The following is a 57,671-nucleotide window of genomic DNA, read 5'->3' as shown; positions in this document are numbered from 1 at the left end:
GGACTTTGTGCACCGGCTGGCCCGCACCCCCTATGCACGGGAGTTTTTCGGCTCGTCCTTCACCCGTGTGGAGGACGCGGTGCAGCGGCTGGACTACCGCTGGCATCTGAAAAAGCTGCGCTTTTCCACCGATCCCAGCGTGGTGCTGTTCTGCTACATCTTTCTGGCGGAAAACGAGCTGACCAACCTGACCCACATCATCGAGGGCGTGCGCTACCACCTGCCGCCGGAAAAGATCGCCCCCCTGCTGGTGGGCGTGGGCGACTGAACGGAGGTGCAAAGCGATGCTGTTTGAACCCAAAATGCAGCTGGTGTGGGTGAACGGGCCCATCGGCCGGCTGACCGATTTTCTTGAGCGCTGCTGCCTGAATCAGGGCACGGTGCACCCCGCCCGGGCGCTGGACAACATGACCCCGGCGGCGGGCTACGCGGCACCACAGACGGACGAAAGCTGGACCGCGCTGGTGGCCCGGCTGGAGGCGGACGCCGGGGACGATTCCCTGCCCCTGACCCACCCCTGTGAGGAATTCTCGCCCCGGCAGCGCCAGCTGCTGGAGGAGCTGGAGCACCAGCTGGCCGAGAGCGACGCGGATTTGAAGCTTTTAAACGACCAGCTCACCCTCTGCCGTACCGGCAGCGACCAGTTCCGCCAGTTCGCGGGGCTGGAGGTGCCGGTGGATCAGCTGGAGCAATGCCGCTTTGTGCAGGTACGCTTCGGCTGCATGCCCCAGCGGGGGCTGGAAATGCTGCAGCGGGATTATTCCAAAGACTGCCTGCTCTTTTTGCCCTGCGGCCAGAACCAACAGGGCTGCTGGGGCGTCTGCCTTGCCCCCATGGTGGAGGCCGCCCGCATCGACGGAATCCTGGCCGAGCTTCGGTTCGAGCCGGTGCATCTGCCGGGCGCGGCGGGCACGCCGGCCCAGATCGTGGAAAATCTGGAGCGGAACATCCGGCTGCTGGAAGCCGAGAAGGCCGCCGCGCTGGATCACCGGTCGGCGCTGTGGCAGCAGGCAAAGCCCTGGGCCGCTCCCCTTTACGCGCTGGCCTGCCGAAGGGCCCGCGTGGAGGAGCTGCGCCGGTGCGCCGCGGTGCGCGGCGAGCGGTTCTTTTACTGCGTATGGCTGCGCCAGCCGGATCTGGCGGCTTTTGAAGCCTCCTGTCGGGGACTGGGCCAGCTGGATCTGCTGCCGGACCGGGTGCTGGCCCGCCGGGCCTGGGAGCAGGAAACAGGAAGAAGCGAACGAAAGTGAGATGAGAACACCTTGGCCATTGAAAAAATGAAGCTGGTTCGGGTGGACGGGCTGCTGCCTCAGCTGGACGAGCTGATTGCAGCCTGCTGCCTGAACGGCGATTTCCATCCCGAGCCCGCGGTGCAGCACATGTCCGGTTCGCTGGGCTATGTGACCCTGAGCGAAGATAACCCCTACACTCCGGATGTGCAGCAGATGGAGGAGCTGTTCCGGCTGGCCGGGCAGACCGAGCTGCCTGCCATCACCGGCAAGCCCCGCCACATCCGGGATGAGGAATTTGAACTGGTGCATCAGGTGGCCCGCCAGCTGCAGGATCTTTCTGCCGAGCGGGATGCGCTGGTGGACGAGAAAAACAAGCTGGCCCAGCAGCGGGATCAGTTCGCCCACTTCTCCGGGCTGGACGTGCCGCTGGAGGATATTCTGGGCTGCGAGTATATAAAGATCCGGTTCGGCTTTCTGCCCAAGGCCAGCTACGCCCGCATGACGGTGGCCTACGCGGAAAACCCCCACGTGCTGTTCGTCACCTGCGGCGAGGAGGCCGCCGGATACTGGGGGTTGTATTTCACCCCCCGGGAAACCGCCGACGAGATCGACGGCATCTTCTCCACCCTGTTCTTCGAGCGGCTGCATCTGCCCGCCGCCACCGGCACCCCGGCCCAGATCGTGAGCCAGCTGGATGCCCAGATGGCCGAGCTGGACAAAAAGCTGGCGGACGTGGCCCGGCGCACCACCGATTACTGGGCCGAAGAGGAAAAACCGCTGGCGGACATCTACCGCCAGCTGAAATGGCACCAGAGCGTATTCGACATGCGCCATTACGCCGCCTGCCGCGACAACTACTTCTTCTTCGTGGGCTGGGTGCCTGCCGACAAGGCCCCGGAATTCGAGAAGAAGGCCAAAGCCATTCCCCACATGCGGGTCACGGTGAGCGACCCGGGCGAGGTGGAGGAGTCCACACCGCCCACCCTGCTCAAAAACCCCTGGTTTGTACGCCCCTTCGAGATGTTTGTGGACATGTACGGCCTGCCCAGCTACGGCGAGATGGACATCACCGCCTTTGTGGCCATCACCTTCACGGTGCTGTTCGGCATCATGTTCGGTGACCTGGGGCAGGGCGCGGTGCTGGCCATCGGCGGCTTCGTGCTGTGGAAGTGGAAAAAGATCGGTCTGGCCCGGCTGGTGGTGCCCTGCGGCATCTCCAGCATGGTGTTCGGTTTCCTGTTCGGCTCGGTGTTCGGCTTTGAAGAGGCCCTGAACCCGGTGTACGAGGCCCTCGGCTGGAGCGGCAAGCCCATCAGCTGGTGGCCCGGCGCCCCCCATTCCGTGCTGGACACCGCCGCCATCAATCCCATTCTGATCTGCGCCATCTTCATCGGCGTGGCCATGGTGTTCCTGGCCATGCTGCTGCATGTATACGCGGCAGTGCGCAAAAAGCACTGGGGCGAGGCGATCTTCTCCAACAACGGCCTTGTGGGCATGCTGGTATACGCCGCCGGCGTTTCGCTGGTGAGCGGCTTCATGAAGGGTCCCGTCTTCCTGCCAAGCGGCGTGGCGCTGGTCATTCTGGTGGCGGGCCTTGTGGTGCTCTTCTTCCAGGAGGTGCTCATCGGTCTGGTGGACCACCACCCCCACTGGAAACCGGAAAGCTGGGCCGACTACTGCATGCAGAATGTGTTTGAACTGCTGGAATATGTGCTGAGCTATTTCAGCAACACGGTATCCTTTTTGCGTGTGGGCGCCTTCGTGTTCGTGCACGCTGCCATGATGATGGCCATCTTCAGCCTGGCGGGCGACCCGCCCAACATGATCGTGGTGGTGCTGGGCAATGCCCTCATCATTGCGCTGGAGGGCCTGCTGTCCGGCATTCAGGGCCTGCGCCTTGAATTTTACGAAATGTTCAGCCGCTGCTACGAGGGCGGCGGCCACCCCTTCCGGGGCGTGGACCTGACCAAAAAGGCGCAGCAGGGCTGATCGCCCGCCGCCTTTGAGATAGTTATTTGGAGGTAATGATTTATGAATCCCGTAATCACCGCTCTGCTCGTTCTGCTGCCCCTGGCCCTGATCATGGGCTGCGCCGCTTATCTGGCCAAACGCTCTGCTGCCGGTATGCCGGTGAAGCGCACCCTGGCCATCAACCTGAGCTGTTTTCTGGTTGTGATGCTGATTGCCGGCTGCTTCGCCTTTGCGGTCAGCGCTGAGGACGCCGCCACTACCACCGCCGCGATGACCGCTGCGGAAAAGGCCGCCAGCAACGAGAGCATGGGCCTTGGCCTGCTGGCCGCTGCGCTGGTTACCGGCCTTGCCGGCATCGGCGGCGGTCTGGCCGTTGCCGCCGGCGCTCCCGCCGCCATCGCCGCCGCCAGCGAAGATCCCAAGAGCTTCGGTAAGAGCCTGATCTTCGTTGCTCTGGGCGAATCCATCGCCCTGTACGGCGTGGTTATCTCGATCCTGATCCTGAACAAGCTGGTCTGACCCGGCGGTTTTGTAACCCGAAGGGAGGGCAGACCATGCGGTTTTATCTGATCAGCGACAATACCGATACCCAGACCGGCATGCGGCTGGCGGGCATCGAGGGCGTGGTAGCCCATCAGGCCGACGAGGTGAGCGCCGCGCTGGAGCATGCGCTGGCCCAGCCGGACGTGGGCATGATTCTGGTAACAGAAAAAATTGCCGACGATTTTGAGGCCATTGTGAACGAGGCCAAACAGGCCCCGGACGCCCCGCTGATTCTTGCCATTCCGGACCGGCACGGCTCGGCTCTGGGCAAGGATCGCATCACCCGCTATGTGCGGGAGGCCATCGGCGTAAAGATTTAACCCGATGACCGCAAACCAACCAAAAGAGGTGTAAGCCATGATCGACGAAAACGAGCGGGCCGCGCAGTTTCTGCAGGCCATTCAGCGGGACGCCGAACACCGGCGCAGCGAGATCGTGAAGGCCATCGACGCCGAGACCGCCGCCGAGCTGGAAAAGAAGCGAACCGAGGCGGAAAAGAAGGCCGCCCGCATGGAGGAATACGAGACCCAGCGCGCCACCGAGAACGCCAACCGGCTGCTTTCGCAGAGCGTGCTGGATGCCGGGGCGGAGCTTGCCCGCCGCCGGGGCCAGATCGCAGACGAAGTGTTCGCCGCCTGCGAAAAGGAGATCACGAACTTTGTGAGCAGCCCGGACTATGGGCCGTTTTTGAAGGAGAACGCCGCCGGGCTGCTGAAGCTGCTCCGGTGCGATGCGGCCCAGTTCTTCGCCCGGCCCCAGGATCTGGAGCTGGCCCGGCAGAACCTGCCCGCCGGCTGCACCGTGGAGGCAGACGCGACCATCCGCCTGGGCGGGCTGCGGGCCCGTGCGGGCAGCACCGAGGCGGATGACACGCTGGACATCCGCATGGAAAACCAGAAGGACTGGTTCCTGCGCTCCTGCGGCATGTCCATTGCGCTGGAACAGTTGTGAGGTGAAGGGAATTGGCAGAAAATCTCATTTATAGCATCAACGGCCCGGTTGTGACCGTGCGGGGCAAGACCGGCTTCTCCATGATGGAGATGGTGTATGTGGGCGAGGCCCGGCTGGTGGGCGAGGTGATCCGCCTGAGCGAGGACGCCGCCACCATTCAGGTATACGAGGAGACCGGCGGCCTTGCCCCCGGCGAGCCGGTATATTCCACCGGCGGTGCGCTGGCCGTGACCCTTGGCCCCGGCATCCTGCGCAACATCTACGACGGTATCCAGCGCCCGCTGCCCGCTCTGGAAGAGCTGAGCGGGGCCTTCATCGGCCGGGGCTGCTCCGCCCCCGCGCTGGACGAAACCGCCCGCTGGGATGTGACGGTGCTGGCAAAGCCCGGCGACCGGCTCACCCCCGGCCAGATCTACGCCACCTGCCCCGAGACCCCCGCCATCGAGCACCGGTGCATGGTGCCGCCCAATGTATCCGGCACCGTAACCTGGGTGGCTCCAAACGGCAGCTACACCGTGAACGACACGGTGGTCAAGCTCACCGACGACCGGGGCAACGAGCGGGTGCTGACCCTGTGCCAGAAATGGCCCATCCGAATCCCCCGCCCTGTCTCCCGCCGAATGCCCGCCCAGCGGCCGCTGATCACCGGCATGCGCGTGGTGGACACCATGTTCCCCATCGCCAAGGGCGGCGCGGCAGCCATTCCCGGCGGCTTCGGCACCGGCAAGACCATGACCCAGCACCAGCTGGCCAAATGGTGCGACGCGGACATTATCATCTATGTGGGCTGCGGCGAACGCGGCAACGAGATGACCCAGGCGCTGACCGAGTTCAGCGAGCTGATCGACCCCAAGACCGGCCGGCCTCTGACCGACCGCACCGTGCTGATTGCCAACACCTCCAACATGCCGGTGGCCGCCCGTGAGGCGTCCATCTACACCGGCATCACGCTGGCGGAATATTACCGGGACATGGGCTACCATGCCGCCATGATGGCCGACTCCACCTCCCGCTGGGCCGAGGCTCTGCGCGAGATCAGCGGCCGTCTGGAGGAGATGCCCGCCGACGAGGGCTACCCTGCTTATCTGCCCAGCCGTCTGGCCCAGTTCTACGAACGGGCCGGCTATGCACAGGCGCTGTGCGGCCAGGAAGGCTCGGTAACCGTAATCGGCGCGGTCAGCCCCCAGGGCTCCGACTTCTCGGAGCCGGTGACCCAGAACACCAAGCGGTTCACCCGCTGCTTCTGGGCGCTGGACAAGGCCCTGGCCTACGCCCGCCACTACCCGGCCATCAACTGGAACACCAGCTACAGCGAATATCTGGGCGATCTGTCCCCCTGGTACTACGACAATGTGGGCCCGGACTTCATGCAGTGCCGCGAGCGCATTGCCGGCCTGCTGCTGCAGGAGACCAGCCTGATGGAGATCGTGAAGCTGATCGGCTCCGACGTTCTGCCGGATGACCAGAAGCTGATCATTGAAATCGCCCGCGTTATCCGCGTGGGCTTTTTGCAGCAGAACTTCTTCCACGATCAGGACACCTATGTGAGCCTGGAAAAGCAGCTGAAGATGATGCGGGTGATTCTGCATCTGTACGAAAAGAGCCAGGTGCTGGTGGCAAAGCAGGTGCCCATGAGCCGGGTACTGCGCACCGGCCTGTTCGACAAGCTGGTCAAGATGAAGTACGACATTCCCAACGACCATCTGGAGCTTTTCGACGATTATACCGCCGAGATCGATCAGAAGATCGGCGAACTCATGCGCCCATGACCGGCGCCGGAAAGGAGAGATTTGTACCATGCTCTTAGAGTATGTTGGCCTCAGCCAGATCAACGGCTCGCTGGTGATTCTGGATGGGGTGAAAAACGCCAGCTACGACGAGATGGTGGTGCTGCGCCTTGACGACGGCAGCCAGCGCATCGGCCGCATCGTGATGATCGAGGGCGAAAAATGCGTGATTCAGGTATTTGAGGGAACCACCGGGTTCTCGCTTTCCAACACCCGCACCACCCTGACCGGCCATCCCATGCAGGTGGACCTGAGCCCGGAGCTTCTGGGCCGCACGCTGGATGGTCTGGGCCGCCCCATCGACGGCCTGGGCGCCATCTACCCGGAATGCCGCCGGGACGTGAACGGCGCGCCCATCAACCCGGTGAGCCGGGTCTATCCCCGCAACTACATCTGCACCGGCATTTCCGCCATTGACGCGCTGACCACCCTGATCCGCGGCCAGAAGCTGCCCATCTTTTCCGGATCCGGCATGCGCCACAACGAGCTGGCGGTGCAGATCGTGAAGCAGGCCAACGTATCCGACGGCGAGGATTTTGCCATTGTGTTCGCGGCCATGGGTGTAAAGAACGACGTGGCGGATTATTTCAAGAGCTCCTTCGAGGCCGCCAACGTGATGGACCGGGTGGTCATGCTGCTGAATCTGGCGGGCGACCCCATCGTGGAACGTATCATCACCCCCAAAGCAGCGCTGACCATTGCCGAGTATCTGGCCTTTGATCTGGGCAAGAACATTCTGGTCATTCTCACCGACATGACCAGCTACTGCGAAGCCCTGCGGGAGTTCTCCTCCTCCAAGGGCGAGATTCCCGGCCGTAAGGGTTACCCCGGCTACCTGTATTCCGATCTGGCCAGCCTGTACGAACGGGCGGGCATCGTGAAGGGCAAGAAGGGTTCCGTGACCCAGATTCCCATTCTGACCATGCCCAACGACGACATTACCCATCCCATTCCGGACCTGACCGGATACATCACCGAGGGCCAGATCGTGTTGGATCGCAATCTGGACGCCACCGGCGTGTATCCGCCCATCAGCGTGCTGCCCAGCCTGTCCCGTCTGATGAAGGACGGCATCGGCAAGGGCTACACCCGCGAGGATCACAACCCACTGGCCAACCAGCTGTTCGCCACCTATGCCCGGGTGCAGGACGCCAAAGCACTGGCCAGCGTCATCGGCGAGGAGGAGCTTTCGCCCAGCGACAAGCGGGTGATGGAGTTCGGCCGCGCCTTTGAGGAAAAATTCGTGGGTCAGGGCAACACCAGCCGGACCATTGAGGAGACGCTGGATCTTGGCTGGGAACTGCTGAGCATGCTGCCCAAGGAAGAGCTGGATCGTGTGGATCAGGTATTGCTGGACCACTACTACAAGCCCAAGACCGACCCGAAGCAGCGGGAGCTGGGGCTGCGCCGCGCTTTCCACGACGACGCCGAGTAACCGGGCAAATACACCGAGAAAGGAGGCCGCGTTTTGGCACAGCAGATATTCCCCACAAAAAGCAACCTGATGGCGCAGCAGAAAAGCCTTGCGCTGGCCAGCCAGGGCTATGAGCTGATGGACCGCAAGCGCAACATTCTGGTGCGCGAGATGATGCAGCTCATCGACCGGGCCGCCGCCATTCAGGATCAGATCGCCGCGGCCTATGCGGAGGCTTATGCTGCTTTGCAGCTGGCCAATGTGACGCTGGGCGTGGTATTGGGTTTTGCGCACACGGTGCCAGTGGAAAACGGCCTTTCGCTGGACTGGCGAAGCGTGATGGGTGTGGAGCTGCCCATGGTGAAGCTGGAGGAGACCGCACCCCAGAGCCTGTATTATGGTCTGGGCGGAACCAACAGCCAGCTGGACGAGGCATACCGCAAGTTCTGCCAGGTGAAGCGGCTCACGGTGGAGCTGGCCGAGGTGGAGAGCAGCGTATACCGTCTGGCACAGGCCATTCAGAAAACCCAGAAGCGGGCCAACGCCCTGAGCAACATCATGATTCCTCAGTTCAATTCCAACATCAAGTACATCACCGAAGTGCTGGAAGAAAAGGAACGCGAGGATTTCTCCCGCCTCAAAGTAATCAAATCTTCTTTTTAGCGGACTCGACCGGTAGCGGGGGGCGGTACGTTGACCGGTACGCACCGGATTTTCCTCAGCGAAATACGCCAGCTGCCTTTGGCGGACCCGACCGTTGGCGGGGGCGGCACGGCAATCGATACGCGCCGGATTTTTTTGGCGGACTCGACCGTTAGCGGAGTGCGGTACGGTAACTGGTACGCACCGGATTTTCCTCAGCAACGTACGCTAGCCCCCATGGGGCGTGCCCGACCATTGACAGAATGTGCTACCCGATATATGCCGGGTAAGTCTCAGCAAAATAATGCTAACTGCCTTTGGCGTGCTCTGCTGGTTCTTTGCCGGGTTCCAAGGGTTTGAAACAAAATCCCTTTTCCCCTGCCGGGATCGCAATCCAGTTCGTTGAATCAGGAGAAGAATTTACAGTTAGTGTTTAAACGCACACCTGCACCTCGCTCTTTGGGGCGGGGTGCTTCTTTGTGTGTGTGAATCTTTTTGGGAATCTTCTTGGGTATCTTATTGGGAATCTTATATTGCTCTTCCGGTTTCGTCACTTCCAAGCAACGCATCCGGCGGTTGGTAGAATCGAAACTGTTGTTTCCATGTTTCAAATCTGCAACATGGAAATAACGCAACGGGCACAGGGGGTTCGGCATGGAACGCACGGGTGTTTTCCTCCTTCGTTTTTCTGTAAAATTTCCGGGAACAAACAGGCAGAAAAAAACCGGCGGCGCATGGCAAAACCAAGCCATACACCGTCGGTTTTCTGTTTGTTCCAGTTTACAGTATAGCACAGGAAGAACCGGGCTTTCCAAGGGTCAAAACAAGGTTTTATCCGGGCTTTTCGACGAAAATTCGGGTAAACTACACTGCAATCAGCCTGCCCCGGTCGAGTCCGTAAACGGGTGTTCACGTACCCGTAAACGTCCCGCACCCCGTCAACGGTCGAGTCCGCTAAAAATGGGTGTTCGCGTACGTCGCTGAGGAAAATCCGGTGCGTACCGGTTACTGTACCGCTCCCCGCTGCCGGTCGAGTCCGTCAAAAAAATCCGGTGCGTACCCGTAAACGTACCGCTCCCCGCCAACGGTCGAGTTGTTAAAAAAACCAGGAGGGGAGCCAGCGGGCGGAGAGAATCCAGCTTTCCGATACCGGGATACCGGTCACTGCCGGGTAGAACCAGAGGAACACCACCGCCGCCGCAATCAGGATTCCCAGCGCCAGCCGCCGTGCCAGCCGGGGCTGATCCCGATCCAGCTTCGCCAGCATCAGAACCAGCGCCGCCACCGCAAACCACAGGCTGGGGAAATAATGATACAGGAAGGTGCACCGGGTCACCAGTACCCAGGGCAGCAGCTGCGCCAGATACAGCACCAGCACACTCCCCTGCGCCCGGCATGCCCGGCCGCTGATCTGCCGCCAGGCCAGCACGCACAGCCCGGCCAGCGCCGCCCACCACACGATGGGATTTCCCATACCCGCAATGGTCCCCCGCATCCCCGCAGGCAGCCCACTGGCGGAATAATACCATACAGGACGTAATAAGAACGGCCAGGTATACCAATTGGATTCATACGGATGAGTGCTCTTCAGCTGGCTGTGGTAGTTGAACATGGTCAGCTGACACTGCCACCACTCGCCCAGGCTGAATCCACCTTCCCGCCACCAGTATGGCAGATAGGCCGCAATGTAGATGATCAGCGGGATCAGCACAAAGAACAGCACGCCGCCCACAAGAGCCACGGTCAGTTCCCGGCCGAAGTTCGGCTTCTTCTGCCGCCAGCGGGCCCACAGCACACCGAAATACAGCACCGCCAGCCCGGCTCCGGCGTAGATTCCGGTCCACTTGCTGGCCGCGCCCAGCCCGAAGGCCACGCCTGCCAGCGCCATGGGCAGGATGCTTTGATCCACACCCTTTTCCAGCACGCTCTGGCAATACCACAGCATGAAATAGGCCCCCAGCAGGATGAAGAAGGTGCCGTAAATATCAATGGTGGCAATTCGGCTCTGGGCATAACGCATCAAATCCAGCCCGGCCAACAGGGCCGCAAAGCCCGCCCACCAGGGCGACCGGGTGAGCCGCCGCACAAAGAGGTACAGCACCGGCACCAGAGCGATGCCGAACAGCGCCCCCGCCACACGCCAGCCAAAGCCGGTCATGCCGAATACCGCGATGCCCAGCATGATGAACACCTTGCCCAGCGGCGGGTGGGTGGTCTCATACACCGGCATGCCGTGCAGATGCTCATAGGCAGTGCGGCCATGGTAGATCTCATCGAAATACATGCTGTTTTTGTAGCTGATGGTATCCGGCACCTGGGTCTGTTCGTCGAACAGAGCCCCGCTTTCGCCGGTAACGGGCAGGCACTCGCCCGCGTCGTTTTTAAAGGCCAGCTCCATCACACTGGCGTCGGTGAGGGTGATGGTGTAGCTCTCGTTGGCGGTGACCGGGAGGGACAGCCAGTGGAACACATTGCCGTAATCCAGAGACTGATTCACCAGCTCGGTGCCCCGGCTGTCGGTCACAATCAGCTGCCCGTTCCAGTTAATCTCCGGATAAATCCACAGGCTGGTCGCCTCTCCCTCCACCTGCACGGTGTATGTTTTGGTGCCCTGCACCACCTCCGGGTTCTGGGGCGCGGTAAAATCGCCCAGATTGGTCAAACTTACCACCGCCACCAGCAGGGTGCCGCCCAGCAGCCAGAGCAGCTCCGACCGGCTCCAGCGGGGCTGGGGTGCAGGCGGGGCCAGCGTCGGTACAGGAGACGCCTGCAACGGGCAGACCTTACCGCCCCGGCACAGCCGCAGGCAGGCCAGCCAGACCATCACGGTGCCTGCCAGATTGGCAAGGCTTACGATGGCGATCATCACGCGGGCGGTATCGCTGGTGAGGAACTGATCCTCGGTGCCGTTGGCTGCCAGAACCAGCGCCAGGTTCAAAAGGGTGGACATGCTGAGCACCGCCGTGCCTGCCAGCAGCCTGCGATCCGCCCAGCGGGCCACTGCCGCCAGCAGCAGCGCCAGCGCCGGAATCAGATACCGCTCGTGCATCCGGTGGCTCAAACAGAAGATAGCCGCGCCGTAAAAGCCCGCCAGCAGCATGGGGCAGAACCGGCCGCTGCGCACGCTCACCCAGGCCAGATACAGCATGGCCACAGTGGCAATCAGAATGCCCACACTGCCCAGCATCTGCCAGGTGATGGGCGTGCCGAACACGCCCTCGGTCTGCATGGTCCAGTTGCCGCCCAGCAGGGTGATCAGATTAAAGCCGTTCACACTGGCATAAGGGTAGCTGGACACGGTGCCGGTGTATTTTTCCACCAGCCAGTCCATGGGCTGGTCGCTCCAGAAGGGCAGCGCGCAGACCAGCACCACCGCCACGGCAGCCACAGCACCCAAAACAGCACGGCCCACGGTTCTGCCACGCTCAGCGGCCGGGCCGGTGAACAGCGGCAGCGCAAAGCAGACAGCCAGCACCGGCCCGAACAGCAAAGCCTGGGGCTTCAGAGCCAGCGCAAGGCCGTAAAGCAGAGCAGCCGGCAGGTATTTTTTATTGCTCAGCAGCCAGAACACACCCACCAGACAGAGGGCGGGCACGCTGTCCACCTGCTTCCAGACAGCGGTATCGTACAAAAAGGCCGGGCAGAAGGCGGTGAGAGCTGCAATGAGCATGGCCCGCTTTTCGTCCAGACGGGTGCGGGCGATGTGCCAGACCAGAGCGGTGAGCCCCACATCGCACAGAATAGGCACACTGCTGAGCAGCAGCACAAACGCCTTGCCGCTCACATCCATGCCCAGAAGTTTGCCCAGGCTGCCCAGTATCCAGAGTACCAGCATGTAGCCGGGTGGATAGTCCGCAAAATAATCCGGGGAATAAAACTGGCCCGGCCCCAGATCCGCCAGCCGCTGGGCCCATGCAGTAAAGCAGGCCACGTCGGTGGAATAGCCCTCGGTCACAAGGGCAAGGCCAAAGCGCAGCACACCGGCGCACACAAGCAGCACCAGCAGCGCGGCAGGCAGCCGCCGGGCGCGTTTGGGGGCATATAATTTGGCGTTTGCCATGATCTCTCTCCTTTGCACACACGCGGCCGCGCCGCGCAGGAATGGCCCACACAAAAGGTGGGCACTCTTATGTTCAGTATAGCCAAAACCTGCCATCCATTGCAAGGGGAAGGGTGTGGTTTTCCTGTGAAAGGGTGTGGTTTTCCTGTGAAAACGAAAAAAGGGCACAGAAAAGCCGGATGCGGTGAACGCTTCACCACACCCGGCAAAATGTCTGATTGAGCGAATCCACCCCTTTTTAGGGCCCTTTTGCATACAATCCGTATAATTCAGACGTAATATTACAGATTATCAGCAGCCGCATCCGCTAAAAAGGGTGCCGGCATACTTTGCTGATAAAAAACCGGTGCGTACCGGAAAACATACCGCACCCCGTCAACGGTCGAGTCCGCCAAAAAGGCAGTTTACGTATATCGCTGAGGAAAATCCGGTGCGTACCGGAAACCGTACCGCACTCCGTCAACGGTCGAGTCCGCCAAAAAGGCAGTCTGCGTATATCGCTGAGGAAAACCCGGTGCGTACTTGTAAACGTACCGCGCCCCGCTGCCGGTCGAGTCCGTTAAAAAATCAGGAGAGTTTGGAGACCTTGGGGCCCTGAGCGGTGTCCTCCACCTGCCAGCCCATCTCGGTGATCTGGGCGCGCAGCGCATCGGCAGTACCCCAGTCCTTGGCCTTCTTGGCAGCGGCGCGGCGCTCCACCAGCTCCATCACCTCGGCGGGCACTTCATTGGTCTTGCGGTTGTACAGCAGACCCAGCACGCCGGTCAGCTCGTCGAATACCTCGGCAGCCTTGGTCAGCGCAGCCTTGGACGCTTCCTTGCCCTGGGTGTTGATCTCCTTCACCAGCTCAAAGATGGCGGCCAGCGCATCCGGAGTATTCAAATCGTCATCCATGGCGGTGTTGAACTTGGCCTTGGCAGCATCAGCCTTCTCCACCAGCGCATCGCTGCCGGTCTCGGCGGCGTTCTTGATGAGGAAATCCAGATTCTCGCGGCAGGTGTACAGGCGCTCCAGACTGGCCTTGCAGGACTGGATCAGCTCCACGGTGTAATTCAGAGGCATGCGGTAACCGGCGGTGAGCAGGAAATAACGGATGGGCTCGTAGCCATAAGCGTCGGCAATCTCACGCACGGTGAAGAAGTTGTTGGCGCTCTTGCTCATCTTGTGGTTGTCGATGTTCAAAAAGCCGTTGTGCATCCAGTAGCGGCTGAAGGTGCAGCCGTTGGCGCACTCGGACTGAGCAATCTCGTTCTCGTGATGGGGGAAGATCAGATCCTGACCGCCGCAGTGCAGGTCGATGGTGTTGCCCAGATGCTTGCGGGCCATGGCGCTGCATTCGATGTGCCAGCCGGGCCGGCCGGGGCCGTAGGGGCTTTCCCAGGCAGGCTCGCCGGGCTTGGCAGCCTTCCAGACCGCGAAATCCGCCGGATCCTCTTTCAGATCGTCGTCCATCTGGCTGCGCAGCTCACGGTTGCCGCTCTCCAGATCCTCCAGATTCAGGTGGCTCAGCTTGCCGTACTCCTTGAACTTCTTGGCCCGGAAATACACGTCGCCGTTCTTGGCCACATAACCGTAGCCCTTTTCGATAATGTCGGCCACGATGCCCAGAATCTCTTCGATGTGCTCGGTGGCGCGGGGACGCACGGTGGGAGCCAGCACGTTCAGGCCCTCGCTGTCCTTGATATACTCGGCCTCATAACGGCGGGCGACCTCCTGCATGGGTACGCCCTCCTCCTGGCCCTTCTTGATCAGCTTGTCGTCAATATCGGTGATGTTGGAAACATAGATCACCTTGTTGCCCTGATACTCCAGATACCGGCGCAGGGTGTCGAACACCACCATGGGCCGGGCGTTGCCGATGTGGATGAAATTGTACACGGTGGGGCCGCACACATAAATGCGGTACTCGCCGGGCTTCTGAGGAACGAACTCCTCTTTTTTACGGGTGAGGGTGTTGAAGATCTGCATGAAGATTTGCACTCCTTAATCTTGCTCGGGCGGCAATGGCACCCGAACGCTTTCGGTTTTAAGAACTTGCTCTTATTATACCCTCTTTCCCCTGCCCGCGCAAGGCGTTGCGGCATTCCCGCCCTCCCCGTGCAAAAGAAAAAACGCCTCCCTGATCCGCCGGGCGGATCGGGAGGCATTGTGTTTTATGACAAGGGAAAAACGCAGCTTACAGCCACTTTTTCCAGCGGGCCAGAAATCCTGCGCCCAGAGTTGCCAGAACGGCGATGGCCAGCACGATCACGAACCCGAAGGGATTCTCTTCAAAGGGCACATGCACGTTCATGCCCCACAGGCTGGACACAATGGTGGGCACCGTGAGGATAATGGTCACGGCGGCCAGCAGCTTCATCACGATGTTCAGGTTGTTGGAAATCACGGAAGCAAAGGCATCCATGGTGCCGGACAGAATGTCCCGGTAGATGCTGCTCATCTCCATGGCCTGCTTGTTCTCGATGATTACATCCTCCAAAAGATCGGTATCCTCGGGGAAATCCCGCACAAAGTCCATGCGCAGCAGCTTCTCCAGAACGATCTCGTTGCCCTTCAGGGAGGTGGAGAAGTACACCAGGCTCTTTTCCAGGCCCAGCATCTGAATGAGCTCCTTGTTCTTCATGCTCTTGTGCAGCTCGTTCTCCACGCGGGTGCTGGCCTTGTCCACCTGACGCAGATAGAACAGGAACAGGCTGGCGTTACGGTAGAGCATCTGCAGAGCCATGCGCTTGCGCTTTTTGGTGCTGCAAGCCTTGACCAGGCCTTCCATGAAGGCGCGGGGCAGCGCGGTCTCCTTCAGAGACACGGTGATGATGTTATCCTCGGTGAGCACGATGCCGAAGGGAATGGTGGAGTATACGAAGCTGTGGCCCTCGGTCTGCACGATGGGGGTATCCACGATGATGAGGATGTGGCCGTTGTCCTCCACCTCAATACGGCTGCGTTCCTCTTCGTCCAGTGCGGCCCGAACCAGATCCGGATCCACATGCAGCTGGGCGCAGACCCGGCCGATTTCCTTCTCGTTGGGGTCGCACAGATTGATCCAGGAACCGGGCAGGATCTGATCCTGCTCCAGCATACGGCCACTGTCGCTCAGATAAATATTCAACATAAAAACACACCTGCTTTCTCAAACGTACCGGCCCGCTGGCCGGCCAGATTTGCGGCGCACGGCATTACAGCCGCCCCCGAAAAGCAGGTTCTCCGCCGATGATTTCAGCGCAGAATGCAGGACAGGGCAGCAAAGCCGGTTCCGCTGATAGTACGATCCACACATCTACTGGGGTCGCCGTCCATGCTGTCATCTCCTTGCATTAAATCTTGTTGCGGGCCCATCGGCCCTCAATTAGTGTATGCCCGCCGGGCGGGTTTGTCAAGCCATAAAACTCCAAAAAACGCCGCTTTTTGGCGCTAGGCCGTAAAAATCGGGTTAAAAGGCCAAAAACGCCCCAAAACGGGCAAATTCGGCCCGGTTTGGGGCAAGGCGGCAGATAAAAAATGCGTTGGGGCAGCCAGCTCCGTTGCCAGCCGCCCCAACGCGGTTTCATGGTTTTTTCTCAGCCCATCACATACACGTTCACTTCCTGCACGCCGTTCATCAGCGCCTCAGAGAAGCTGTCGTAATACAGATCCACCAGGCAGCTGCCGTTGAGCAGAGAAGCGCCGGTGTCGGTGGCGATGGCATAGCCGTATACCAGCTTGCCGTCGGTGCTGGTGATGTACAGCTTTGTACCGTACGGGATCAGCGCCGGATTCACGGCCACGGTACCGCAGTAGAGCCCCAGACCGGAAGCACCGCGCCCGCGGCTGGAACTGTAACCGGTGGCACGGCCGGTGTAAACCGCCGTGTACCCGGTGGGCACACCGTCCACCACTTCAGGGCCTTCCAGCGGCGAAACCGGCGCCCCGGCCTGATAGGCCTTGATGATGGTGTTTTGGGGAGCCACAGTCTGCACCACGCTGATCACCTGGCTGGATTCCACCTGGCCGTCCACCACACGCTCGCGGTGGGTGATCTGGTTGGTGCCCTCATGGCCCTGCTGCACCAGCTGGGTGCGATTCCGGTTCTTGTAGAACAGGCTGGTGTACACATACTCGGTTTCGTAGGGGATGGATTCCTCCACCACGGTATCCCGGTATTCCACCCGGTGCACCTGCACGTTCATACCGTCCTCAATGGCGGTGTGCAGGCTGGGCTCGGTGTAGTCGTGCTCGCCCAGTTCCACACCGCAGGCGGTCAGTGCGTCGCTCACCGTGCCGTTGACCAGCCGCAGGTCGTGGGTCTGGCCATCCGCCGTGACGGTGAGATCCACCGCCCGCTGGATGTTCAGGCTGGCCTGATTGCCGTTGTAGGCAGTGTAGTGCACATCGTCGCCCTCTTCGGCCACGATGCCGCTCAGCTGCATCAGCTTCTGCGGATCGTCCAGATGGGTCATGACCACCTGGCTCGCGCCCTCGGAATCGGTGATGCGCACCAGATGCAGCGCCTGATGCAGGCCGATCAGGGTAAGCGCCAGGCAGCCCGCGGTGATCAGGCAGGCCCAGACCTTGACCGGCACCGCCAGAACCAGGCGGCGCAATTTTTTGATGATCGTAATCATGCAATCTCCTAACGTTCCATGCTGGTGGGCAATGGGGGCCGGAAATCGGCCCGCCGGCGGCCTGGAACATGGGGCCAGACCGCGCCCTGCTTTCAATGGCCCTGTTCGCAAACCGCCAGATGCGGCCGTTCCGGGCACTTGTGGCATTGTAGCAAAAGCGGGGCGGGGCCGTCAAACAGGAAAGCTCCGCCGTTTTTTGCCGCATGCTTTCAAATTTTGCCGAAATATATTTGCGGTTCACCGGTTCTTTTAAAATCCTCGCTTTTTCGGCCTTTTTCTTAAGATTTCTTAAGATTCAAAACGATTGTATCAATATCACCACCTTTTGTACAACACCGAATACCTTCACCGCTCACAGAATCCTCTGCCTCGATTTTGTACATCTTCTACAATTTTTATTCCATCTTGGGCAATTTGTCCGGTAATGAAAATTGTTCGCATTTTCATTCTTTTCCCCCGTTTTCCGTTTCTTCGCCGGGTTCTTCCGGCCGAAATTGCTGCCCTTTTCGCCCTGTTTTTTCTCCGGGTTTCAGGTGCCCTGTTTCGGATTGTACGCCCTGCCCACCGGCGCATTTTGCCGAAGCGCGCCCTCCTCTTCCGTTTCGCTCTTTTTCCTCTTCCTCCGGCTCTTTTCCCCTGCCGGATTTGTCCCTATATAATGTAATATAAAGAAAGGGCGGCCCGACCAGTCAGACCGCCCCTCTTCTATTTACAAACCAATCGCCGCGCTCAGCCGGCAAACATCCCCAGCAGAGAGTAGCACACCAGCCCTGCGGCTCCGCAGCTTACCATCACCACAATGGGGTTCGGCTTTTTCCACCGCATCACCGCAAAGGCCGCCGCAAACAAAATGGTCGCAACCCAGTCCACATTCTGCTCCAGCCCGCCGGGCAGCACCGCCTGCACCAGCAGGCTCACACCGGCGCTGGCGATCATGGCCACCACCGCGGGACGCAGCCCTGCCAGCGCCCCCTGCATGAGCTTGAGGGAGCGGTACCGGTAATACAGCCAGGCCAGCACCGTAACGATCACACAGGCCGGCGCCACGCAGCCCAGAGTGGCCACCACCGAGCCCGGAATCCCGGCAATCTGCATGCCCACAAAGCTGGCCGAGTTGACCGCGATGGGCCCTGGCGTCATCTGGGAAATGGTCACAATGTCGGTAAACTGGGTGGGGGTAAGCCAGGAGTGCAGCTCCACCACCTGCTGACGGATCAGCGGCATGGCCGCGTAGCCGCCGCCAAAGCTGAACAGACCAATCTGGAAAAAGCTCACAAACAGCTGCCAGTAGATCATTTGCCCTCCTTCCCCCTCTCTTTGCGGGGCCGCAGGGTATCCACCATGCCGATGCAGCCACAGGCCAGCACCAGCGGGGCCGCGCCCACGCCCAGCATGGACGCCACAAAGCACACCGCCAGCAGCACCATCCAGATGGCCCGGCGCTGCTGCCACAGGGTCTGCGCCATCACCAGCACCACATCAAAAATCACCGCGACGACACCCGCCGCCATGCCCTGCATCACCATGCTCACCGCCAAATTGGAACGGAACGCCTCGTAAAACAGGGAAATCACCGACAGAATCACCATGGGCGGCAGCACCGTGCCCAGCACCGTGATCAGCGCGCCCACCACGCCGGCAATCCGGTAGCCCACCAGAATCGCCGCGTTCACCGCAATGGCCCCCGGGGCCGACTGGGCAATCGCCGTCAGATCCATCATCTCGTTCTCGCTCAGCCAGTGATATTTTTCCACAAAGGTCTTGCGCATCAGGGGAATGATCACATATCCCCCGCCAAAGGTGAATGCGCTCAGCTTCAGCGACGAGAAAAACAAAACGCCCAGCATCTTTCCATCTCGCATTCTTTCCTCCTCCTTCCGCACACCAGTATAACACTTGCTTTTTAATGAGTAAAATTATATTATTTTATTGAAATCATAACTATTCACTTATAAAAGTAAAAAACAGGAGGAAATCCCCATGACGCTGCGGCACATCCGCATTTTCTGGGAGGTCTGCCAGCAGGGCAACAGCATCACCCGGGCAGCCCATTCCCTGTACATGACCCAGCCCGCGGTGAGCCAGGCCATCCGGGAGCTGGAGGAGCACTATGGTCTGCGGCTGTTCGAGCGGTATTCCCGCCGGCTTTACATCACCCCCGCCGGGCAGCGGCTGTATCAGCATGCGGGCCAGCTGCTGCAGCAGGTGGAGCGGATGGAAAAAAGCCTGCAAAGCGACGAGGACGGCGGCCCGCTGCGGGTGGGCGCCACCGTGACCATCGGCTCCCAGTTTCTTCCCTGCTATGTGGACGCCTTCCACAGCCTTCACCCTCAGACAAGGGTACAGGTGCGGGTGAACCCGGGCGACACGCTGGAGCAGCAGCTTCTGCACAACCAGCTGGATCTGGCCCTGATCGAGAGCGGCGTAAGCGCCCCGGAGCTGCTGGCTGAGGCCTATCTGGAGGACACGCTGATCGCCGTGTGCGCCCCGGGCCGCCCCTTTGCCAGCGGCCAGACCGTAACGCTGGAGCAGCTGCGCGGCCAGAATTTCCTTCTGCGGGAAAAGGGCAGCGCCGCCCGCAAGGCCTTTGATGCCGCCGCCCTTGCCGCCGGTCTTTCGGTGGAGCCGGCCTGGGAAGCCACCAGCACCACCGCTCTGGTGAATGCCGCCGTGCACGGGCTGGGCATCGCGGTACTGCCCCGGCACATGCTGCTCGGCCCGCTGGAGCGGGGGATTATCGCCGCCTTTCAGGTGCCGGAACTGGACCTGCGCCGCCGGTACTGGATTGTGTATCACAAGGACAAATTTCTTACCACTGCCGCCCGGGATTTCATCGCCCTGTGCAAAAGCTACGAGCAGGAGCACCCCGCCCCACATTATAATGGGCTGTATTGACCTTTTCCCGCCCCTTGACAGAAGCTTTCCAAACGAGTATACTTTATAAAGTTAAAATGCTGAGATGGAGACAGCGCACCGCACCCCTGGGTACAGAGAGAAGGTTCACCGGCTGAAAGGCCTTCCGAACAGAGCGATGCGAATTCCCTCCGGAGCAGTTCGTGCCAACGGGCCTTTTGCGGCCTCAGTAGTGCGGAACGGTTCGCCCCGTTACCGGCGCCGAAAGTGCCGTCGCTTTTTGCGGCGGAATATGGGTGGTACCACGGAGTTTACAGCTTCGTCCCGTTGTGTTGCGGGGCGGGGCTGTTCTTTTTTATCATCGAAAATGAGGTGTATTATGGAAGCAAAGATCAATGCTCTGAAAGAGCAGATGGAGATTTCGCTTGGCGCTGTGCAGTCTCAGGAAGAGCTGGCCGAATTCTGGCAGGCTTACCTGGGCAAAAAGGGCAGCATCGCCGGGCTGATGAAGGAGCTGGGCAAGGTTTCCGCTGAGGAACGCCCCGCCATGGGCAAGGTGATCAACCAGTTCAAGGCCTACGCCGAGCAGCGTTATCAGGAAGTGCGCGCCGAGATGGACCAGAAGGAACTGCAGGCCCGCAACAAGAACGAGCAGGTGGATATCACCATGCCCGCTGTGAAGCGGCCCATGGGCTCGCTGCATCCCATCACCATCGTGAAGGATCAGATGGTGGACGTGTTCGCCGGTATGGGCTTTGAAATCTACGAAGGCCCCGAAATCGAGGACGACGACCACAACTTCACCCGGCTGAACGTGGCGAAGAACCACCCCGCCCGTGACATGCAGGATACCTTCTATGTGGCCGAGGACATCGTGCTGCGCACCCACACCAGCCCCGGGCAGATCCGCGTGATGGACGCCGAGAAGCCCCCCATCAAGGTGCTGGTACCCGGCCGCGTGTTCCGTTCGGACAGCGACGCCACCCACTCCCCCATGTTCCATCAGATGGAAGGTCTGGTTGTGGACAAGAAGATCACCCTGTGCGATCTGCAGGGCATGCTGGACGAGTTCGTGAAGAAGATCTTCGGCAGCGAGGTCAAGACCCGCCTGCGGCCCAGCTACTTCCCCTTCACCGAACCCAGCGTGGAGGTGGACGTGAGCTGCTTTGAGTGCGGCGGCAAGGGCTGCTCGCTGTGCAAGGGCACCGGCTGGATCGAGGTTCTGGGCGGCGGCATCGTGCACCACAAGGTGCTGGAGAACTGCGGCATTGACCCCAACGAATACTCCGGCCTGGCCTTCGGCATCGGCATCGAGCGTATCGCCATGCTGAAATACGGCATCAACAACATCGGCCTGCTTTATGAGAACGATCTGCGGTTCCTGAAGCAGTTCAAGGACTAAGGAGGCAAACCCATGAAAGTACCATTCAGCTGGCTGAAGGAATATGTAGACATTGACGTGACCGCCCAGGAGCTGGAGGAAAAGCTCTTCAGCTGCGGTTTTGAGGTAGAAGAGCTGATCCCCGTGGGCAAGGACATCTCCGGCGTGGTGGTCGGCCATGTGGTGGAGTGCGAGAAGATTCCGGACACCCATCTTTCCCTGTGCAAGGTGGACGCTGGCACCGGCGAGCTGCTGCAGATCTGCTGCGGCGCCGACAATGTGCGCGCCGGGGGCAAGTACCCCTGTGCTCTGGTGGGCGCCACCGTGCTGGCCACCGGCAAGGACCACAAGACCGTGGAAGGCGTTCTGACCATCAAGAAGGGCAAGCTGCGGGGCTACGAGAGCTTCGGCATGCTGTGCAGCGGCGTGGAGCTGGGCCTGAACGACGACCTGTACCCCGGCGCCGATTATTTCGGCCTGCTGGTGCTGCCTGAGGATGCACCCGTTGGCGCGGACGTGAAGCCCCTGCTGGGCATGGACGATTACATCTTCGATATCTCGGTCACCGCCAACCGTGCGGACTGCCAGTCCGTGCTGGGCATTGCCCGCGAGGTGGCCGCGGTGCTGAACAAGCCCCTGAAGATGCCCGCCACCGACTACACCACCAGCGATTACACCTACCCCGGCCTGAACATCACCGTGGAGGCGCTGGACCTGTGCCCCCGTTATCTGGGCCACGGCGTGCGCAACATCACCCCCGGCCAGTCTCCCCAGTGGATGCGCCGGTATCTGGCCCTGTGCGGCCTGCGCAGCATCAGCAACGTGGTGGACATCACCAACTTCGTGATGCTGGAAATCGGCCAGCCCATGCACGCCTTCGACATGTCCACGCTGGAGAGCACCCAGATCATCGTGCGCCGTGCCCGCAACGACGAGTCCATCGTCACCCTGGACGGCAAGGAGTTCCAGCTGAACGACAGCAATCTGGTCATCTGCGATGGCTCCAAACCCGTTGCCCTGGCCGGCATCATGGGCGGTCTGAACAGCGAAATCACCGAGAACACCACCCAGCTGCTGTTCGAGTCCGCCAAGTTCATGCGGGATAACATCCGCAAAACCTCCCGCAGCCTGGGCCAGAGCACCGATGCTTCCAGCCACTACGAGAAGGGCATTTCCGAGTACACCTGCGAGCTGGGCATGGCCCGCGCCCTGCACCTGATTCAGGAGCTGGGCTGCGGCGAAGTGACCGCCAGCGCCTTCGACGTGAGCGCCGGCGCTCCCCGCGAGGGCAAGCGGTTCACCGCCACCATCAGCGGCATCAACCGGATTCTGGGCATTGAGGTACCCGCCGAGGCCATTCTGGACATCCTGCGCCGTTTGCAGTTCGAGGTAAAGCAGGACGGCGACGTGCTGGACGTGACCGCTCCCCGCTACCGTGAGGACATTGAGATCGGTGAGCCCGATCTGGCCGAAGAGGTCATCCGTGAATACGGCTACGAGCACATCGTGCCCACCTTCCTGCAGGACTCCAGCGTGACCAACGGCGGCCTGAATCCCGCCCAGCAGCGCCGTGCCAAGCTCAAGCGCACCCTGTGCGGTCAGGGCTACTACGAGATCTCCACTCTGGCCTTCTATGCAGACGCCGATCTGGACGCACTGCATCTGGCCGAGGACGCCCCCGAGCGCCGGGTGATCCGTCTGCTCAACCCCATCACCTCCAACCTGACCATCATGCGGCCCCTGCTGGCCCCCTCCATGCTGAACACCGTGGTGGAGAACCTGAAGAAGGGCAACAACGCCGGCCGGCTGTTTGAGCTGTCCAACGTGTATGCCCCTAGGGAGCTGCCCGTGACCCAGCTGCCGGACGAGATCCCCCACCTGGGCTTCGCAGCCTTCGGCGACGAGGAGGATTTCTTCACCGTGAAGGGCACCATGGAAGCTCTGGCCGAGGCCTTCGGCGTTCGTTTCGACTACGAGCGCGCCGAGGACGTGCCTTACCTGCACCCCGGTATCTCCGCCTACATCCTGTGTGGTGGCAAACGGGTTGGCGTGTTCGGCAAGCTGGCCAATCAGGTAACCGGCGAGCTGAAGCTTCCCAAGGACAGCAAGGCCAACCACAAGATCTTCCTGGGTGAGATTGACTACAACGCCCTGTGCGCTCTGCTGCCCGAGGGCATGCGCTACCAGCCCATTTCCGAGTTTGCCACCGTGACCCGTGACCTGGCTCTGGTGGTGGAAGAGGGCATGGCCTGCGGCACTCTGGTGGATGCCATCCGTTCTGCCTGCAAGCAGGTGGGCGACGTGGAGCTGTTCGACGTGTACCGCAGCGAGCAGATTGGCGAGGGCAAGAAGAGCATGGCCTTCAAGATCTTCTTTGTTCCCACCGACAAGGCCCTCACCCCCAAGGATGTGGACCGCTTCATGAACAAGATTCTGGGCAACCTGAAGCACAAGCTGAACATCGACATGCGCTGATTGTTCCCTTTGTTCCACCGGTTTGAATCCGGCAGCTTCGCACTGTTTTCGGTGCGAAGCTGCTTTTTGTTTGTGCATTCCCCAAAACCGCTCAAACATGCGTTGCAGCCGTACCGGCCGGCGGCTGCAAGTGCTGCGAACGGTTTTTATCCCAAAGAGAAAGAAGATCCTATTTTTGAAAAAGCAGGTTTTGTATCGCATTTTCTTTTATGTTCTGGGCCTTCTGATTCTGGCCCTGGGGCTGACCCTGAACACCAAGGCCGGCCTTGGTGTTTCCCCCATCATCTCGGTTTCTTACAGCGTGTCCCAGATTTTTACGCCCAACTTCGGCGACACCACCATGTTCCTCTACTGCGTGTTTGTGCTGGTTCAGCTGATTCTGCACGCCATTCAATGGAAGCAGCATCCGGAGACCGACCAGCGGCTGGTGCTGCTGATGGATGTTCTACAGATTCCCCTCAGCCTTGTTTTTACCCGTTTTCTGAATCTGTTCGGGGCCTTTTTCCCGGATCTTTCCGCCGGGGCGGCGGGCTGGTCAGACCGGTTTCCCCTTCGCCTTGTGGTGCTGCTGCTGGCGATTCTGTTCACCGGCGTGGGCGCGGCCATGTCGCTTTCCATGCGGATTGTGCCCAACCCGGGCGACGGCATTGTGCAGACCCTCTCGGACTGCGTGCACCGGAGCGTCGGCTTCACCAAAAACTGTTTTGACCTTTGCAACATCACCCTCACCATCCTGTTGGGGCTGCTTCTCACCGGCCATCTGGTGGGCGTGGGGCTGGGCACGGTGCTGGCGGTGATCGGCGTGGGCCGTGTCATCGCCCTGTTTCAGCACCTTGCGGGCCGAAAGATTGCCCTTCTCTCCGGCATGGCCGCCTGAGCCTGTTCGTCATGCCACTGCATCATAAAAAAAGCGCCTGCCCGGATTATATTTGCCGGACAGGCGTTTTGGTATAATATTACCGGGTTCATTCACTCTTGTGCTTGGAGCCACACGGTCACTCCAAGATCTCCGCGGAAAAGCCGCCTTTGTGCCGGTCAGCGGTGAAGCGCACCACCACATCTCCGGGCACCTCCACATCAAAGGCTGAGGTTGTGAGGTCTTCCTGTTCAAACAGAATTTCTCCATCGGCGCTTTCGATCTGGAGCGCGCAGCTGCCCGCATCGGTCTGCACCGTTACATGAAGCGTAGCGGGCTGCGTGGTTGGGTGCAAGGTTCGCTGCTGCCAGCCATCCCATAAAACATAATCCGCCGACCAACTTTGGGCACTGCTTTTTTCCCAATAGCCGATTTGCAGATTCGCGGAAGATTTCTGAACTCCAATGCCCAGAGCCCCCATCACCTGAAGAAGCAAAACGATCCCCACCAGGATAAGAACCGCCATTTTAAAATTCATTTGTTTTCGCATTCTCTTCCCTCCTGCTTCCGAAACCCGGCCGCCTGTTTGCTCGCAGCAGTCACTTTTATTATAAAAGTCGCCCCGGTTTTTTACAATCCGCAGGCTACCGTCCGCCACCGCTGGTTCTACTGGAAGGCGCTGGAAATCATCATCCAATTGTAGTGCACTATGGATAGCAATACGCCGCTGGAATACTCCGGCAAGTCCACAAACAGTTCCTGCGTTTTCCTTCCGGCCAAAAAAGTGCGCAGGATGGTCAAGAACGTTGGGGTGGGCCATCCCACTTTTGACAAAAGGTATTGACTCCTGCGCCCTGTTGGTTCCTGTGCTTCTTTTTCTATTGAGGTGATTTTCATGAAAAAACGTTCTATCCTTCTGGCTGCAGTTCTGGCCCTGATGCTGGCCGCCTGCTCGGCCCCGGCTTCCAGCACCCTCGCTTCCCGTGCACCGGCTTCTGCCCCGGAATCCTCCAGCGCATCCTCCTCCGCGGCCTCCGCACCTGCATCCTCCGGTGAAGCAACTTCCTCGCCGGAATCCTCCAGTGTCATCCACTTTGATAATTTCTATGTTGCCGAGGCCGACTCTTCCGCCTCGGATTTGGCGGACGCATCTGTCTCCGCGCCGGAACTCGTAACCCCGGATTCCGGCGCCTTCCAGCGTTTTGAAGATGGGCTTGCCGCTCTTGGAATTTCCTATTCCGAGCGTGTCACCATGGATGCAACATACATCGGCGGCGAAGCCGGATACAAATACCAGTGCGATGACTATAAGATCGAGCTGTACCAGTTTGACCCGGAGTCCGACGCATACAAAAAGGCGGAATCCGAAGGTATCGTGACGCTGGAGGGCTTCGGCGATTTTTCGGTCCTCGCCCACGACGGCCTGGTCCTGCTGAACAACGGCTCGCTTCCTCAGGAGGTCATTGATCTGTTCAACTCCTTATAAAACAATCGGAATAGGCCTGGCCGAGTTGCTTTTCCTCCGGGGCCGCGCTAAACCGCTTGCCCAAAACCGGCAACTGTGCTATGCTTAGATCAAATCATAAAGAAAGGGAAAGGTACAGCCGGAATGCGCATTCGCTGAAGATTTCACACAAACAGTATTCTGAACTGCAGAAGGGGTCTTGAACCCTTTGTTTGTGCTGGAACCGGGCGGATGTTGCTGGGCCTTTCCATGTGTTTCGGGGATGGTCTGGAAATATGCGGCATCGCGTATTTCCAGGCTTTTTTGCGCCCAAATCGCCCTCCAGCGCCTTCTGCAAGGCCGGAGAGGTATTTTTATGTCCAAAATTTTGTTGTCTGCAAGCCACATCGTCCAGTATTTTGGGGAACGGAAAATTCTGGAATTTGAAAAACTCCATGTATATGAAGGCGACCGAATCGGCATCGTGGGGGCCAACGGTGCAGGCAAAACCACGCTTCTGAACATCCTGTCCGGGGAATTGATTCCGGACGAGGGAACCGTGATCCGCAAGGTACCGGTGAGCTATTTCCGGCAGTTTCGAAAACAGGTGGAACGGGCAGACCCGCAAAAATGTCGTGAACTGGGGCTTTCGGGAAAGCTTTCCCGGGAACACTTGAGCGGCGGCGAGATGACCCGTCTGGGTCTGGCAGCCATGAAGAAGGATTCGCTTTTAACCTTTGCGGATGAGCCCACCGCAAATCTGGATGCGGAGGGGGTGGAGCTCTGCTGCCGGATGCTGGAGCAGTGCCCCACCCTGTTGCTCATCAGCCACGATCGGGCCGTCCTGAACCGGCTGTGTACCCGCATCATTGAGGTAAAGGACGGGCAGCTTCATTTTTACACGGGTAATTTCACCGCTTATCGCAGGCAGCGGGATGAAGCCTTCCGGCGGCAGGAATTTGAGTATCAGCAGTACCGCTGCGAAAAAGCCCGACTGGAACAGGCGGCTCGCCAGCGGAGCCAGGCCAGCCAAAGTGTTCGAAAAGCCCCCAGCCGGATGGGCAATTCCGAAGCACGGCTCCACAAACGGGCGGCGGGCGAAAAAATGGAAAAGCTGGACAGCACCCGGAAAACACTTTTATCCCGTCTGGAACAGCTGGAAGTAAAAGAAAAACCGCAGGAAAATCCCACGGTTCGAATCGATTTTTCTCTCACAGACGCGCCCGCCAACCGGGAAATCGTCACCGGCAGCCACATCACATTCCGCTATGGAGATGTTCTGATTTTTGAAAACGCCTCCTTCTCCCTGCCAAAGGGAAGCAAAACTGCCCTGATCGGGCCCAACGGAGCAGGAAAAACCACCCTCATGGAGCTGATTGTGTCTGGTGCGCCGGGAATCCATCTGGTTCCCAAAGCCAAAATCGGATACTTCAGGCAAAGTCTGGATGCTCTGGACCCGGACAAAACAGTTTTGGAGAATGTGATGGAAAACTCCGTTCAGAGCGAGGGCACCATGCGTGGAATTCTGGCAAGGCTTTTGATCCGCCGGGAGGATGTGTTCAAAAAAGCTGGTGTCTTAAGCGGCGGCGAACGGGTCAAGCTGGCCTTTGCCAGGCTGTTTGGCTCCCCTGCCAACCTGCTTTTGCTGGACGAGCCCACGAACTTTCTGGATATGCCCGCCATTGAGGCGCTGCAGAAAATGGTGCAGGACTATGAAGGAACCGTTCTGTTCGTCTCCCATGACCGGGCTTTTTCCGATGCCTGTGCCACCCGGATTCTGCGGATTGAAAACAGAAAGCTCCTTGCTTTTGAGGGTAACCTTACCGCCTGGGAGAAAAAACAGATCGAAACAAAATCGGAAAAGAAAATCGACAAGGCTCTGCTGGAGCTGCGGCTGGCCGAGGTGATTTCGCGGCTGTCGCTTCCAGGCTGTGAGAACAGGGAAGAACTGGAAAAGGAGTTCGCGCGGCTGATTGCGCAGAAAAGGGCGCTGTAAAGGCAGCGACAAACTTTCACACAGGCACCAACGGCAAGTGAAAAGTGAAAAGTGAAGAGTGAAAAAGGAAAAAGCCCGAATGCTGTTGCATTCGGGCTTTTTATGGTGGAGATGGCGGGAATCGAACCCGCGTCCGAAAAGAAGTCCACGAGAGTATCTCCGGGTGCAGTTTGTCTACAACATTTCCTTTGTGCCAGGCCGGCAAACAGGCCGACACATTGGTAGCTTCATGAGTTCATGGCCGCCCGCAAAGCTTAAGGCTGCTCACGTTCAGTACCTAATCGATGCCCTGGCCCTGTTCGGTACTAAGACAGGCAGGACAGCCGCCTATAATTAGGCAGCGACAGCTAATTTATTGTTGTTAGCTATTTTTTCGGAGACGTTTAAAGTGTGGCCCCCATCCACTACCCGCTGCTCGCGCTTTCCTCTCCCCGTCGAAACCTTTACATCCCCATAAAAGGGCGGAAATTCCGCCCGGAAAGCGAATCTGCGCTTTTTGAATCTGCGGCCTTACCGCCGCTGTGTTTTCATGGCCCGGTCAATGTCCCGCTGGGCGGCACGCTGAGCCGCGGTGGCCCGCTTGTCGTACAGCTTTTTGCCCTTGCACAGGCCAAGCTCCAGCTTTACCCTGCCATGCTTGAAATAAAGCGAAAGCGGAATCAGGGTATAGCCCTGCAATTTGATCTCCTGCGCCAGCTTGCGGATCTCGTTTTTATGAGCCAGCAGCCGCCGGGGCCGCAACGGGTCCCGATTGAAGATATTGCCCTTTTCATAGGGGCTGATGTGCATTCCGTACACGATCAGCTGCCCGTTCTCCACATCCACCCAAGAGTCCTTCATGTTCACCTGGCCCATGCGGAGACTTTTCACCTCGGTGCCCACCAGCTCAATGCCTGTTTCCAGGCTTTCCATGACGAAATACTCGTGCCGTGCCTGCCGGTTGGCGGCGATCTGTTTGGTTTTCACCTGCTCGGGCATTTCGTCACCTCCTCCGGTGTGCGCCCCCAGCTTCTGTTTACAAAGTATAACCCGCTGCGGCCGGCTTTGTCAAGCCACTCACAGCTCGCCCCGGCCGCTGAGCGCCTTGTACAGGGTGGTCTCGTCGGCGTATTCCAGGCTGGAGCCCACCGGCAGGCCGTAGGCCAGGCGGGTGGTCTTGATGCCCAGGGGCTTGATGAGCTTTGCCAGATACATGGCGGTGGCTTCGCCCTCCACGGTGGGGTTGGTGGCCATGATGACCTCCTTCACCTCGCCGTCGTGCAGGCGGGCCAGCAGCTCCTTCACGCAGAGCTGATCGGCGCCGATGCCATCCATGGGCGAGATCAGGCCGTGCAGCACATGGTACAATCCATTATACTCCCGGGTGCGCTCGAAGGCTGTCACATCCCGGGGGCTTTCCACCACGCAAATCACCGAATGATCCCGCTTGGGCGAGGAACAGACCTTGCACAGGTCGTTCTCGGTGTAATCCTGGCAGACCTTGCACCGGTGCAGCTTGGTGTGCGCCTCCTCAATGGCCCGGGCCAGCTCCGCCGCCTCGGCGGCGGGCATGCTCAGCACCTGATAGGCCATGCGGGTAGCGCCTTTGCGCCCGATGCCGGGGAATTTGGAAAACTGTTCCACCAGCCGCTCCAGCGGCGCGGCGTTGTATCCCATGCTGATCGCTCCTTACAGGCCGGGGAAGTTGGCGTTGCCGGTCAGCTCCTGCATGGCCTTGTCGGAGTCAGCGTCCACCACGCGAACGGCCTCGTTCACAGCAGCGGCCACCATATCCTCCAGCATCTCGATGTCGTCCTTGTCCACGATTTCAGGATTGATCTTGATGGAGGTGATCTCGTGCTTGCCGGTCATGGTGATCTGAACCATGCCGCCGCCAGCGGAAGCCTGGTACTCGGTGTTCTCCAGCTCCTCCTGCTTGGCCTTCATCTCTTCCTGCATCTTCTGGGCCTGGCGCATCAGGGCGTTCACGTCGGGCTTGCCAAAGCCCTGGGGCAGTCTTGCTTTCATGGTTGTTCTCTCCTTAGCTTATTTGTCATTGTAGACCACGTCGACCCCTTGGGCCGCGAGTTCTTTTAAAGTATCTTCCACCGTGTGAGACACGCCGTTTGCCTTGGACTTGTCCACATAGGGGCCAATGCCGCAGCGCACACCGGTCACCTCCTGGATGATCTGCTTCAGGATCTCCTGGGATTCCTTGTTCACACGGATGAAGTCACGGAAGGTTGGCCCGCCTTCGATCAGCACCCGTCGGCCGTCGTACACGGCGCGGGACTTGTGAAGGTGGGAATAGAGCTGCCGGTCCCGGGTTTCCAGAATGGCAACCACCTGGGGCCATGGCTCAAAGGGCTGGGGCGGCTCGCCCTTGGCGGGGGCCGCAAGGCTCTGCCGTTTGGGCTGGGCCTGCTGCACCGGGGGCGGCACCTCCTTTTGCTGGATGGGCTCCGCCTCCCAGGGCAAAGGCTCCGTCTGCTGGGCCGCCGCGATGGGCGCCTCCGCCGGCTTTGCCATCTCCCGGGCCTCCTGTGCGCTCACAGGGGGCGTTTCCAGCTCCCAGGGAGGAAGATCCTGACTCTGGGCCGGAACGCTCTGCCGGGCGCTGTTCTGGGCGGTTTGCGGCTGTGCTGCGGGCTCGGTCTGCTGGCGCACCGCGAAGGGTGCGGGATCGGCGGCAGCGAAGGGCGCCGCCGCAAAGGGGGCCGCGCTCTGCTGGCCAAAGGCCGGGGCCTGCTGGGCCGGAACACTCTGCACCGGCGCCGTCTGAACCGGCTGCTGGGCAGCCTGCGGCGTTTCGGTCAATGCGAAGAGGGCCAGCTCCAGCTCGATGCGCTGGTCGGTGCCGCGGCCCATCTTTTCCAGTGCGGAGCCCAGCAGGCGGATGGCCCGCACACTCTCGCCCTGTCGGATGCCCTCGGCAGTTTGCAGATACCGGGCTTCCTCCTCCGGGGCCACCCCGCTGAGCAGGGCCTTGCCGCCGGGAAGAGCAGCCAGCATCAGGTTGCGGTAATGGCTGATCAGCTCCTCGCACAGGCGCTTCATGTCCACCGACTGCTGGCGCAGTTGAGCCACCTCGGCCAGCGCTTCAGTTGCATTTTTATTGTGCAGCGCGTTGCTGATCCGGAACAGGTAGCTGCGGTCGGTCACACCGGCCATCCGCCGCACCAGCTCCTCGTCAATCTGAGTGGACACGCCCGCGCAGGTATCCAGAATGGACAGCGCGTCACGCAGTGCGCCGTCCGCCAGACGGGCGATCAGCGCCGCCGCGCCCTCGGTCAGCTCCAGCTGCTCCTGGGCGGCCACATAGCTCACCCGGGCGGCGATGTCCTCCGGCTTGATGCGGCCGAAGTCGTACCGCTGACAGCGGGACAGAATGGTGGCCGGCACCTTGTGAATCTCGGTGGTGGCCAGAATGAAGATCACATGACTGGGCGGCTCCTCCATGATTTTCAGCAGCGCATTGAACGCCGCAATGGAGAGCATGTGCACCTCGTCGATGATATATACCTTATAGGCACAGGCGCTGGGGGTATAGGCGGTCTCGTCCCGCAGGTCGCGGATGTTGTCCACGCCGTTGTTGGAGGCGGCGTCGATCTCCACCACGTCCAGAATGGAACCGTCGTCAATGCCCTTGCAGATCTGGCAGACGCCGCAGGGATCCGGGCTGGTTTTGTCCTGGCAGTTTACTGCCTTGGCAAAAATCTTGGCGCAGGTGGTCTTGCCGGTGCCCCGGGTACCGGTGAACAGATAGGCATGGCCCACACGGCCGGTGGCGATCTGGTTTTTCAGGGCCGCCACGATGCCCTGCTGGCCCACCACGTCCTCGAAGGTGCGGGGCCGCCATTTGCGGTAAAGCGCCCGATACATCCTGCCGTGCCCTCCTTTCTGCCGGTACAAAAAACGGACAGGCCCGCAAGCGCCAATGCGCCTGCCTTTGCGCTGCTTGGCATACGGATGCAGGCTGCCTGCGGCGCACAGGGCAGACCACTTAATGCTGCTCGGTTCCCCGCCTGACATGGTTCATGGGGCCCCATCGCACAGGGCCCGCATCCGTATGCCGAACAGCGCACCGTTTTGGCTCTGTCCGAACAGTGCTATTATATAATAAAACCACCACAAATGCAAGAGATTTTCTGTTGCATTTTCCCCTTGCCCTTTTGCGTGAATTCCGTTATAATATTCGGCGGCCATTTTCTATGATGCTTTTTTTCATTTATAATGTAATAAAAGGAGTACTTCATGAACCAGACCTCATTTGCCCTGAAGGGCAATATCTTCTTCACCCCTGCTCCCGGCCAGCTGGCCATCTACCCGGAAAGCTATCTGGTATGCGTGGATCAGAAGGTGGCGGGCGTATTCGCCCAGCTGCCCGAACAGTATAAGGATCTGCCGGTGGAGGACCACAGCGGCAAGCTGATTCTGCCCGGTCTGGTGGACCTGCATGTGCACGCCAGCCAGTACGCCTACCGGGGCCTGGGCATGGACATGGAGCTGCTGCAGTGGCTGGAAGCCAACGCCTTCCCCGAGGAGAGCAAGTTTGCCGATCTGGAATACGCGGAAAAGGCCTACGGCATCTTCACCCGGCAGCTGCTGCACAGCGCCACCACCCGTGCCTGCATCTTTGCCACCATTCACCGCCCCGCCACCCTGAAGCTGATGGAGCTGCTGGAAAAGGCCGGCCTGTGCTGCTATGTGGGCAAGGTAAACATGGACCGCAACAGCCCGGACATTCTGCGGGAAACCTGCGAGGAATCCCTGGCGGAAACCCGCCAGTGGCTGCTGGACAGCGCTGTTTTTACCAAGAGCAAGCCCATGCTCACTCCCCGCTTCACCCCCAGCTGCACCGACGAGCTGATGGCCGGTCTGGGCGAGCTGCAGAAGGAGTTCGGCGTGCCCATGCAGTCGCACCTGTCGGAAAACCTTTCCGAGATCAAGTGGGTGAGCGAGCTGTGCCCCGGCACCCGCTTCTACGGTGAAGCCTACGAGCAGTTCGGCCTGTTCGGCGGCGAGTGCCCCACTGTGATGGCCCACTGCGTGTGGAGCGGCGCGGAAGAGCGTGCCCGCATGAAGGAGAACGGTGTATTCATCGCCCACTGCCCCCAGTCCAACATGAACGTTTCCTCCGGTATCGCTCCCATCAAGAGCTACCTGCTGGAGGGCCAGAAGGTAGGCCTGGGCAGCGACGTGGCCGGCGGCGCACACCTGTCCATCTTCCGGGCCATGACCGACGCCATCCAGTGCTCCAAGCTGCGCTGGCGGCTGGTAGACCAGAACACCCCTGCCCTGACCATGCCGGAGGTGCTGTATCTGGCCACCAAGGGCGGCGGCGCCTTCTTCGGCAAGGTGGGCAGCTTCGAGCCCGGCTATGAGTTCGACGCCATCGTGATGGACGATTCCAACCTGCCCACTACCCGGCTGTGCAGCCTGCCCGAGCGGCTGGAGCGGATGATCTATCTGGGCGACGGCGCTCCCTGTGCCAAGTATGTGCAGGGCCAGCGGCTGTTCTGATTTTTCGATATGCAAACGCCGAGGGCGGCGCCGGAAGCAAAACCGGCGCCGCCCTCTGGCATTTTCGTTATGGAGGGTTATGTGGAAAACAGCAGCTTCCCCGCCCGCCGCAGTGCGGCATCCCCAAAGGCGGTGCGCTGTCTTTCTGAGGTTAGCATAAGCTAACTCTGTGAAACCATCATACACTTTTTCCCCGTTTTCGTCCATCAAATCCTTGCACCGGATTTTTCCATCCTTGGCCCGCTGCCTGCCTTTTCGTACCTGCTCGGAGTGCACAGAGTGCGCAGCTTTCTGCTTTCGCAAAAAATGAAAATTTTTTCAAATTAGGTATTGACGATCAATGGAAGTCCTGCTATAATAAACAAGCGGTCGCAAAACGGCCGCAAACATCTGGGGGTATAGCTCAGCTGGGAGAGCGCTTGAATGGCATTCAAGAGGTCAGCGGTTCGATCCCGCTTATCTCCACCAAAAACCTCGTTCCTTTGGGAACGGGGTTTTCTTTTTGCCTGTGTGAAAGATCGTGTTCGTGCGCTTGCGCCTCTTTTCTCTTCCAATCATCAATCCCTTCTTCGGGCCATGATCGGCGCATTCCCTGATCTTATTTCCGGGAATGCACTATGCTCCATTTCGCCTGCTCAAAATTTTATCGAATTTTTTGTATTTTTCTGTTGACACGTCATGTATTTCCTGCTATAATAATCGAGCGGTCGCAAGACGGCCACAGATATATGGGGGTATAGCTCAGCTGGGAGAGCGCTTGAATGGCATTCAAGAGGTCAGCGGTTTGATCCCGCTTATCTCCACCAAAAAACCTCGTTCCTTTGGGAACGGGGTTTTCTTTTGCTTAATTTTCTTCCGACAGAAAAGCCCCCCGGCCTGATGGTCGGGGGGCTTCGTTTTGGGCTATGATGCGTTTTTGCCCTGCTGAGGATCCGCCTTTACAGGTGAACCCACTGCACATATTCTTTGGTGGCATTCTCTGCCTGCTGGGCCAGCTGATCCAGCGGCTGATCCAGCGCGAATGCGATTTCCGCAAAGGCAGAAAGGTTCAGCCCTGCCACGGTTTCCTGAGAAGCATTTTCCACCGATAGCTTGATGCACTCGTTGAAAGGCGTGCCGCCCACCATATCGCAGCAGAACAGGATCGGTTGCCCGCCACATTGCCCGATGGCATTCTGCAACTTCTGGCGCAGTATATCGGCAGAATCCTCCGGTTCAAAGTCGATAAAATACATTCCGGGCGTTTCACCGTAAATCATGCTCAAGCTGCGCTGAACCGATGTGCCGTAAATTCCGTGCCCGACAACAATCAAATTACACATTCCTGTTATCCTTCCTCATGCTGAATACAGCGTCTTACGTAACCATGTTCCCGCTGAAGCGTCTCCTCGGCCTCTGTGCGCGGCATTCCGGTCATTCTCATCACAATTGCTGTTTTAATGGAATTTCCCGCATCCTGCAGCGCCTGCTCCGCGTCCTGCTCCTCGCAATGAGTGGTGGCCATTACGATTCGTCTGGCCCGGTTTCTCAGCTTTTCATTTGTGGCCTTCATATCCACCATATAATTTCCAAACACTTTGCCCACACCCACCATGGATGTGGTGGAGATCATGTTCAGAATCAGTTTCTGGCAGGTGCCCGCCTTCAGGCGTGTGGAGCCGGTCAGTACCTCCGGCCCCGCATCCACTTCAATGGCCACATCCGCAAACTGCGAAATGGCCGCGTTTCTGTTGCAGGCAAGGCTGATGCAGCCCGCACCCACGCTGCGTGCCTTTTTCAGTGCGCCGATGCAGTAGGGTGTGCGGCCTGATGCCGCGATGGACAACACCACATCGCTGGATTTGAGATTCACCTGCTCCAGATCCTGCGCCGCCAGCTCCTGCGAATCTTCCGCGCCCTCTCTGGCTTTTACAAAGGCGCTTTCTCCGCCTGCCATAACGGCGGTCACTTCATCGGTTGTGGAGAAGGTTGGGCTGCACTCCACGGCATCCATCACACCAAGACGTCCGCTGGTGCCCGCGCCGATATAAATCAGTCGTCCGCCCGCCTGAATGGCTGCGACCACCATCTCCACTGCCCGTTCAATGGCAGGGATGGCTTCCCGCACAGCGCGTACCGCATTCTGATCTTCGTCATTCATCAGCATAAGCAGATCCCGGACGGCCATCTGATCCATATTCGCTGATCTTGGATTGGGGGTTTCGGTACTCAGAGCTGCCAAACATTCGTCAGTCATCGCTACACATCTCCCTCCTTGCGTTCATTTTCCTTTTGCATATAGGTTTTCTGGGCCTGCAGCACATGCTCGTCAAAGTGGCGGTTGATGTAAGCGGTATACAGAATGTCCACCACATTCAGCTGCGAAATTCGGGAGGACATTGCCCCACTGCGCACAAGCACCTCCGATGCAGCCACATAAAGATTGTAGTCCGCCAAACGAACCAGGCTGGAATCCGCAAACCGTGTGATGGCAATCAGCGGCGCGCCCTTCCGTTTGGCTTCGTTTGCACATTCCAGGATCTCCTTGGTCATTCCGGAATAGCTGATGGCAATGGCCACATCCTGCTCGGTCAGATTCTTGGCATACAACAATTGCATGTGCCAGTCATCCGCCACGAGGCACGTTTTGTTCACCCGCAAAAATTTCTGGCAGGCATCCCGCGCCACCAGCAGCGAGGAGCCCAATCCAAACAGCGCAATGTTGGTGCAATCCTCCAGAAGATCCACGCACTGGCAGATGGTTGCTTCGTCCAGCAGCTTCCCTGTGGTTTCCAGCGAATCGATATTCTTGTAGGTTACCTTGGCAATGATCTGCTCCAGACTGTCGTCCCGCTGGATGTCCGCCTGGATCTGCTCCTCTTTTTTCTGTTTTGCGGAAAGATCCCGAATCAGCGCCTGCTGCATGGCCTTGTAGCCGGAAAACCCGATCTTTTTACAAAGCCTGACCACTGTGGCCGGCGAGGAAAAAGCCGCCTCAGCAAGCTGGTGGGAATTGTATTCCAGAATTTTTTCCGGAGCTTTCAGCACAAGCTGAACGATCCCCCGCTCTGCACTGCTTGCATGGGGTTCATATTCCCGGAATCGCACGATCACATTCTTCATGAAACATCACCTTGCCGTCATGTGTATCGGCATCAGCCAGATCAGGTGTATACGCCGAACAGATAGCCAATACCGGTCACGGCCAGCGCCAGAACCAGAATCACGCCCATCAGTTTCAGGGGAGACCACTTTTTCTTGGCATACAGATAATAAACCCCCAGGGTCAACAGCAGCGGCAGCAGATGGGGGAAGATGCCGTTCAGCATGTCGTCCGCATTGAAGAGCACAACGCCCTCCAATATCTCGCCGGTGCTTGCATCAAAAACATCCTTCACAATCTGAATGGGCAGAGGGAAGCTCACATAGGAAGCGGTAAGCGCGCCAGTCACAATCAGGCCAAGAATCGTCATGGCATTGGTCAGCTGATCCAGCCTGCCGCTGCTCATCATCGACTGCATGCCGGTGAGCCCGGAGCGATACCCCAGCCGGAACAGCCACCAGCTCAGCAGGAAGGTGCCGATGGGATAAACAATCATGTACAGAACTGCGCCCATCCAGGAAATCGCCTGATTCGCCTGGGAAATGGACATGCAGATGGTAAGCAGGATGGGAATGATGGTGGCAACCCACAGGGAATCACCGATGGCGGACGTGGGGCCGATCAGCGCCACCTTCACCGAATCGATCACCTCCGAGGTGCACTGCTTGTTCGCCTTGGATTCCTCCAGACCACAGACAATGCCGTTGCAGATGGAGCCCACCTGCGCCTCGGTATTGAACAGGGTGATGTTGCGCTGCAATGCTTCTGCCTTTTCTTCTTTGGTATCATACAACTCGTCGATCACCGGGGACATTGCATGCCCGAAGGCCATACCAAGCATGGATTCTGCCTGCTGGGAACAGCCGTTGAAGAAAAACCAGGTGAGAAACGATTTCTTCAGCGTTTTCGGGCTGATTTTTTTCGTGACTTCACTCATGATTTGATGCCCTCCCTATTCTCCGTGTTGGAAAACCCGTAAAAATAAAGAACTGCGATGATCACGCCGATGACTGCAACCGCCATCATGCTCAGTTCAAAGTAGGTAACCAGAATAAAACCAGCCAGGAAAATCACAATCTGATACTGCTTTTTCCACAGGAAGGAAAGGATGATTCCCATACCAAGAGCAGCCATCATACCGCCAAAAATACCCAGTGCGGTGGTAACCCAGCCCGGGATCAGCGAGGCGAAATCTGCCTGCTGGCTGGCCGCGGTCATGGAAGTAAGAACAATCAGAGCAGGTACAACCCTGCAAAGGAAACCAATGGTCTGTGCCAGTGCCACATTGGGAATCCACATTTTTCTGGTTTCGCCCTGTGCCGCATACTTCTGCGCAATGCGGTTCAACGGCAGGTTCAGTGCATAGGAAACGTTCCACATCAGCTGGCCAACCAGACCACCAATGCCCGCAAAGATAACTGCCATGCCGATCAGCTCCGTGGAATCCAGCCCCTTGCCGAACACCAGTGCACCGGCCGTTCCGATGTAGGTGGCGTAGGAAAGATCCCATGCGACCGCACCGCCGGGAGTCACGTTGCCCATATACATGATCTGCAGGGCAATACCCACAATCATGGCACTCTGCACGTCCTGCATGATCAGACCTACAATGAACGCCGCAACCAGCGGGCGCCCCAGGGTATACCAGCCGATGGTATTGCCCACAATCGAACCAATGGAACCCAGATAAATAAACAGTGCAATCAGAATAATTTGTAGCGTCGTCATGTTCTTTCCTCCTCTGGATCAAAGTGATTTGACAAAGGAATCCCATTCCGTTCTTGTGGAAGTGGGCAGCTGTTGAAACGCAATTTTAAAACCGCTGGCCGCCAGCGTATTCAGGTTCGCGACGTCCTGATCGCTCAGATAGAAAATGCCGGTTGCGCCGGTCATCTGATGGTTGGTATCCGCCCGTTTTGCAATGTTGCCCAGATAGATCTGTTCACAGCCTGCAATCTCCTGTTGAATCTCCATCAGTTTTTCCGGGAACTTGACGATGACCAGCCGGTTTCCCTGGCAGGGTGTTTGAAGCAGCTCCCGTGCCTCCTCCACCGTAACGATGTGCGTATCGTAGATTTTGGGAACGCTCATGGCCAGGATGGAGCGCAGCATCGGGTTGGAGGCGCTCACGTCATCGATTGCAATAATCTGCTTGATGCCCAACGTGGGGCACCAGGCCACAATGGTCTGGCCGTGGATCAGTCGGTCGTCCACGCGCACATAAGTCTCGCTCATTGAACCTTCCTCCTTTACCAAAGCTCATTTTCAATCAGACTTGCGTACATATAGCACACGGTTGCCCCGCTGCTTCCGGATTCGATCTGTCGGATCTGCAAATTGGTGGGATAATACTTCTGATAGGGGAAATCGTTCACTCCGCCCCGGAACACAGTGTACGTGTTCAGTGCCTTATACCACTGGGCCACCTCTTCCTCGGTAAGCACAAAGTACGCCTGGGGAATGAAGCCCACCAGATCCTCAAAGGTCTCACCGTAAACCAGTCGAATCCGGCTGTCCTTCTGCCGCAGGCGTTTGACCGCCGTGACCACGGCATCGTGGGTATTGATATGCCGCGGATGCATGGATCCCCGCCAGTGGGTGATCACAAGATCCACCTTTTCTTCCACAAAGTACTGTTCCAGCCGGTCTGCAAAATCATTCAGACTGGGCATATTACTGGATACATAACCCAACCAGATGGTATCTGCCCCCAATTCGGCAGCCGCCTTCCGGTTCTGAACCAGAAGCTCCTTCAGGTATGCGTCCTTCTCCTCCTGGGTGGCATTGGGATCTTCCAGCCGACCCTGCGTCACATGAATGCAGGTGCAGTGTGCGCCCTGCTTTGCATATTTCAGCAGCAGCGGGCCGCCCAGAAGTTCTGCGTCAAGGGAATGCGCACCAATGGACACCACACGTTTGATTTCGCTCACCACTCTTCACCGCCTTATTCACTCGATTTCTTTTTTGTAGGTAACAAATTCGCGAAATACCCGCAAGCCCTGGCGTTCATAGTATCTGCGTCCCGGGTCGTCGGTCGTGACAAAATACATGTGATAAACGCCCTTCTTACACATTTCATAGCACTGAACATCCAGCAGGATGGTGCCAAGGCCCTCGTTGCGCTGGGCAGCTGCAATTCCGATGGGGCCAAAACGCATGGGATTGCCATCAATTGCCCGCATGCAGAAGCCGCAGATCCGCCCATCCGGAGCAAGCACCAGCTGAATCAGATCCTCCGCCTGATTGTTCTGCATGGCAATCAGTGCGTTCCGTTTCCATCCACCGCCAAATTCCACCTTCAGAAATTCCAGCAGCTCCAGCGTATAGGAATAATCAAAGCCCACAAAGCGGAACCCTTTCGCCTCGGCAGATGCCTTGCGTTCCAGTATATTCTCCGGAATCTGATAGCCATGAAGATCCTTTTCCATGGAGTAGTGCTTTTCCAGCGGCTGGTAGCCGTGCTTTTCAAAGAAATGCACCGCCTGAGGATAGTTTCCGGGATCAACGCCCCAGAAAAAGTAGTTGGGCGAATATGCTCCCAGCGTAATGTTTTTACATCCCAACTCTCTGAGTGCCGTTTCGCACCGTTCCAGAAGCTGACCTCCGATGCCCTGCCGCCAGTAAGCCCGATCCACAAAGAGCACATTGATCCAGCCCCGCTCCGGTTCCAGCCCCCGCTCCAGATAAGGGAACTTCCGCTTTGTGGCAAACACAAACCCGACAACCGTTTCCCCGTCCAGGGCCACCCAGCTCAGGCTCGGATCGAAGTTCTCATCCAGAATCGCCTGCCGGCGGAATTTGCGGACGTCAATGGCGTCAAAGACACAGCTTCGATTCCAAAGATCAACTACCTGCGCCTCATCGCTCTGCGTGTAGTTGCGAATATCCATTAAAATGCTCCTTTCTGACCGTTCTCTGTTTATGGCTTTATTATACGTTTTAAAAAAACGTAGTCAAGATATTCAAAGAATCATGAAATGTTGTTTCAGAATATGGCGTAAACACACTATTTTTTTACTTTTCAGGAAACAAATCTGTGAAATCTGATCATTTCTGCTATCGTAACACTCCGATTCCTTCTGTTTTCTCTTTCCTGTGTTTCGGAGGCTCCTCTCCCTGATGTATGCTGTTTTCCAAAATAAAAATACCCCCTGTTCCAAGTGAACAGGGGGTATTTTTATTGCTGCAAATGCAATCTCTTACTTAACGATCTCGCCCTCGTTGGCGCCCAGGCAGGCATTGGACTCGTCGGTATCGATGTGCATGGCGGTGGCGAACTTCTCGCTCACACGAATCACAACGTCGTCGAATACCAGCTTACGGCCTTCCTTGCCGCAGGCTACCTTTACGATCTCCTTGTCCTGTACGCCCAGCTTCTCGGCGTCCTCAGGAGTCACATGGATGTGACGCTTGGCAACGATCACGCCTTCCTTCAGCTCAACCTCGCCGCAGGGGCCAACCAGCTTGCAGGCGCCGGAACCGGCGATGTCGCCGGACTCACGAACGGGAGCGGCAATGCCGATGGAACGGGCATCGGAAGCGGACAGCTCCACCTGATCCGCATTGCGGCAGGGGCCCAGGATGGACACATTGGCCAGCTCCTTCTTGGGGCCAACAACGGTCACGCGCTGCTCGGAAGCATACTGGCCGGGCTGGCTAAGCTCCTTCTTCACGGTCAGCTCAAAGCCTTTGCCAAACAGGGTCTCCAAGGTCTCTTTGGTCACATGTACGTGACGGGCAGAAGTCTCAACTAAGAATTTCATATGTCATTTCCTCCCTTGGGTCGGATACGTTCCGGCCGCTCATATTTATTGTATCAAGCGCCAATCAAAACTTCAAGACAAAAACCGCCCATTTGTGCTATAATATTTTTATAACAAACTGCAATCAGCAAAGCGAGGTGCCGTGGATGGATTTTGAATCCCTGAAGCAGGAATGTCTGGCCTGCCGCAAATGCGGCCTGTGTGAGACCCGCCACAACGTGGTGTTCGGCATGGGCAGCCCCACTGCCGAGGTCATGTTCATCGGTGAGGGCCCCGGCCAGAATGAGGATGAACAGGGCCTGCCCTTTGTGGGCCGCAGCGGCAAGCTGCTGGATCAGTATCTGGAAGCGGTGGATCTCTCCCGGGAGAAAAACGTCTTTATCGCCAACATCGTGAAATGTCGCCCGCCCCAGAACCGGGATCCTCTGCCGGAGGAATGGGATGCCTGCCTGCCCTGGCTGCGGGAGCAGTTCCGGCTGATCCGCCCCAAAATCGTAGTCTGCCTGGGCCGCATTGCCGCCCAGCGGCTGATCCGGCCGGACTTCTCCGTGACCAAGGAACACGGTCAGTTCATCGAAAAGAACGGTGTTCTCTTCATGGCAACCCTGCACCCTGCTGCTCTGCTGCGCAATCCCAAGCAGAAGCCTATGGCCTTTGGGGACTTCGTCGCTCTGCGGGAGATGATCGGCAAGGTGTGCGATCACACCTACTGACATTCCCCTGCCCTTCTCTGTTTCTTCCGGGGAATTTCTTCTTACGGAGCTCTTCACTCCTGCGGATATTTCCTCCACCGGAACCGGGCATCTTCCGATTCCCGGTTTGACTCCGTGAAGCAGAACAGTGTTTTCCCGCTTCACAAATCAATCTGCAAACACAGCATTCTATAGCCGCGGCTTTTAGCCGGCGTGACATAAGAAAACAACACCGGAAAAGGCCCGCTTTTGCGGGATTGCAGCGTCAAATCCCCTTGACAACCACCAAGGGTGCCGGGGCGGTGCAAGCCGCGAAGAACCCGGTAGGTTCTTCGACCGGCCAGGGCGATCTGCGAAGCAGGGCGGGCGCACGATTGACGCGCCCGCAGCCCACTGCGGGTCTTTTCCTTTCACTCCCATCAAAATCAGCTCTTTTCCGGTGCTGTGCAGTTCTGCCCCAGGATTTTGGATGCAGAAAGTGCGAAAAGGGGCAGGCAAGCCTTAGTGGCTTGCCTGCCCCTTTGAACATTTTTTGCGTCAAAATCCTAAGGCAGAACCGTCGTTTTCTTATGCCACACCGGCCTTCTGCCGCGGTTTTTTTGCGCAAAAAAGCCCCCCGCTTTGCAGCGGGGGGCTTTGAAGCTCACAAAATCAGAGAATCAAAGATTACTCGTAGATCTTGGAAACAACGCCGGAACCAACGGTGCGGCCACCCTCACGGATAGCGAAACGCAGGCCTTCGTCCATGGCGATGGGGGTGATCAGCTCAACGTCCATATCAACGTTATCGCCGGGCATGCACATCTCGGTGCCTTCGGGCAGAGTGATAACGCCGGTAACGTCGGTGGTACGGAAGTAGAACTGAGGACGGTAGTTGTTGAAGAAGGGGGTGTGACGGCCGCCTTCATCCTTCTTCAGGATGTAAACGTGGCCCTGGAACTTGGTGTGAGGATGAATGCTGCCGGGCTTAGCCAGAACCTGGCCACGCTCGATGTCGGAGCGCTGAACGCCACGCAGCAGAGCACCAACGTTGTCGCCAGCCTCGGCGAAGTCCAGCAGCTTGCGGAACATCTCCAGACCGGTAACGGTGGTCTTGCTCTTCTCGTCCTTCAGACCAACGATCTCAACTTCCTCGCCAACCTTGATCTGGCCCTGCTCAACACGACCGGTAGCCACGGTGCCGCGGCCGGTGATGGTGAACACGTCCTCAACGGGCATCAGGAAGGGCTTGTCAGCCATACGATCGGGAGTGGGGATGTAGTTGTCAACAGCGTCCATCAGGTCCAGAATGCACTTGTACTCGGGAGCGTTGATGTCGGTGCTGGTGCTCTCCAGAACGGCCAGAGCGGAACCCTTGATGATGGGGGTGTCGTCGCCGGGGAAGTCGTACTCGCTCAGCAGATCGCGGATCTCCATCTCAACCAGATCCAGCAGCTCGGGGTCGTCCACCTGGTCAACCTTGTTCATGAAAACAACGATGTAGGGAACGCCAACCTGACGGGACAGCAGGATGTGCTCGCGGGTCTGAGGCATGGGGCCATCAGCGGAAGAAACCACCAGGATAGCGCCGTCCATCTGGGCAGCACCGGTGATCATGTTCTTAACGTAGTCGGCGTGGCCCGGGCAGTCCACGTGAGCGTAGTGACGGTTGTCGGTCTCGTACTCAACGTGAGAGGTGTTGATGGTGATACCACGCTCGCGCTCCTCGGGAGCCTTATCGATGTTGGCGTAATCGGTGAACTCGGCGTCGCCCTTCATCGCCAGAACCTTGGTGATAGCGGCGGTCAGAGTGGTCTTGCCGTGGTCAACGTGACCGATGGTGCCAATGTTAATATGAGGCTTGCTGCGCTCAAACTTAGCTTTTGCCATTTTAATTGTCCTCCTTTTTTTAAACCATAGAGCCTAAGGTTATAATACTAAAACCAACGTCAAAAATCAAGAGATTTTTGATGATTTGCCGCATGGATACGCCCATGCGGCAAATCTCTGGTCTTATTTACTCCTTGTTGCGGCCAGCCATGATGCTCTCGGCAATATTCTTGGGTACCTCAGCGTAGTGGCTGGGCTCCATGGAATACTGACCGCGGCCCTGGGTCTTGGAACGCAGGTCGGTGGAGTAACCGAACATGTTGGACAGGGGAACGAAGGCGTTGATCTGCTGAGAACCAGACAGAGCCTCCATGCCCTGGATCTGACCGCGACGGGAGTTCAGATCGCCGATAACGTCGCCCATGTACTCGTCGGGAACGATAACAGCAACCTTCATGATGGGCTCCATGATAGCGGGATCCGCCTTGGCCATGGCGTCCTTGAACGCCATGGAACCGGCAATCTTAAAGGCCATCTCAGAGGAGTCGACCTCGTGGTAAGAACCGCCCTTCAGGGTGACCTTCACGTCCTCCACCGGGTAACCGGCCAGGATACCGGCCTTCATAGCGCCCTGGATACCCTGATCGATCGCGGGGATGAACTCCTTGGGAACATCACCGCCAACAACGGCGTTGATGAACTCGTAGCCCTTGCCGGCCTCGTTGGGCTCGATGTCGATGATACAATGACCATACTGACCCTTACCACCGGACTGACGGGCGTACTTGGTGTTGGAGCTGGCCGCACGGCGGATGCATTCGCGGTAAGCAACCTGGGGAGCACCCACGTTGGCTTCTACCTTGAACTCACGCAGCAGACGGTCAACAATGATTTCCAGATGCAGCTCGCCCATGCCGGCGATGATGGTCTGGCCGGTCTCCTCGTCGGTCCAGGTACGGAAGGTGGGGTCCTCTTCAGCCAGCTTGTTCAGCGCAATGCCCATCTTCTCCTGACCAGCCTTGGTCTTGGGCTCGATGGCAACGCGGATAACAGGCTCGGGGAACTCCATGCTCTCCAGGATGACGGGATGCTTGGGATCGCACAGGGTGTCACCAGTGGTGGTGTTCTTCAGGCCAACAGCGGCGGCGATATCACCGGCGTAGCAGACCTCGATGTCCTGACGATGGTTTGCGTGCATCTGCAGGATGCGGCCCATACGCTCGTTGTTCTCCTTCACGGAGTTGTAAACGGTGGTGCCGGCTTCCACCATACCGGAGTATACGCGGAAGAAGCACAGCTTACCAACGAACGGGTCGGTCGCGATCTTGAAAGCCAGAGCGGCGAAGGGAGCATTGTCGTCGGAAGGACGGCTGGTCTCCTCGCCGGTCTCGGGATCCACGCCCTTGATGTCCTCGATATCGGTGGGAGCGGGCATGTAATCCACGATGGCGTCCAGCAGCTTCTGAACGCCCTTGTTGCGGTAGGAAGTACCGCAGGTAACGGGAACCACGGTGTTGGCGATGGTTTCCTTACGCAGAGCCTTCTTGATTTCTTCCTTGGTCAGCTCTTCGCCGTCCAGGTACTTCATCATCAGCTCTTCGTCGCCTTCGGCAATAGCCTCCAGCATTTCGGCACGATACTGCTCGGCCAGCTCACGCATATCCTCGGGGATGGGCTCCACGCGGATATCCTTACCCATATCGTCGTAGTAGACGTCCGCCTGCATATCGATCAGATCGATGATGCCCTTGAACTCGTCTTCCTTGCCGATGGGCAGCTGGATGGGCACAGCATTGCACTTCAGACGCTCGCGCATCATCTTCACAACGCGGTAGAAATCGGCGCCCATGATGTCCATCTTGTTCACGTAAGCCATGCGGGGTACGTGATACTTGTCGGCCTGGCGCCAAACAGTCTCGGACTGGGGCTCAACGCCGCCCTTGGCGCACAGAACGGTAACAGAACCGTCCAGAACACGCAGAGAACGTTCTACCTCAACGGTGAAGTCCACGTGGCCGGGGGTGTCGATGATGTTGATCCGATGCCGGTTCTTCTTGGCCTTGGCGGGATCGTTCAGCAGTTCCGTGTGGCTCCAGTAGCAGGTGGTAGCAGCAGAAGTAATGGTAATACCACGCTCCTGCTCCTGCGCCATCCAGTCCATGGTAGCCGCGCCATCGTGCGTTTCACCGATCTTGTGGTTAACACCAGTGTAATACAGGATACGCTCGGTGGTGGTGGTCTTGCCGGCGTCGATGTGCGCCATAATGCCGATGTTTCTGGTCATTTCCAGAGAAACGTCTCTTGGCATATTAACCTCCTATATATACAGGGCGGATCAATAACGGTAATGGGCGAAAGCCTTGTTGGCCTCGGCCATCTTGTGAGTGTCCTCACGCTTTTTCACGGCGTTACCGGTGTTGTTCACGGCATCCATGATCTCGTTGGCCAGACGCTCACGCATGGTGCGCTCGCTGCGGGCGCGAGAGTAAGTGGTGAGCCAGCGCAGACCCAGGGTCTCACGGCGCTCGGCACGAACCTCAACAGGCACCTGGTAGGTGGAACCACCAACGCGGCGGGCCTTAACTTCCAGGCTGGGCATGATGTTCTCCAGAGCTTTTTCGAACATCTCCAGGGGATCGTTACCGGACTTCTCCTTTACGATCTCGAACGCATCGTAAACGATTTTCTGAGCGACGCCCTTCTTGCCGTTCAGCATGATGCTGTTGATCAAGCGGGTCACCATCTTGGAATTGTACAGCGGGTCAGCCAGAACGTCCCGCTTAGCAATGTTACCTCTTCTAGGCATCTTTCTTCCCTCCTTCACAGAATGATATCATCGGTACTCGAAAGCAATAAACTCCCGTTGTGCCATGCAAAGAGGCCTTATATAAAGACGCCTTTGATGGCGGGGTAAACGTTAATTACTTCTTCTTAGCACCGGCCTTGGGGCGCTTCGCGCCGTACTTGGAGCGGGCCTGGTTACGGTTGGCCACACCCTGGGTATCCAGAGTACCACGGATAATGTGGTAACGAACACCGGGCAGGTCCTTAACACGGCCGCCACGAATCAGTACTACGCTGTGCTCCTGCAGGTTGTGGCCGATGCCAGGAATGTAAGAGGTTACCTCAATACCATTCGTGAGCTTTACACGGGCTACCTTACGCAGAGCAGAGTTGGGCTTCTTGGGGGTCATGGTACGAACAGCGGTGCATACACCACGCTTCTGGGGGCTGTTAGCGTCGCTGTAAGACTTGTCCAGAGAGTTGTAGCTCTTCTGCAGAGCAGGAGCGGTAGACTTGCGGACAGACACCTCACGGCCTTTGCGTACAAGCTGGTTAAAAGTAGGCATTTTGTTCTCCTTTCTTCAAATTATTTATGTTAAAGCGGCAAGCCGCCATAACATCAAACAGGCATAGTTGCGCCATGACCGGCGCAACAGTTTTTATTTTACACACTAGCTTTGTGTATGTCAACAGTATTTTCGAAAAAAACTTGGTTGATTCACTGAAATTTTATTTTCTGCGCCTGTAAAGGGCTTTTCCCTGCCCCCGCCGCTGCAAAACAGCCGTTTTCGCAAAAGAAGTGCCGCCCCCAAAAGGGCGGCACTTCGCAAAAACGATTCAGAGCACCGGGCGAAAATTACTCGGCAGCGGTCTCAGCAACCGGCTCCAGTACTTCCTCGGCAGGATCCGCGATCTCTTCGGGAACGATGCCGTTCTCCTCCTGCTCGCGGCGGATCAGCTCGGCTTCCACCTCGTCCAGACCGGTACCGGCCGGGATCAGCTTACCGATGATTACGTTCTCCTTCAGGCCCATCAGCGGGTCAACCTTGCCCTTGATGGCGGCTTCGGTCAGCACGCGGGTGGTCTCCTGGAAGGAAGCGGCAGACAGGAAGCTGTCGGTGGACAGAGACGCCTTGGTGATACCCAGCAGCACGTCGGTGTACTGAGCCAGCTTCAGGCCCTCCTCGCCGGCGGCGATGCGCTCCATCAGAGCGGCGTTCTGCTGCTCCACTTCCATCTTGTCGGCCAGAGCGCCGCCAATCAGGGTGGTGGAGCCCGCGTCGTCCACGCGAACCTTGCGCATCATCTGACGTACGATAACCTCGATGTGCTTGTCGTTGATTTCTACACCCTGCAGGCGGTATACCTTCTGAACCTCCTGAATCAGGTAGTTCTGAACGGCGATACGGCCCTTGATGGCCAGGATGTCGTGGGGGTAGGCATGACCCTCGGTGATCATGTCGCCCTTCTCCAGCTGCTGACCCTCGGTGACGCGGATGCGCTGACCGAAGGGAATCAGGTAGCTCTTCTCGGCGGGAGCACCGTTCTCGTCCACACCGGAAACCACCACATGGCGGTTCTTCTTGCTGTCGTCGATGTGAGCGGTACCGGCAATCTCGGTCATGATGGCCAGAGCCTTGGGCCGGCGGCTCTCGAACAGCTCCTCAACGCGGGGCAGACCCTGGGTAATGTCCTCAGCAGATGCGATACCGCCGGTATGGAAGGTACGCATGGTCAGCTGGGTACCGGGCTCACCGATGGACTGAGCAGCGATGATACCAACGGACTCACCCACGCGAACGGGATCGCCGTTGGCCAGGTTGGAGCCGTAGCAGTGAGCACATACGCCCACCTTGGCGCGGCAGTTCAGCACGCTGCGGATCTGCAGCTCGGTGATGCCGGCGGCCTCGATCTTCTCGGCGTCGAACAGGTCCATCATCTTGCCTTCGGGCACGATGACCTCGCCGGTGGCGGGGTTGCACACATCGCCCACGGCGTAACGGCCGATCAGACGCTCGCGGAAGGTCTCGATCTCTTCCTTGCCCTCGCGGATATCGGATACCCAGATACCCTCGGTGGCGCCGCAGTCCTCCTCACGGACGATCACGTCCTGAGAAACGTCAACCAGACGGCGGGTCAGGTAACCGGAGTCGGCGGTACGCAGAGCGGTATCCGCCATGCCCTTACGGGCACCACGGCAGGAAACGAAGTACTCCAAGATGTTCAGGCCTTCACGGTAGTTGGCGCGAATGGGCATCTCGATGGTCTTACCGGCGGTGTTGGCCAGCAGACCGCGCATGCCGGCCAGCTGCTTGATCTGGTTCATGGAACCACGGGCACCGGAGTCCGCCATCATGAAGATGGGGTTGCGGTCTTCCAGGTTGTCGGCCAGAGCCTTGGAAACCTTGTCGGTGGTCTCCTGCCAGATCTGGATCACGCCGTTGTAGCGTTCCTCGTTGGAGATCAGGCCTCGGTTGAACTGCTTGATCACCTTGGAAACCCGCTCGTCGGCCTCAGCCAGCAGCTCGGGCTTCTGGGGCGGGATCACGGCGTCGCACACGGCAACGGTGATGCCGCTGATGGTGGAATATTTGTAGCCCTGGGCCTTGATGCGGTCCAGCATCTCGCTGGTGGCCTTGGTGCCATGCACCGCCAGGCAGCGGCTGATGATGTCGGGCAGGTTCTTCTTGGTGACCTGGAAGTCGACCTCGTAGCCGAACATGGCCTCGGGATCGTTGCGGTCCACATAGCCCAGATCCTGCGGGATGGGCTGGTTGAAGATGATGCGGCCCACGGTGGTGTCCACCAGCTTGCTCTTCAGCTCGCCGTTCACTTCCAGAGTGCGGCGAACCTTGATGCGGGCCTGCAGGGTGATGACCTTGTCGCTGTAAGCCATGATGGCCTCTTCCTCATCACGGAAGACCTTGCCCTCGCCCTTGTCACCATCGTTGACCATGGTCAGGTAGTAGGAGCCCAGAATCATATCCTGGGTGGGCACGGCAACGGGAGCACCATCAGAAGGCTTCAGCAGGTTGCCGGAAGCCAGCATCAGCATGCGGGCCTCGCGCTGGGCCTCCACGCTCAGGGGCAGGTGCACGGCCATCTGGTCGCCGTCGAAGTCGGCGTTGAAGGCGGTACATACCAGAGGATGCAGCTTGATGGCGTGGCCTTCCACCAGCACGGGCTCGAAAGCCTGAATGCCCAGACGGTGCAGGGTAGGCGCACGGTTCAGCATGACGGGGTGACCCTTGATCACGGTCTCCAGGCTGTCCCACACTTCGGTGCGGGCGCGCTCCACCATCTTGCGGGCGCTCTTGATGTTGTTGGCCAGGCCCTTTTCCACCAGATCCTTCATCACGAAGGGCTTGAACAGCTCCAGAGCCATCTCCTTGGGCAGACCGCACTGGTACATCTTCAGCTCGGGGCCTACAACGATAACAGAACGGCCGGAGTAGTCAACACGCTTACCCAGCAGGTTCTGACGGAAGCGGCCCTGCTTACCCTTCAGCATGTCGGACAGGCTCTTCAGGGGGCGGTTGTTGGGGCCGGTGACGGGACGGCCGCGGCGGCCGTTGTCGATCAGGGCGTCCACAGCCTCCTGCAGCATGCGCTTCTCGTTGCGCACGATGATGTCGGGAGCGCCCAGCTCCAGCAGGCGCTTCAGACGGTTGTTACGGTTGATGACCCGGCGATACAGGTCGTTCAGGTCGCTGGTGGCGAAACGGCCGCCGTCCAGCTGAACCATGGGACGGATATCCGGCGGAATCACGGGCACAACGTCCATGATCATCCACTCGGGGCGGTTGCCGGACAGGCGGAATGCCTCCACAACCTCCAGGCGCTTCAGGATACGAACGCGCTTCTGGCCGCCGGCATCCTCCAGCTCGTTGCGCAGCTGGGTGCGCAGCTCTTCCAGATCGATCTCTGCCAGCAGCTCCTTGATGGCCTCGGCGCCCATGGCAGCCTTGAACTCATCCTCGTAGCGCTCGCGCATCTCGTGGTATTCCTTTTCGCTGAGCAGCTGCTTCTTCTCCAGCGGGGTGTAGCCGGGATCGGTTACGATGTAGCTGGCGAAATACAGCACCTTCTCCAGCTGACGGGGGCTGATGTCCAGCATCAGGCCGATGCGGCTGGGGATACCCTTGAAGTACCAGATATGGGAAACGGGCGCGGCCAGCTCGATGTGGCCCATGCGCTCACGGCGCACCTTGGACTTGGTGACCTCAACGCCGCAGCGGTCGCAGATCTTGCCCTTGTAGCGGATGCGCTTATACTTACCGCAGTGGCATTCCCAGTCCTTGGTGGGTCCGAAAATGCGCTCGCAGAACAGGCCGTCCCGCTCGGGCTTCAGGGTGCGGTAGTTGATCGTTTCCGGCTTTTTGACCTCGCCGTAGCTCCAGGCACGGATCTGTTCGGGAGAAGCAAGGCCGATCTTGATCGAATCGAAATCGTTATATTCCATTAAACGAACCCTTCCTTTTCTAATGTTTCGATGAATGAGGGCTTGGGGGCGCGGCGCGCTGTTTCAACGCGCCGCACACCACTCTCGGCTTGATCAGAATTCGTCATCCATACCCAGGCCGTCGTCGGCAAACAGGCTGTCGTCCGGCTCAAAAATCTCCTCCGGCTCATCGAAACCGGCGTCTGCATCGGGATCAGCGTCCTCAATGCTGTAATCGTTGCTCAGTTCGTTCTCCACCAGAACGTCCTCGCCCATGGGCAGGTCGCGGGTGTCGAAGCCAGTCTCCTCGTCGTCGAAGTTCTGCTTCAGATCCACCTCGTCGCCGTTGGAATCCTGCACGCGCACATCCAGACCCAGGCTCTGCAGTTCCTTGATCAGAACGCGGAAGCTCTCGGGGATGCCGGGCTTGGGAACGGGCTGGCCCTTCACGATGGCCTCGTAGGTCTTTACACGGCCGACCACGTCGTCGGACTTCACGGTCAGGATCTCCTGCAGGGTGTAGGCTGCACCGTAAGCCTCCAGGGCCCAAACCTCCATTTCGCCGAAGCGCTGGCCGCCGAACTGGGCCTTACCACCCAGAGGCTGCTGGGTAACCAGGCTGTAGGGGCCGGTGGAACGGGCGTGGATCTTATCGTCTACCAGGTGATGCAGCTTCAGGTAGTACATGTAACCAACGGTGACGCGGTTGTCGAACTTCTCACCGGTGCGGCCGTCGTAAACGGTGCTCTTGCCGTCCTCGTCCAGCTCGATCTTGGAGAAGTCGATCACATGGCCGATCTCCGGGCGCATGATCTTGTCCAGCTTGGTGGGATATTCGGGAGCGTTCTCGCCGTGGTTGGTCTCATAGGCCAGATGGTAGCACTCGCGGATGTCCTGCTCGTGGGCGCCGTCGAATACGGGGGTCATGATCTTCCAGCCCAGCGCCTTGGCGGCGTAGCCCAGATGAACCTCCAGCACCTGACCGATGTTCATACGGGAGGGAACGCCCAGGGGGTTCAGCACGATGTCCAGCGGAGTACCGTCGGCCAGGAAGGGCATATCCTCCTGGGGCAGAATGCGGGATACAACACCCTTGTTACCGTGACGACCGGCCATCTTGTCGCCCACGCTGATCTTACGCTTCTGGGCGATGTAGCAGCGCACAACCTGGCGTACACCGGGCTGCAGCTCGTCGCAGTTGTCGGGAGTGAATACCTTCACGTCCACGATGATGCCGTACTGGCCATGGGGAACGCGCAGGGAGGTGTCGCGCACCTCGCGGGCCTTCTCGCCGAAGATGGCGCGCAGCAGGCGCTCCTCGGCGGTCAGCTCGGTCTCGCCCTTCGGGGTGACCTTACCAACCAGGATGTCGCCGGCCTTGACCTCGGCGCCGATGCGGATGATGCCGCGCTCGTCCAGATCCTTCAGGGCATCCTCGCCCACGTTGGGGATGTCGCGGGTGATCTCCTCGGGTCCCAGCTTGGTCTCGCGGGCCTCGGTCTCGTACTCCTCGATGTGGATGGAGGTGTAAACGTCCTCACGGACGATCTTCTCGTTGATCAGAACGGCGTCCTCGTAGTTGTAGCCCTCCCAGGTCATGAAGCCGATCAGGGCGTTCTTACCCAGGCTGATCTCGCCGTTCTTGGTGGCGGGGCCGTCGGCGATGACCTGACCGGCCTTCACCTCTTCGCCCTTGTCCACGATGGGGCGCTGGTTCACGCAGGTGCCCTGGTTGGAGCGCATGAACTTGATGAGCTCGTACTCGTCGGTGGTGGTCTTGCTGGTGCGGATCACGATCTTGTCCGCATCCACATGTTCCACAACACCGTCGTTCTTGGCCAGAACACAAACGCCGGAGTCACAGGCAGCCTTGTACTCCATGCCGGTGGCCACGATGGGCTGCTGGGTAACCAGCAGAGGCACGGCCTGACGCTGCATGTTCGCACCCATCAGAGCACGGTTGGCGTCGTCGTTTTCCAGGAAGGGGATCATGGCGGTAGCCACGGACACAACCATCTTGGGGCTTACGTCCATGTAGTCCACGCGCTCGCGCTCGATTTCCAGAATCTCGTCACGGCGGCGGGCATTGACGCGGGCCTTGGTGAAGTGGCCTTCCTCGTCCAGAGGCTCGTTGGCCTGCGCTACAACGTACTCGTCCTCCACATCGGCGGTCATGTAGACCACCTCGTCGGTGACCACGCCGCGCTCCTTGTCCACCTTGCGGTAGGGAGCCTCGATAAAGCCGTACTCGTTGATGCGGGCGAAGCTGGCCAGATAGGAAATCAGACCGATGTTGGGACCTTCAGGGGTCTCAATGGGGCACATGCGGCCGTAATGGCTGTAGTGTACGTCACGCACCTCGAAACCGGCGCGGTCACGGCTCAGACCGCCGGGGCCCAGAGCGGACAGACGGCGCTTGTGGGTCAGCTCGGCCAGAGGGTTGTTCTGGTCCATGAACTGAGACAGCGGGCTGGAACCGAAGAATTCCTTGATGGCGGCAACCACAGGCCGGATGTTGATCAGGCTCTGGGGGGTGGCCTCGTTCATGTCCTGCGCCTGCAGGGTCATGCGCTCGCGGATCACACGCTCCATACGGGAGAAGCCGATGCGGAACTGGTTCTGCAGCAGCTCGCCCACGCTGCGGATACGACGGTTGCCCAGGTGGTCGATGTCGTCGGTAACGCCAATGCCGTGGTCCAGACCGTTCAGGTAGTTGATGGAGGAGAAGATGTCGTCCAGGGTGACGGTCTTGCTGATGAGGCGGTCGTGGTTCTTGACCAGCAGCTCCTTCTGCTCGGCCTCGTCGCTGGTGGCATCCAGAATGGCCTTCACCTCAGCAAAGGTCACGCGCTCGTTGATGCCGCACTCCAGCACGTCGAAATTGAAGAAGTTCTGGGCATCCACGGTGCCGTTGGTGATCACCTTGCGCTCCCGGTCGTCGGCCATGATGAAGGCCACGGATACACCGGCGGCCTCGGCGGCCTCGGCGGCCTCACGGCTGATCTTCTCGCCGGCGGCAATCAGCAGCTCGCCGGTGAGGGGGGCAATGATGTCGCGGGCGGCCACAAAGCCGGTGATGCGGCGGGCCAGAGCCAGCTTCTTGTTCATCTTGTACCGGCCGAACCGGGACATGTCGTACCGGCGGGGGTCGAAGAACAGGTTATTCAGGTGGGTCTGGGCGCTCTCCACCGTCGGGGGCTCGCCGGGACGCAGCTTGCGGTAGGTCTCCAGCAGACCCTCTTCCTCGTTGTGGGTGGTATCCTTGTCCAGAGTGGCCAGGATGCGCTCGTCCTCACCGAAGAACTCCCGGATCTGGGCGTCGCTGCCCATGCCCAGAGCACGCAGCAGCACGGTAACGGGCAGCTTGCGGTTCTTATCGATGCGCACATAGAACACATCGTTGGAGTCGGTCTCATACTCCAGCCAGGCGCCGCGGTTGGGGTTCATGGTGGCGGTGTACAGCTTCTTGCCGGTCTTGTCGTAGCTGGCGCCGAAGTAAACGCCGGGGCTGCGAACCAGCTGGCTGACGATGACACGCTCCGCACCGTTGTTGATGAAGGTACCCGCGTCGGTCATGAGCGGGAAATCGCCCATGAAGATCTCCTGCTCCTTTACCTCGCCGGTCTCCTTGTTCAGCAGCCGGGCGGTAACGCGCAGGGGCGCCGCGTAGGTAGTGTCGCGTTCCTTGCACTCTTTGATGGTGTATTTGGGCTCTCCCAGATGGTAATCCACGAATTCCAGAGCCAGATTGCCGGTGAAGTCCTCAATGGTGGCAATGTCGCGGAAAACCTCTTTCAGACCCTCGTCCAAAAACCAGCGGTACGAGTTCTTCTGCACCTCGATGAGGTTGGGCATGGTGATAACCTCATCGATGCGGGAAAAGCTCATGCGTTCGGTTTTGCCAAGGGTTGTGGGCTTGACCTTCATCATAAAAAGCTTCCACTCCTATCCTGTTTCTACTTACATGATTGAGCACGCCCCGCCGGGGCAGTGATACGGCCCGCAGAGTTTTGTGTATTTTTCACAAACTTTTGCGAGCTTTTTGTACATGCTGCCTTTTTTAGGGCGTGTTGATCCAATTATGGTATACCATAACAGTATAATGGCCAAAAAGCCCGGTGTCAAGCCATTTTTTCGCTTTTTTTAAAAACACCGGCCCGGGCATGATACGCTCGGGCCGGTGTTATCTTTTTGATGATTCTCAGCGGCATTGGTTCTCGCTTGCCACGATCTGGGCGAAATCCACCGCCCCCAGCTCCCGGTTCACCTGCTCGCTGATGCGCCGGAACACCTGCTGAAAGGCACAGATACCGGAGGCGCCCCGGTTGCACTCGCCGCACTCCTCCAGGCAGCGGGAAAGCTGATAGGGCCCCTCCACCGCACGGATCACATCCAGCATGGTGATTTCCGCCGCAGGCCGGGCCAGCTCGTAGCCTCCCCGGTTGCCCTTGAAGCTGGCCACCAGACCACTGGCCACCAGCTTACCCAGAATCTTCAGCGAAAAGCGCAGCGAAACGCTCATCTCCTGGCTGATGGAGCGGGCGTCCATCCTCTTTTGGTTTTTGGCCAGGCAGTAAATGATACGGATGGCGTAATCCGATTCCTGCGTGATGTGCATAAACGCCTTCTCCTTTCCCGCGGGCGGCAAAACCGGGCCCGCCGTGCAGGGCCGCGCCCCGCAATAACTATACTTTAATGATATAGTTAAATATATCAGGTTTGAGTGGAATTGTCAAACCCGCCCTGTATACAGAAAGCGGGCGGCTCCCTGCAAAGGAACCGCCCGCCTGAATTCATTGTCTTATGCGTTGACCGCAGCCTTTTCGCCCCGGCGGAACAGCACCCGGAACACCAGGCGTACCAGCGGGCCGGCAAGGAACACCTGCCAGCACAGGGCCATAGGGAAATTCATCACCGCGGTCTGCAGCCAGACGGCCACAATCTGGCTGCCGGGATTCTTGAACAGGATGGTGGCCACCAGACTCATCATGGGGCACATCAGGCAGACGATCATGCAGGAGATGGCCAGAATCACAAAGACCGGCTTATCCAAACCGGGGGTGACCAGACGGAAGGCCATCTTCTGGGACAGGCGCTCCACCACAAAGAACTCCAGAATGAAGGCCACCGGCCACATAATGACCATCTCGCCAAAGGCCATGACAAAGACCTGATTGCTCATGCCGCCCACATTCAAAGCAATGTTGTAGCAGATCATGGCATAGACCATCACAAAGGCCATCATCAGGGTAAAAATAACATTTTCCAGTTTGGTTTTCGGCATAACGAATACTCCTCCACATTGTTTTTTCGGATGTTTGTGTGTCCGCAACGCTGTGTTGTTCGTTAGCCGTGCAGGCCGCGAAAGCGGGGCTGCTCCGGTGTCGTTTCCAATAAAACCAAACGTTCTGCGCGCCGCCCGTTTTTGGGCAGCGTCGACTATGGTACCACATTTTCGCCCTCGCTGCAAGTCTTTTTTTGCTGGACAGCACCGTTTCTGCTCTCTATAATATGGAAATAATACAGGAAATCGAAACGGAGGCCGCGCAAATGAACCATTCCCCTTTTCCCATTCTGGAATTTGACCCGGACCGCCGGGCCAAACTCTGCCCGGAGCAGCCCGACGCTCCCCTGCTGCCGGAAAAATGCGTGATCACCTTCTTCCGGGAAGCACTGGAGGAGCTGGTGCGGGAACAGAACCTTTCCCCCATCGCCCATCTTCATTCCGAAATTGTGGATCTGCCCATCTACCGGCTGGAGCGGCGTGGCGAGCCGGTATGCGTCGCTCTTCCCTTTGCCACCTCGCCGGGTGCGGTCTGCACACTGGAAGAGCTGCATGCACTGGGTGCAGAGAAATTCGTGGTCTGCGGCGGCGCCGGCTGCCTGACCCCCGGCCTTGAGCTGGGGCGGATCATCCTTCCGGTGAGCGCCGTGCGGGACGAGGGCGCCTCCTACCACTATCTGGAGCCCGGCCGGGAAGCCGCCTGCCCCGCCGAGGGCCTTGCCGCCGCCCGCCGGGGACTGGCGGCGCTGGGGGTTCCGGTGCTGGAGGGCAAGACCTGGACCACCGACGCCCTGTACCGGGAAACCGAGGGCAAAATTGCCCGCCGGGCCGCCGAGGGCTGCCTGACAGTGGAGATGGAATGCGCGGGCTTTTTCGCCGCGGCCCAGTTCCACGGTCTGCCGCTGGCCCAGCTGCTCTACGCGGGCGACGATCTGAGCACCGACACCTGGGACAGCCGCGGCTGGGATCGGCAGCACACCGTGCGCCGCAACCTGCTGGAAACCGCACTGGATCTGGTCACTTATTTTTAAACAGTCAAAACCACCGGCTGAGCCGGTGGCTTGAGTAAGCCCTAGAAGGGCATAATACTAGCAAAGCCCCTTAAGGG

Annotated in this window: 47 protein-coding genes, 2 tRNA genes, 2 other RNA genes and 1 other annotated feature (1 of these 52 running past the window's edge); of the genes, 20 read left to right on the top strand and 31 right to left on the bottom strand. The window is 58.7% G+C overall.

What is annotated here, in order from left to right:
• The 9 genes in view from ACESYO_RS11240 to ACESYO_RS11200 are tightly spaced (at most 42 nt apart) and all read left to right on the top strand, a layout consistent with a single transcriptional unit that may run on beyond the window.
• Window positions 1–268: the final stretch of a V0D/AC39 family V-type ATPase subunit gene (locus ACESYO_RS11240; RefSeq protein WP_373210031.1), read on the top strand. It extends 794 nt beyond the left edge of the window; only the last 268 of its 1,062 coding nucleotides appear in the window; its start codon lies off the left edge, out of view; its stop codon occupies window positions 266–268.
• 16 nt (window positions 269–284) lie between these two features.
• Window positions 285–1,250, top strand: a complete 966-nt coding sequence (locus ACESYO_RS11235; RefSeq protein WP_276871043.1) for a V-type ATP synthase subunit I domain-containing protein — start codon at window positions 285–287, stop codon at window positions 1,248–1,250.
• A gap of 12 nt (window positions 1,251–1,262) precedes the next feature.
• Entirely contained in the window at window positions 1,263–3,221 is a 1,959-nt protein-coding gene (locus ACESYO_RS11230) for a V-type ATP synthase subunit I (protein ID WP_283129414.1), read from the top strand.
• Between the two features lie 42 nt (window positions 3,222–3,263).
• Window positions 3,264–3,722, top strand: a complete 459-nt coding sequence (locus ACESYO_RS11225) for an ATP synthase subunit C (RefSeq protein WP_058965877.1) — start codon at window positions 3,264–3,266, stop codon at window positions 3,720–3,722.
• Between the two features lie 35 nt (window positions 3,723–3,757).
• Window positions 3,758–4,066 (top strand): V-type ATP synthase subunit F, encoded by a 309-nt coding sequence (locus ACESYO_RS11220; protein WP_058965875.1) that lies wholly within the window; start codon window positions 3,758–3,760, stop codon window positions 4,064–4,066.
• 37 nt (window positions 4,067–4,103) lie between these two features.
• Window positions 4,104–4,697: a V-type ATP synthase subunit E gene (locus ACESYO_RS11215; protein ID WP_283129413.1), complete on the top strand. Its 594-nt coding sequence runs from the start codon at window positions 4,104–4,106 to the stop codon at window positions 4,695–4,697.
• A gap of 11 nt (window positions 4,698–4,708) precedes the next feature.
• Window positions 4,709–6,466, top strand: a complete 1,758-nt coding sequence (locus ACESYO_RS11210) for a V-type ATP synthase subunit A (protein ID WP_276871791.1) — start codon at window positions 4,709–4,711, stop codon at window positions 6,464–6,466.
• A 28-nt stretch (window positions 6,467–6,494) separates the two neighbouring features.
• Entirely contained in the window at window positions 6,495–7,919 is a 1,425-nt protein-coding gene (locus ACESYO_RS11205; RefSeq protein WP_058965870.1) for a V-type ATP synthase subunit B, read from the top strand.
• A 33-nt stretch (window positions 7,920–7,952) separates the two neighbouring features.
• On the top strand, window positions 7,953–8,561 hold the full coding sequence (locus ACESYO_RS11200) for a V-type ATP synthase subunit D (protein WP_058965868.1): 609 nt from the start codon (window positions 7,953–7,955) through the stop codon (window positions 8,559–8,561).
• Window positions 8,562–8,947: 386 nt separating this feature from the next.
• Here ACESYO_RS11200 and ACESYO_RS11195 read toward each other — a convergent pair whose 3' ends face one another.
• The 7 genes from ACESYO_RS11195 to ACESYO_RS11165 form a co-directional block, all read right to left on the bottom strand.
• Window positions 8,948–9,292: a hypothetical protein gene (locus ACESYO_RS11195; RefSeq protein ID WP_346672727.1), complete on the bottom strand. Its 345-nt coding sequence runs from the start codon at window positions 9,290–9,292 to the stop codon at window positions 8,948–8,950.
• 344 nt (window positions 9,293–9,636) lie between these two features.
• Window positions 9,637–12,600 (bottom strand): phospholipid carrier-dependent glycosyltransferase, encoded by a 2,964-nt coding sequence (locus tag ACESYO_RS11190; RefSeq protein WP_058965866.1) that lies wholly within the window; start codon window positions 12,598–12,600, stop codon window positions 9,637–9,639.
• Between the two features lie 567 nt (window positions 12,601–13,167).
• Window positions 13,168–14,568: a cysteine--tRNA ligase gene (cysS, locus tag ACESYO_RS11185; protein WP_276871784.1), complete on the bottom strand. Its 1,401-nt coding sequence runs from the start codon at window positions 14,566–14,568 to the stop codon at window positions 13,168–13,170.
• A gap of 208 nt (window positions 14,569–14,776) precedes the next feature.
• On the bottom strand, window positions 14,777–15,712 hold the full coding sequence (locus tag ACESYO_RS11180) for a magnesium transporter CorA family protein (protein WP_058965862.1): 936 nt from the start codon (window positions 15,710–15,712) through the stop codon (window positions 14,777–14,779).
• A 445-nt stretch (window positions 15,713–16,157) separates the two neighbouring features.
• Window positions 16,158–17,201 (bottom strand): G5 domain-containing protein, encoded by a 1,044-nt coding sequence (locus tag ACESYO_RS11175; protein WP_373210030.1) that lies wholly within the window; start codon window positions 17,199–17,201, stop codon window positions 16,158–16,160.
• Between the two features lie 729 nt (window positions 17,202–17,930).
• Window positions 17,931–18,497, bottom strand: coding sequence for a chromate transporter (locus tag ACESYO_RS11170; RefSeq protein WP_058965860.1), 567 nt, complete (start codon window positions 18,495–18,497; stop codon window positions 17,931–17,933).
• Window positions 18,494–19,063 carry a chromate transporter gene (locus tag ACESYO_RS11165; protein WP_276871779.1) on the bottom strand — a complete coding sequence of 190 codons (570 nt, stop codon included), beginning with the start codon at window positions 19,061–19,063 and terminating at the stop codon, window positions 18,494–18,496. The genes ACESYO_RS11170 and ACESYO_RS11165 overlap by 4 nt, the downstream gene beginning before the upstream one ends.
• Before the next feature lie 118 nt (window positions 19,064–19,181).
• Between ACESYO_RS11165 and ACESYO_RS11160 the strand changes: the two genes are divergently transcribed.
• The 4 genes from ACESYO_RS11160 (at window position 19,182) to ACESYO_RS11145 (ending at window position 24,787) form a co-directional block, all read left to right on the top strand.
• Window positions 19,182–20,096 (top strand): LysR family transcriptional regulator, encoded by a 915-nt coding sequence (locus ACESYO_RS11160; RefSeq protein WP_058965856.1) that lies wholly within the window; start codon window positions 19,182–19,184, stop codon window positions 20,094–20,096.
• A gap of 52 nt (window positions 20,097–20,148) precedes the next feature.
• Window positions 20,149–20,384: a binding site (T-box leader), on the top strand.
• Between the two features lie 49 nt (window positions 20,385–20,433).
• A complete protein-coding gene (gene pheS / locus ACESYO_RS11155) occupies window positions 20,434–21,456 on the top strand; it encodes a phenylalanine--tRNA ligase subunit alpha (RefSeq protein WP_058965854.1) in 1,023 nt (340 codons plus the stop codon).
• A 12-nt stretch (window positions 21,457–21,468) separates the two neighbouring features.
• Window positions 21,469–23,910, top strand: coding sequence for a phenylalanine--tRNA ligase subunit beta (pheT, locus tag ACESYO_RS11150; RefSeq protein WP_373210029.1), 2,442 nt, complete (start codon window positions 21,469–21,471; stop codon window positions 23,908–23,910).
• A gap of 175 nt (window positions 23,911–24,085) precedes the next feature.
• Window positions 24,086–24,787, top strand: coding sequence for a DUF6198 family protein (locus ACESYO_RS11145; protein ID WP_373211276.1), 702 nt, complete (start codon window positions 24,086–24,088; stop codon window positions 24,785–24,787).
• Between the two features lie 118 nt (window positions 24,788–24,905).
• On the opposite strand, the gene ACESYO_RS11140 is transcribed toward ACESYO_RS11145, so the two are convergent.
• A complete protein-coding gene (locus tag ACESYO_RS11140) occupies window positions 24,906–25,586 on the bottom strand; it encodes a hypothetical protein (RefSeq protein WP_373210027.1) in 681 nt (226 codons plus the stop codon).
• Between the two features lie 75 nt (window positions 25,587–25,661).
• Between ACESYO_RS11140 and ACESYO_RS11135 the strand changes: the two genes are divergently transcribed.
• Together ACESYO_RS11135 and abc-f are read left to right on the top strand one after the other, a co-directional pair.
• On the top strand, window positions 25,662–26,252 hold the full coding sequence (locus tag ACESYO_RS11135; RefSeq protein WP_373210026.1) for a hypothetical protein: 591 nt from the start codon (window positions 25,662–25,664) through the stop codon (window positions 26,250–26,252).
• 334 nt (window positions 26,253–26,586) lie between these two features.
• Window positions 26,587–28,206, top strand: coding sequence for a ribosomal protection-like ABC-F family protein (gene abc-f / locus ACESYO_RS11130; RefSeq protein WP_373210025.1), 1,620 nt, complete (start codon window positions 26,587–26,589; stop codon window positions 28,204–28,206).
• 103 nt (window positions 28,207–28,309) lie between these two features.
• Here the strand turns inward: abc-f and ssrA are convergent.
• The 6 genes from ssrA to ffs form a co-directional block, all read right to left on the bottom strand.
• Window positions 28,310–28,659, bottom strand: a transfer-messenger RNA (tmRNA) gene (ssrA, locus tag ACESYO_RS11125).
• A 57-nt stretch (window positions 28,660–28,716) separates the two neighbouring features.
• On the bottom strand, window positions 28,717–29,184 hold the full coding sequence (gene smpB / locus ACESYO_RS11120; RefSeq protein WP_058965841.1) for an SsrA-binding protein SmpB: 468 nt from the start codon (window positions 29,182–29,184) through the stop codon (window positions 28,717–28,719).
• A gap of 78 nt (window positions 29,185–29,262) precedes the next feature.
• Window positions 29,263–29,862, bottom strand: a complete 600-nt coding sequence (gene recR / locus ACESYO_RS11115) for a recombination mediator RecR (RefSeq protein WP_373210024.1) — start codon at window positions 29,860–29,862, stop codon at window positions 29,263–29,265.
• A 12-nt stretch (window positions 29,863–29,874) separates the two neighbouring features.
• A complete protein-coding gene (locus tag ACESYO_RS11110) occupies window positions 29,875–30,213 on the bottom strand; it encodes a YbaB/EbfC family nucleoid-associated protein (RefSeq protein WP_058965836.1) in 339 nt (112 codons plus the stop codon).
• A gap of 18 nt (window positions 30,214–30,231) precedes the next feature.
• Window positions 30,232–32,067 (bottom strand): DNA polymerase III subunit gamma/tau, encoded by a 1,836-nt coding sequence (dnaX, locus tag ACESYO_RS11105; protein ID WP_373210023.1) that lies wholly within the window; start codon window positions 32,065–32,067, stop codon window positions 30,232–30,234.
• Between the two features lie 84 nt (window positions 32,068–32,151).
• Window positions 32,152–32,250, bottom strand: an RNA gene (gene ffs, locus ACESYO_RS11100) — signal recognition particle sRNA small type.
• 189 nt (window positions 32,251–32,439) lie between these two features.
• On the opposite strand from ffs, the gene ACESYO_RS11095 reads away from it, so the two are divergent.
• The 3 genes from ACESYO_RS11095 (at window position 32,440) to ACESYO_RS11085 (ending at window position 34,514) form a co-directional block, all read left to right on the top strand.
• Window positions 32,440–33,708 carry an amidohydrolase family protein gene (locus ACESYO_RS11095; RefSeq protein ID WP_276872366.1) on the top strand — a complete coding sequence of 423 codons (1,269 nt, stop codon included), beginning with the start codon at window positions 32,440–32,442 and terminating at the stop codon, window positions 33,706–33,708.
• A gap of 392 nt (window positions 33,709–34,100) precedes the next feature.
• A tRNA-Ala gene (locus ACESYO_RS11090) sits at window positions 34,101–34,176 on the top strand.
• 262 nt (window positions 34,177–34,438) lie between these two features.
• Window positions 34,439–34,514, top strand: a tRNA-Ala gene (locus tag ACESYO_RS11085).
• Between the two features lie 132 nt (window positions 34,515–34,646).
• On the opposite strand, the gene ACESYO_RS11080 is transcribed toward ACESYO_RS11085, so the two are convergent.
• From ACESYO_RS11080 to ACESYO_RS11040, 9 genes are all read right to left on the bottom strand, one after another.
• Window positions 34,647–35,030: a PTS sugar transporter subunit IIA gene (locus ACESYO_RS11080; protein WP_082669645.1), complete on the bottom strand. Its 384-nt coding sequence runs from the start codon at window positions 35,028–35,030 to the stop codon at window positions 34,647–34,649.
• A gap of 5 nt (window positions 35,031–35,035) precedes the next feature.
• On the bottom strand, window positions 35,036–35,944 hold the full coding sequence (murQ, locus tag ACESYO_RS11075; protein ID WP_058965828.1) for an N-acetylmuramic acid 6-phosphate etherase: 909 nt from the start codon (window positions 35,942–35,944) through the stop codon (window positions 35,036–35,038).
• A gap of 2 nt (window positions 35,945–35,946) precedes the next feature.
• Window positions 35,947–36,810: a MurR/RpiR family transcriptional regulator gene (locus ACESYO_RS11070; protein ID WP_058965826.1), complete on the bottom strand. Its 864-nt coding sequence runs from the start codon at window positions 36,808–36,810 to the stop codon at window positions 35,947–35,949.
• Between the two features lie 41 nt (window positions 36,811–36,851).
• Entirely contained in the window at window positions 36,852–37,727 is an 876-nt protein-coding gene (locus ACESYO_RS11065; protein WP_058965824.1) for a PTS system mannose/fructose/sorbose family transporter subunit IID, read from the bottom strand.
• Complete coding sequence (locus ACESYO_RS11060; RefSeq protein ID WP_058965822.1) at window positions 37,724–38,518, bottom strand: PTS mannose/fructose/sorbose/N-acetylgalactosamine transporter subunit IIC; 795 nt, start codon at window positions 38,516–38,518, stop codon at window positions 37,724–37,726. Before ACESYO_RS11060 ends, ACESYO_RS11065 begins: the two co-directional genes overlap by 4 nt.
• An 18-nt stretch (window positions 38,519–38,536) precedes the next feature.
• On the bottom strand, window positions 38,537–39,025 hold the full coding sequence (locus tag ACESYO_RS11055) for a PTS system mannose/fructose/N-acetylgalactosamine-transporter subunit IIB (RefSeq protein ID WP_058965820.1): 489 nt from the start codon (window positions 39,023–39,025) through the stop codon (window positions 38,537–38,539).
• Window positions 39,026–39,039: 14 nt separating this feature from the next.
• Window positions 39,040–39,720 carry a PIG-L deacetylase family protein gene (locus tag ACESYO_RS11050; protein ID WP_058965990.1) on the bottom strand — a complete coding sequence of 227 codons (681 nt, stop codon included), beginning with the start codon at window positions 39,718–39,720 and terminating at the stop codon, window positions 39,040–39,042.
• A gap of 18 nt (window positions 39,721–39,738) precedes the next feature.
• The gene (locus tag ACESYO_RS11045) at window positions 39,739–40,680 is read right to left on the bottom strand and encodes a GNAT family N-acetyltransferase (RefSeq protein WP_058965819.1); all 942 of its coding nucleotides are present in this window, start codon (window positions 40,678–40,680) and stop codon (window positions 39,739–39,741) included.
• 309 nt (window positions 40,681–40,989) lie between these two features.
• Window positions 40,990–41,553, bottom strand: coding sequence for a PduL/EutD family phosphate acyltransferase (locus tag ACESYO_RS11040; protein WP_058965817.1), 564 nt, complete (start codon window positions 41,551–41,553; stop codon window positions 40,990–40,992).
• Window positions 41,554–41,699: 146 nt separating this feature from the next.
• Between ACESYO_RS11040 and ACESYO_RS11035 the strand changes: the two genes are divergently transcribed.
• A complete protein-coding gene (locus ACESYO_RS11035) occupies window positions 41,700–42,266 on the top strand; it encodes a uracil-DNA glycosylase (RefSeq protein WP_058965815.1) in 567 nt (188 codons plus the stop codon).
• Window positions 42,267–42,911: 645 nt separating this feature from the next.
• On the opposite strand, the gene tuf is transcribed toward ACESYO_RS11035, so the two are convergent.
• The 8 genes from tuf to ACESYO_RS10995 all read right to left on the bottom strand — a co-directional run bounded on the left by tuf (window position 42,912) and on the right by ACESYO_RS10995 (window position 56,563).
• Window positions 42,912–44,114 carry an elongation factor Tu gene (tuf, locus tag ACESYO_RS11030; protein ID WP_058965813.1) on the bottom strand — a complete coding sequence of 401 codons (1,203 nt, stop codon included), beginning with the start codon at window positions 44,112–44,114 and terminating at the stop codon, window positions 42,912–42,914.
• Window positions 44,115–44,241: 127 nt separating this feature from the next.
• On the bottom strand, window positions 44,242–46,362 hold the full coding sequence (gene fusA / locus ACESYO_RS11025) for an elongation factor G (protein ID WP_058965812.1): 2,121 nt from the start codon (window positions 46,360–46,362) through the stop codon (window positions 44,242–44,244).
• A gap of 27 nt (window positions 46,363–46,389) precedes the next feature.
• The gene (gene rpsG / locus ACESYO_RS11020) at window positions 46,390–46,860 is read right to left on the bottom strand and encodes a 30S ribosomal protein S7 (RefSeq protein ID WP_373210022.1); all 471 of its coding nucleotides are present in this window, start codon (window positions 46,858–46,860) and stop codon (window positions 46,390–46,392) included.
• 115 nt (window positions 46,861–46,975) lie between these two features.
• Window positions 46,976–47,404, bottom strand: coding sequence for a 30S ribosomal protein S12 (rpsL, locus tag ACESYO_RS11015; RefSeq protein ID WP_058965808.1), 429 nt, complete (start codon window positions 47,402–47,404; stop codon window positions 46,976–46,978).
• Between the two features lie 290 nt (window positions 47,405–47,694).
• Window positions 47,695–51,300, bottom strand: coding sequence for a DNA-directed RNA polymerase subunit beta' (gene rpoC, locus ACESYO_RS11010; protein WP_058965806.1), 3,606 nt, complete (start codon window positions 51,298–51,300; stop codon window positions 47,695–47,697).
• Window positions 51,301–51,393: 93 nt separating this feature from the next.
• Window positions 51,394–55,209 carry a DNA-directed RNA polymerase subunit beta gene (rpoB, locus tag ACESYO_RS11005; protein WP_346672044.1) on the bottom strand — a complete coding sequence of 1,272 codons (3,816 nt, stop codon included), beginning with the start codon at window positions 55,207–55,209 and terminating at the stop codon, window positions 51,394–51,396.
• 271 nt (window positions 55,210–55,480) lie between these two features.
• A complete protein-coding gene (locus ACESYO_RS11000) occupies window positions 55,481–55,897 on the bottom strand; it encodes an RrF2 family transcriptional regulator (protein WP_058965802.1) in 417 nt (138 codons plus the stop codon).
• Window positions 55,898–56,080: 183 nt separating this feature from the next.
• Window positions 56,081–56,563: a DUF2798 domain-containing protein gene (locus ACESYO_RS10995; RefSeq protein WP_058965800.1), complete on the bottom strand. Its 483-nt coding sequence runs from the start codon at window positions 56,561–56,563 to the stop codon at window positions 56,081–56,083.
• 266 nt (window positions 56,564–56,829) lie between these two features.
• On the opposite strand from ACESYO_RS10995, the gene ACESYO_RS10990 reads away from it, so the two are divergent.
• Complete coding sequence (locus ACESYO_RS10990; RefSeq protein ID WP_058965798.1) at window positions 56,830–57,594, top strand: nucleoside phosphorylase; 765 nt, start codon at window positions 56,830–56,832, stop codon at window positions 57,592–57,594.
• Window positions 57,595–57,671 lie beyond the last annotated feature (77 nt).

It is taken from the genome of Allofournierella massiliensis (genome assembly GCF_964241245.1).
Taxonomy (GTDB): domain Bacteria; phylum Bacillota; class Clostridia; order Oscillospirales; family Ruminococcaceae; genus Allofournierella; species Allofournierella massiliensis.
This window is presented reverse-complemented; position numbering and strand designations above follow the sequence as displayed.

Excerpts from the sequence above, each read along its gene's own strand:
- ACESYO_RS11215 (WP_283129413.1), top strand. The coding sequence starts at position 4,104 with ATGATCGACGAAAACGAGCGGGCCGCGCAGTTTCTGCAGGCCATTCAG.
- rpoC (WP_058965806.1), bottom strand. The coding sequence starts at position 51,300 with ATGGAATATAACGATTTCGATTCGATCAAGATCGGCCTTGCTTCTCCC.
- ACESYO_RS11035 (WP_058965815.1), top strand. The coding sequence starts at position 41,700 with ATGGATTTTGAATCCCTGAAGCAGGAATGTCTGGCCTGCCGCAAATGC.
- ACESYO_RS11235 (WP_276871043.1), top strand. The coding sequence starts at position 285 with ATGCTGTTTGAACCCAAAATGCAGCTGGTGTGGGTGAACGGGCCCATC.
- abc-f (WP_373210025.1), top strand. The coding sequence starts at position 26,587 with ATGTCCAAAATTTTGTTGTCTGCAAGCCACATCGTCCAGTATTTTGGG.
- ACESYO_RS10995 (WP_058965800.1), bottom strand. The coding sequence starts at position 56,563 with ATGCCGAAAACCAAACTGGAAAATGTTATTTTTACCCTGATGATGGCC.
- ACESYO_RS11095 (WP_276872366.1), top strand. The coding sequence starts at position 32,440 with ATGAACCAGACCTCATTTGCCCTGAAGGGCAATATCTTCTTCACCCCT.
- ACESYO_RS11220 (WP_058965875.1), top strand. The coding sequence starts at position 3,758 with ATGCGGTTTTATCTGATCAGCGACAATACCGATACCCAGACCGGCATG.
- murQ (WP_058965828.1), bottom strand. The coding sequence starts at position 35,944 with ATGACTGACGAATGTTTGGCAGCTCTGAGTACCGAAACCCCCAATCCA.
- fusA (WP_058965812.1), bottom strand. The coding sequence starts at position 46,362 with ATGCCAAGAGACGTTTCTCTGGAAATGACCAGAAACATCGGCATTATG.
- smpB (WP_058965841.1), bottom strand. The coding sequence starts at position 29,184 with ATGCCCGAGCAGGTGAAAACCAAACAGATCGCCGCCAACCGGCAGGCA.
- pheT (WP_373210029.1), top strand. The coding sequence starts at position 21,469 with ATGAAAGTACCATTCAGCTGGCTGAAGGAATATGTAGACATTGACGTG.
- ACESYO_RS11190 (WP_058965866.1), bottom strand. The coding sequence starts at position 12,600 with ATGGCAAACGCCAAATTATATGCCCCCAAACGCGCCCGGCGGCTGCCT.
- pheS (WP_058965854.1), top strand. The coding sequence starts at position 20,434 with ATGGAAGCAAAGATCAATGCTCTGAAAGAGCAGATGGAGATTTCGCTT.
- ACESYO_RS10990 (WP_058965798.1), top strand. The coding sequence starts at position 56,830 with ATGAACCATTCCCCTTTTCCCATTCTGGAATTTGACCCGGACCGCCGG.
- tuf (WP_058965813.1), bottom strand. The coding sequence starts at position 44,114 with ATGGCAAAAGCTAAGTTTGAGCGCAGCAAGCCTCATATTAACATTGGC.
- ACESYO_RS11000 (WP_058965802.1), bottom strand. The coding sequence starts at position 55,897 with ATGCACATCACGCAGGAATCGGATTACGCCATCCGTATCATTTACTGC.
- ACESYO_RS11225 (WP_058965877.1), top strand. The coding sequence starts at position 3,264 with ATGAATCCCGTAATCACCGCTCTGCTCGTTCTGCTGCCCCTGGCCCTG.
- ACESYO_RS11140 (WP_373210027.1), bottom strand. The coding sequence starts at position 25,586 with ATGGCCCACCCCAACGTTCTTGACCATCCTGCGCACTTTTTTGGCCGG.
- rpoB (WP_346672044.1), bottom strand. The coding sequence starts at position 55,209 with ATGATGAAGGTCAAGCCCACAACCCTTGGCAAAACCGAACGCATGAGC.
- ACESYO_RS11045 (WP_058965819.1), bottom strand. The coding sequence starts at position 40,680 with ATGGATATTCGCAACTACACGCAGAGCGATGAGGCGCAGGTAGTTGAT.
- ACESYO_RS11195 (WP_346672727.1), bottom strand. The coding sequence starts at position 9,292 with ATGGCTTGGTTTTGCCATGCGCCGCCGGTTTTTTTCTGCCTGTTTGTT.
- ACESYO_RS11160 (WP_058965856.1), top strand. The coding sequence starts at position 19,182 with ATGACGCTGCGGCACATCCGCATTTTCTGGGAGGTCTGCCAGCAGGGC.
- rpsG (WP_373210022.1), bottom strand. The coding sequence starts at position 46,860 with ATGCCTAGAAGAGGTAACATTGCTAAGCGGGACGTTCTGGCTGACCCG.
- ACESYO_RS11060 (WP_058965822.1), bottom strand. The coding sequence starts at position 38,518 with ATGACGACGCTACAAATTATTCTGATTGCACTGTTTATTTATCTGGGT.
- ACESYO_RS11135 (WP_373210026.1), top strand. The coding sequence starts at position 25,662 with ATGAAAAAACGTTCTATCCTTCTGGCTGCAGTTCTGGCCCTGATGCTG.
- ACESYO_RS11110 (WP_058965836.1), bottom strand. The coding sequence starts at position 30,213 with ATGAAAGCAAGACTGCCCCAGGGCTTTGGCAAGCCCGACGTGAACGCC.
- cysS (WP_276871784.1), bottom strand. The coding sequence starts at position 14,568 with ATGCAGATCTTCAACACCCTCACCCGTAAAAAAGAGGAGTTCGTTCCT.
- ACESYO_RS11165 (WP_276871779.1), bottom strand. The coding sequence starts at position 19,063 with ATGCGAGATGGAAAGATGCTGGGCGTTTTGTTTTTCTCGTCGCTGAAG.
- ACESYO_RS11180 (WP_058965862.1), bottom strand. The coding sequence starts at position 15,712 with ATGTTGAATATTTATCTGAGCGACAGTGGCCGTATGCTGGAGCAGGAT.
- ACESYO_RS11080 (WP_082669645.1), bottom strand. The coding sequence starts at position 35,030 with ATGTGTAATTTGATTGTTGTCGGGCACGGAATTTACGGCACATCGGTT.
- ACESYO_RS11040 (WP_058965817.1), bottom strand. The coding sequence starts at position 41,553 with ATGAAATTCTTAGTTGAGACTTCTGCCCGTCACGTACATGTGACCAAA.
- ACESYO_RS11170 (WP_058965860.1), bottom strand. The coding sequence starts at position 18,497 with ATGATCTACTGGCAGCTGTTTGTGAGCTTTTTCCAGATTGGTCTGTTC.
- recR (WP_373210024.1), bottom strand. The coding sequence starts at position 29,862 with ATGGGATACAACGCCGCGCCGCTGGAGCGGCTGGTGGAACAGTTTTCC.
- ACESYO_RS11175 (WP_373210030.1), bottom strand. The coding sequence starts at position 17,201 with ATGATTACGATCATCAAAAAATTGCGCCGCCTGGTTCTGGCGGTGCCG.
- ACESYO_RS11055 (WP_058965820.1), bottom strand. The coding sequence starts at position 39,025 with ATGAGCGAGACTTATGTGCGCGTGGACGACCGACTGATCCACGGCCAG.
- ACESYO_RS11070 (WP_058965826.1), bottom strand. The coding sequence starts at position 36,810 with ATGAAGAATGTGATCGTGCGATTCCGGGAATATGAACCCCATGCAAGC.
- ACESYO_RS11065 (WP_058965824.1), bottom strand. The coding sequence starts at position 37,727 with ATGAGTGAAGTCACGAAAAAAATCAGCCCGAAAACGCTGAAGAAATCG.
- dnaX (WP_373210023.1), bottom strand. The coding sequence starts at position 32,067 with ATGTATCGGGCGCTTTACCGCAAATGGCGGCCCCGCACCTTCGAGGAC.
- ACESYO_RS11205 (WP_058965870.1), top strand. The coding sequence starts at position 6,495 with ATGCTCTTAGAGTATGTTGGCCTCAGCCAGATCAACGGCTCGCTGGTG.
- rpsL (WP_058965808.1), bottom strand. The coding sequence starts at position 47,404 with ATGCCTACTTTTAACCAGCTTGTACGCAAAGGCCGTGAGGTGTCTGTC.